This is a genomic window from Pseudomonas sp. Irchel s3h9 (assembly GCF_900187475.1).
Taxonomy (GTDB): domain Bacteria; phylum Pseudomonadota; class Gammaproteobacteria; order Pseudomonadales; family Pseudomonadaceae; genus Aquipseudomonas; species Aquipseudomonas neuropathica.
This window is the reverse complement of the sequence record NZ_FYDH01000026.1, coordinates 1-41,493: the sequence shown is the minus strand read 5'-3', so window position 1 is coordinate 41,493 and position 41,493 is coordinate 1. Positions and strand designations below refer to the sequence as shown.

General features: G+C 60.2%; 39 protein-coding genes and 1 pseudogene. 18 read left to right on the top strand and 22 right to left on the bottom strand.

What is annotated here, in order from left to right; translation table 11 throughout:
- Positions 1–97 (top strand): annotated as a pseudogene (locus CKW26_RS28815) (IS110 family transposase); the annotation flags it as partial.
- 159 nt (positions 98–256) lie between these two features.
- On the top strand, positions 257–1,120 hold the full coding sequence (gene xopAW / locus CKW26_RS28810; RefSeq protein ID WP_095051073.1) for a XopAW family type III secretion system calcium-binding effector: 864 nt from the start codon (positions 257–259) through the stop codon (positions 1,118–1,120).
- Positions 1,121–1,690: 570 nt separating this feature from the next.
- Here xopAW and CKW26_RS28805 read toward each other — a convergent pair.
- The 9 genes from CKW26_RS28805 to CKW26_RS28765 form a co-directional block, all read right to left on the bottom strand.
- On the bottom strand, positions 1,691–2,743 hold the full coding sequence (locus CKW26_RS28805) for an AI-2E family transporter (protein ID WP_093442276.1): 1,053 nt from the start codon (positions 2,741–2,743) through the stop codon (positions 1,691–1,693).
- A gap of 69 nt (positions 2,744–2,812) precedes the next feature.
- Positions 2,813–3,619 (bottom strand): DUF4892 domain-containing protein, encoded by an 807-nt coding sequence (locus CKW26_RS28800; protein ID WP_093442271.1) that lies wholly within the window; start codon positions 3,617–3,619, stop codon positions 2,813–2,815.
- A gap of 115 nt (positions 3,620–3,734) precedes the next feature.
- Positions 3,735–4,589, bottom strand: coding sequence for an alpha/beta hydrolase (locus CKW26_RS28795; RefSeq protein WP_095051072.1), 855 nt, complete (start codon positions 4,587–4,589; stop codon positions 3,735–3,737).
- On the bottom strand, positions 4,586–5,392 hold the full coding sequence (locus CKW26_RS28790; protein ID WP_095051071.1) for an alpha/beta fold hydrolase: 807 nt from the start codon (positions 5,390–5,392) through the stop codon (positions 4,586–4,588). The genes CKW26_RS28795 and CKW26_RS28790 overlap by 4 nt, the downstream gene beginning before the upstream one ends.
- A 290-nt stretch (positions 5,393–5,682) precedes the next feature.
- Entirely contained in the window at positions 5,683–6,126 is a 444-nt protein-coding gene (locus CKW26_RS28785) for a hotdog fold thioesterase (RefSeq protein WP_095051070.1), read from the bottom strand.
- A gap of 31 nt (positions 6,127–6,157) precedes the next feature.
- Entirely contained in the window at positions 6,158–7,813 is a 1,656-nt protein-coding gene (locus CKW26_RS28780) for an AMP-binding protein (protein ID WP_095051069.1), read from the bottom strand.
- Between the two features lie 209 nt (positions 7,814–8,022).
- The gene (gene sixA, locus CKW26_RS28775) at positions 8,023–8,475 is read right to left on the bottom strand and encodes a phosphohistidine phosphatase SixA (protein WP_095051068.1); all 453 of its coding nucleotides are present in this window, start codon (positions 8,473–8,475) and stop codon (positions 8,023–8,025) included.
- A complete protein-coding gene (locus CKW26_RS28770; RefSeq protein ID WP_008087808.1) occupies positions 8,472–8,819 on the bottom strand; it encodes a DUF4389 domain-containing protein in 348 nt (115 codons plus the stop codon). Before CKW26_RS28770 ends, sixA begins: the two co-directional genes overlap by 4 nt.
- A 21-nt stretch (positions 8,820–8,840) precedes the next feature.
- The gene (locus CKW26_RS28765) at positions 8,841–9,866 is read right to left on the bottom strand and encodes an NAD(P)H-dependent glycerol-3-phosphate dehydrogenase (protein ID WP_090285290.1); all 1,026 of its coding nucleotides are present in this window, start codon (positions 9,864–9,866) and stop codon (positions 8,841–8,843) included.
- A gap of 196 nt (positions 9,867–10,062) precedes the next feature.
- Between CKW26_RS28765 and CKW26_RS28760 the strand changes: the two genes are divergently transcribed.
- The 6 genes from CKW26_RS28760 (at position 10,063) to CKW26_RS28735 (ending at position 17,596) form a co-directional block, all read left to right on the top strand.
- Complete coding sequence (locus CKW26_RS28760; protein WP_095051067.1) at positions 10,063–12,186, top strand: TonB-dependent siderophore receptor; 2,124 nt, start codon at positions 10,063–10,065, stop codon at positions 12,184–12,186.
- A gap of 1 nt (position 12,187) precedes the next feature.
- Positions 12,188–13,120 carry an ABC transporter substrate-binding protein gene (locus CKW26_RS28755; RefSeq protein WP_095051066.1) on the top strand — a complete coding sequence of 311 codons (933 nt, stop codon included), beginning with the start codon at positions 12,188–12,190 and terminating at the stop codon, positions 13,118–13,120.
- Entirely contained in the window at positions 13,117–15,021 is a 1,905-nt protein-coding gene (locus CKW26_RS28750) for an ATP-binding protein (RefSeq protein ID WP_095051065.1), read from the top strand. The genes CKW26_RS28755 and CKW26_RS28750 overlap by 4 nt, the downstream gene beginning before the upstream one ends.
- Before the next feature lie 247 nt (positions 15,022–15,268).
- Positions 15,269–15,784: a 3-hydroxyacyl-[acyl-carrier-protein] dehydratase FabA gene (fabA, locus tag CKW26_RS28745; RefSeq protein ID WP_003227150.1), complete on the top strand. Its 516-nt coding sequence runs from the start codon at positions 15,269–15,271 to the stop codon at positions 15,782–15,784.
- Between the two features lie 11 nt (positions 15,785–15,795).
- Complete coding sequence (fabB, locus tag CKW26_RS28740; protein ID WP_007968959.1) at positions 15,796–17,016, top strand: beta-ketoacyl-ACP synthase I; 1,221 nt, start codon at positions 15,796–15,798, stop codon at positions 17,014–17,016.
- A gap of 391 nt (positions 17,017–17,407) precedes the next feature.
- On the top strand, positions 17,408–17,596 hold the full coding sequence (locus CKW26_RS28735; RefSeq protein ID WP_077574113.1) for a hypothetical protein: 189 nt from the start codon (positions 17,408–17,410) through the stop codon (positions 17,594–17,596).
- A gap of 70 nt (positions 17,597–17,666) precedes the next feature.
- Here the strand turns inward: CKW26_RS28735 and CKW26_RS28730 are convergent, their stop codons facing one another.
- From CKW26_RS28730 to CKW26_RS28700, 7 genes are all read right to left on the bottom strand, one after another.
- On the bottom strand, positions 17,667–18,209 hold the full coding sequence (locus CKW26_RS28730) for a DUF2058 domain-containing protein (protein WP_016987455.1): 543 nt from the start codon (positions 18,207–18,209) through the stop codon (positions 17,667–17,669).
- A gap of 25 nt (positions 18,210–18,234) precedes the next feature.
- A complete protein-coding gene (gene mazG / locus CKW26_RS28725) occupies positions 18,235–19,068 on the bottom strand; it encodes a nucleoside triphosphate pyrophosphohydrolase (protein ID WP_007917475.1) in 834 nt (277 codons plus the stop codon).
- 128 nt (positions 19,069–19,196) lie between these two features.
- Positions 19,197–21,440 carry a GTP diphosphokinase gene (relA, locus tag CKW26_RS28720; RefSeq protein WP_077574114.1) on the bottom strand — a complete coding sequence of 748 codons (2,244 nt, stop codon included), beginning with the start codon at positions 21,438–21,440 and terminating at the stop codon, positions 19,197–19,199.
- Between the two features lie 101 nt (positions 21,441–21,541).
- On the bottom strand, positions 21,542–22,918 hold the full coding sequence (gene rlmD / locus CKW26_RS28715; protein WP_095051064.1) for a 23S rRNA (uracil(1939)-C(5))-methyltransferase RlmD: 1,377 nt from the start codon (positions 22,916–22,918) through the stop codon (positions 21,542–21,544).
- Complete coding sequence (gene cysM / locus CKW26_RS28710; protein ID WP_026000780.1) at positions 22,918–23,820, bottom strand: cysteine synthase CysM; 903 nt, start codon at positions 23,818–23,820, stop codon at positions 22,918–22,920. The genes rlmD and cysM overlap by 1 nt, the downstream gene beginning before the upstream one ends.
- Before the next feature lie 236 nt (positions 23,821–24,056).
- Positions 24,057–25,481, bottom strand: coding sequence for a sensor histidine kinase (locus tag CKW26_RS28705; RefSeq protein ID WP_095051063.1), 1,425 nt, complete (start codon positions 25,479–25,481; stop codon positions 24,057–24,059).
- The gene (locus CKW26_RS28700; protein WP_095051062.1) at positions 25,468–26,190 is read right to left on the bottom strand and encodes a response regulator transcription factor; all 723 of its coding nucleotides are present in this window, start codon (positions 26,188–26,190) and stop codon (positions 25,468–25,470) included. The genes CKW26_RS28705 and CKW26_RS28700 overlap by 14 nt, the downstream gene beginning before the upstream one ends.
- A gap of 219 nt (positions 26,191–26,409) precedes the next feature.
- On the opposite strand from CKW26_RS28700, the gene CKW26_RS28695 reads away from it, so the two are divergent.
- Both CKW26_RS28695 and CKW26_RS28690 read left to right on the top strand, forming a co-directional pair.
- A complete protein-coding gene (locus CKW26_RS28695) occupies positions 26,410–29,163 on the top strand; it encodes a response regulator (protein ID WP_095051076.1) in 2,754 nt (917 codons plus the stop codon).
- Between the two features lie 81 nt (positions 29,164–29,244).
- Positions 29,245–30,234: a 2-hydroxyacid dehydrogenase gene (locus CKW26_RS28690; protein ID WP_095051075.1), complete on the top strand. Its 990-nt coding sequence runs from the start codon at positions 29,245–29,247 to the stop codon at positions 30,232–30,234.
- Positions 30,235–30,246: 12 nt separating this feature from the next.
- Here CKW26_RS28690 and CKW26_RS28685 read toward each other — a convergent pair whose 3' ends face one another.
- Positions 30,247–30,705 carry a hypothetical protein gene (locus CKW26_RS28685; RefSeq protein ID WP_095051074.1) on the bottom strand — a complete coding sequence of 153 codons (459 nt, stop codon included), beginning with the start codon at positions 30,703–30,705 and terminating at the stop codon, positions 30,247–30,249.
- Between the two features lie 133 nt (positions 30,706–30,838).
- Between CKW26_RS28685 and CKW26_RS28680 the strand changes: the two genes are divergently transcribed.
- Together CKW26_RS28680 and CKW26_RS28675 are read left to right on the top strand one after the other, a co-directional pair.
- A complete protein-coding gene (locus tag CKW26_RS28680) occupies positions 30,839–31,273 on the top strand; it encodes a hypothetical protein (protein ID WP_095051061.1) in 435 nt (144 codons plus the stop codon).
- Positions 31,273–31,677: an META domain-containing protein gene (locus CKW26_RS28675; RefSeq protein ID WP_093442194.1), complete on the top strand. Its 405-nt coding sequence runs from the start codon at positions 31,273–31,275 to the stop codon at positions 31,675–31,677. Before CKW26_RS28680 ends, CKW26_RS28675 begins: the two co-directional genes overlap by 1 nt.
- Before the next feature lie 288 nt (positions 31,678–31,965).
- Here CKW26_RS28675 and CKW26_RS28670 read toward each other — a convergent pair whose 3' ends face one another.
- Positions 31,966–32,433, bottom strand: coding sequence for a TlpA disulfide reductase family protein (locus CKW26_RS28670; protein WP_007917494.1), 468 nt, complete (start codon positions 32,431–32,433; stop codon positions 31,966–31,968).
- Positions 32,434–32,546: 113 nt separating this feature from the next.
- On the opposite strand from CKW26_RS28670, the gene arsC reads away from it, so the two are divergent.
- Genes arsC through CKW26_RS28655 form a run of 3 tightly spaced genes read left to right on the top strand, consistent with a single transcriptional unit; the run spans position 32,547 to position 33,920 of the window.
- Positions 32,547–32,900 carry an arsenate reductase (glutaredoxin) gene (gene arsC, locus CKW26_RS28665; RefSeq protein ID WP_093442189.1) on the top strand — a complete coding sequence of 118 codons (354 nt, stop codon included), beginning with the start codon at positions 32,547–32,549 and terminating at the stop codon, positions 32,898–32,900.
- On the top strand, positions 32,897–33,493 hold the full coding sequence (gene wrbA / locus CKW26_RS28660; RefSeq protein ID WP_095051060.1) for an NAD(P)H:quinone oxidoreductase: 597 nt from the start codon (positions 32,897–32,899) through the stop codon (positions 33,491–33,493). Before arsC ends, wrbA begins: the two co-directional genes overlap by 4 nt.
- Before the next feature lies 1 nt (position 33,494).
- On the top strand, positions 33,495–33,920 hold the full coding sequence (locus tag CKW26_RS28655) for a DUF2069 domain-containing protein (RefSeq protein ID WP_095051059.1): 426 nt from the start codon (positions 33,495–33,497) through the stop codon (positions 33,918–33,920).
- A gap of 114 nt (positions 33,921–34,034) precedes the next feature.
- Here the strand turns inward: CKW26_RS28655 and CKW26_RS28650 are convergent, their stop codons facing one another.
- On the bottom strand, positions 34,035–34,709 hold the full coding sequence (locus tag CKW26_RS28650; RefSeq protein ID WP_095051058.1) for a DNA-3-methyladenine glycosylase I: 675 nt from the start codon (positions 34,707–34,709) through the stop codon (positions 34,035–34,037).
- Positions 34,710–34,843: 134 nt separating this feature from the next.
- Positions 34,844–35,668: a tRNA 2-thiocytidine(32) synthetase TtcA gene (gene ttcA / locus CKW26_RS28645; protein ID WP_007917513.1), complete on the bottom strand. Its 825-nt coding sequence runs from the start codon at positions 35,666–35,668 to the stop codon at positions 34,844–34,846.
- Between the two features lie 288 nt (positions 35,669–35,956).
- Here ttcA and CKW26_RS28640 point away from each other — a divergent pair, with 288 nt between their 5' ends.
- Entirely contained in the window at positions 35,957–36,559 is a 603-nt protein-coding gene (locus CKW26_RS28640; protein ID WP_016773629.1) for a Yip1 family protein, read from the top strand.
- 127 nt (positions 36,560–36,686) lie between these two features.
- Entirely contained in the window at positions 36,687–37,181 is a 495-nt protein-coding gene (locus tag CKW26_RS28635) for a SprT family zinc-dependent metalloprotease (RefSeq protein ID WP_095051057.1), read from the top strand.
- 133 nt (positions 37,182–37,314) lie between these two features.
- Here the strand turns inward: CKW26_RS28635 and CKW26_RS28630 are convergent, their stop codons facing one another.
- Both CKW26_RS28630 and CKW26_RS28625 read right to left on the bottom strand, forming a co-directional pair.
- Positions 37,315–38,496 (bottom strand): CaiB/BaiF CoA-transferase family protein, encoded by a 1,182-nt coding sequence (locus CKW26_RS28630; protein WP_095051056.1) that lies wholly within the window; start codon positions 38,494–38,496, stop codon positions 37,315–37,317.
- Positions 38,497–38,641: 145 nt separating this feature from the next.
- Complete coding sequence (locus CKW26_RS28625; protein WP_007917521.1) at positions 38,642–39,976, bottom strand: dicarboxylate/amino acid:cation symporter; 1,335 nt, start codon at positions 39,974–39,976, stop codon at positions 38,642–38,644.
- A 351-nt stretch (positions 39,977–40,327) separates the two neighbouring features.
- Between CKW26_RS28625 and CKW26_RS28620 the strand changes: the two genes are divergently transcribed.
- Positions 40,328–41,326, top strand: a complete 999-nt coding sequence (locus CKW26_RS28620; RefSeq protein WP_095051055.1) for an AraC family transcriptional regulator — start codon at positions 40,328–40,330, stop codon at positions 41,324–41,326.
- Positions 41,327–41,493: the final 167 nt, after the last annotated feature.

The following is a 41,493-nucleotide window of genomic DNA, read 5'->3' as shown; positions in this document are numbered from 1 at the left end:
CACCACGCAGGCGTTGGTGATGCTGGCTCGCAAACTTGCTCGGGTGGTATTCGCCTTGCTGAAAGGGCAAAGCGAATACCAGACAAAAGTCAGTTGAGGGCTTCCCCTCAACCATAGAATCTCCCACAGGGTTCGGGGGTGTTCATTGCATCGTGTGTACTCACCGGTACAAACCCCACATACCCCCGACAACTTGCGCCCCGACGCTGCATAAGCCGGTACACCCACCGGTTTTCCATTCCAGGGAGTGAGTCCGATGATCGGTAGCGTCAGCAACTACACGAGCTATACCAGCACCAGCAGTACCTCCACGCAAAACGCCCGTAGCCAGCAACTGCAAAAAGAACTGTTCGCCAAACTCGACAGCAACGGCGACGGCGCGGTGGATCAGGACGAACTGAAAAGCGCCCTGTCGCAGAAGAACGACGACGGTCTGCTGGTCAACCTGAGTAAACAATTCGGTGATCTGGACAGCGACGCCAGCGGCAGCCTCAGCGCCGAAGAAATGACCGCCATGGCGCCCCCGCCACCGCCACACGATCAAGCACCGGACACCGACCTCGCCGACGCCCTGATCAGCGCCCTCGACAGCGACGGTGACGGCGCCATCAGCAGCGACGAACTGAGCAGCGGCCTGACCAGCGCCGGCAGCACTGCCGACAGCACTGCCGACAGCAACGAAATCTTCTCCGCCCTCGACAAGAACAAGGACGGCACCGTCAGCCAGGACGAACTCACCGCCAGCCTGCCCCCGCCACCTCCACCGCCGCCACACATCAACAGCGACGAACTGTTCAGCCAACTTGATGCGGATGGCGACGGTAGCGTGACGGCTAACGAATTAAGCAGCGCTCTGCAGACCAGCAACAGCACCTCATCGACCAGTACCGACACCAGCACCGCGCTGCTCAAGGTGCTCGATAGCGACAACAGTGGTGGCGTGAGCAGTGATGAGCTGAAAGCGGCTTTACAGGCAGGCCGTGAACGACCTGACGAAGAACAGACCGCTTCGACACAGAGCACCACCGAAGCCCTGAACCGCATGATTGCCAATCTGAGCAAACAGTACTCGCTGGAGAAAACGGCGTCGGTGGGCAAGTATTTGAATGTGGCGACGTGAGTCGACGACACTATTTGCCGCGGACAATCAAAAGCCCCTCACCCTAGCCCTCTCCCAGAGGGAGAGGGGACTGATCGAGGTGTTTGGGAGAGTTACGCCGACGTGAAAGTCCGAGTTGAACGCAAAATTTGAGAGGCCCACCATCGGCCCCCTCTCCCTCGGGAGAGGGCTGGGGTGAGGGGCAGCTACAACGCAAATCAAACGCCGAACACTCCACGCTCTTCACCACTCAACAGGATGAGCGTTAGCTCGGCTGCTGCTCTTGATCTTGATCCACCAGCGACGTCGGAAGGCTGAGTGGAGGGATTGATCCGGGCGTGGGAGCGCAGCGACCGTTTGGCGCAGCCAAACACAGCGAGAGGAGGTGCAGCGAAGCAAACCGTAGGCGCTGCGCCCGGATCGATCCCGCAGCGAAGGAACCCCGAGCCCCAGCGAGCGGGCCGCACGTAGGAGCAAGCCTTTTTGGTTACTTTTCGCTGGGCCGGCATTCCGGCGTCTGGAAAAAGTGACCCGCCGTAAGGGCGGAACCTTAATCAGCAACACCCGCAGCAACGGATATGCCCACAAAAATCAGCGCCGCTCCTCAACCCGCCCCTGACTCTTGCTCCAATCCGTCAACAAACTATAAGCCACCGCCAACAACGTAGGCCCGATAAACAACCCGATAAACCCAAACGCAATCAATCCGCCAAACACCCCAAGCAACACAATCACCAACGGCAAATTCCCCCCGCGGCTGATCAAATACGGCTTGAGCACGTTGTCCACGCCACTGATGATGAACGTCCCCCAGATCCCGAGAAACACCGCCATCCCGTACTCACCCTTCCACGCCAGCCAGGCCGTCGCCGGCACCCACACCAACGGCGGCCCCATCGGAATCAGACTCAACAGGAAGGTGACAATCCCGAGCACCAGCGCCCCCGGCACCCCGGCAATCAAAAACCCGATCAACGCCAGAACCGCCTGCGCCGCCGCCGTGCCGATCACCCCGTTGACCACCCGCTGCACCGTACCCGCCACCAACTCGATGTAATACCCGGCACGATCCCCGATCAAGCGCTCCAGCAGACTGTGCACAAACGCCGCCAGCCGAGGCCCGTCACGATAGAAAAAGAACACAAAGACAATGCTCAACGTCAGCTCGAGAATCCCGCCACCAATCTGCGCACTGCGCGCCAGCAACCAGTTACCGACCTGCCCCAGATAAGGTTTGATCGACACCATCAGCGCGGCGCCCTGCTGATCGATGCTGTTCCACAGCCCGACCAGGCGCTCGCCCACAAACGGCAAAGTCCCCAGCCACACCGGCGCTTCCGGCAGACCGTCGACCTGCACATCCTTGATGAACGCCGTGGCATCACGCACATGATCCCCCACGTTGAACCCCAGCCAGACCAGCGGCGCGGCCACCAGCAGCATCCAGCCCAGCGTCAGAATCCCCGCAGCCAGCGACTCACGGCCATTAAGCCAGCGGGTCAACAGACGCATCAGCGGCCAACTGGCGAATGCCAGCACCGCGCCCCAGAACAGGGCCGACCAGAACGGCGCCATCACCCAGAGGCTGGCACCAAACAACACCAGCAGCAGGATCTGCACCAGCAGGCGATCGTTATTGAGCATGTAAGGTCTCGAAAAAGTCAGTCAGGCAAAGAGTAGGCGAACACGCGGTTCGTGCTCGCCCGAAACAGCTTAACGCAACAGATCGATGCGCAGGCCAGAGCCTTCGACACTGCCGGTCTCCATGCGTGCCGCCCGCACGCCCTGATTGATCAGGGCCTGTCGCCAGGCCTCGGCTTTCGGCCCGGACACCGTCACGCGCAACGTCGTATCGAGATTAAGGCCACGGGAAATCAGGCGTAGCCATGTATCGTCCGGGTCATTCACGCGATCAGGAAAATCCAGCTCACCGGTGCTTTTCAACTGACGCAACAGGGTCGCCGAGGTCGGCAGCAGCTCACCCAACGGTGCAGCCGCCTCGAACTGTTCGACATGCAGATAGGCTTTGCGGTTGCCGCGCGTGATGCTGTAAAGCGCCACCAGCGTGTTGTCACGCGGTGCGGCCAGTCTCAACAACAGATACGCCTGTTGTTCGTCAGCACCGTACAACTTGGCGTTGCCGAACACCTCGTTGGCCCACAGGCTGCTTTCGCCGCAATCACGCGCCTGACACCAGAACAGCAATTCGGCGTCCTGCTTTTGCAGGGCTTCACGAGCGGCGGTAAAAGCTTCGGTGGCGGAGTGTTCGGGGGGCAACTCGTAGGTCACCGAAGTGGTCTGGCCACGGGCGGTGACCTGGCCGTCGAAACGCAACTGCCCGCTGATCTTGCGGATCGAACCCAGCGGATAGATCCGCTCAAGCTCCACAGGCGGGCGGTAGTCGACGATCTGTGCATCGGCCAGACGCGGCACGATCTGCAGATCCTGACTGCCCGGCACATCGGCGGCGAACGAAACGGTACTGAAACAGCACAGTGCCAACAGACTGAGTGACCGCATAGTCAGGCTCATCGGATCGGCATGACTGGGTAATTCGAGGTCGCAGCGGTATAGAAATCCATCGTAGTTGTCTCCCATTTCAACCCGCCCAGCCTCGACAGTTGCCCGCAGCAAGTCAAGGAATGGCGAAGAACCGATTGAAACAGTCTGCGACAAGGATCGCCCCGGCCTCATCGTTCAGGTGCAAATGGTGCCCGCCCGCCAACTGTTCCCGGCTAAAGGGTAGACGCTCCAGCAGCTCCGGATGTTTGGCCAGCATGCCGTCAGCCGCGACCACCAGCTGCGCCGGACAACTGACCCGCAGCGCGAAAGCCATTGCCTGTTCCTGGGTCAGACGCAGCGGCGATGGCAGGGTCAGGCGATTGTCGGTGCGCCAGGTGTAACCGCCGGGCACCGGCATCAAACCGCGCTGGGCCAACAATTCAGCCGCCTCACGGCTGACCGCCACCAGACCTTTCATGCGCGCTTCGATGGCACGGTCGAGGGTGCTGTAAACCGGTTTGCGCTTCTCGCGCAGATCCAGTTGCGCTTGCAGGGCCATGCCCATGCGCTCGGCGGCGTTTTCGCCTTTGTCTGTAGGAGGAATGACGCCGTCGATCAGCGCCAGATGGCTGATGCGTTCCGGCAGCGACCCCGCCAGCACCATGGAAACGATGGCACCCATCGAATGCCCAAGCAGGCCGAAACGCTTCCAGCCCAGTTGTTCGGCGACTTGCAGCACGTCATGGGCGTAATCCCACAGCGCATAGCCGGCGCCGTTCGGCCGATGCCCGGAATGACCGTGCCCGGCCATGTCCAACGCAATGATGCGCAAGCCTTTGAGTTTGGGCGCCAATCGGGCAAAGCTGTTGGCATTGTCGAGCCAGCCATGCAGTGCAATCACCGGCAGACCGTCCTCGGGGCCGAACAAATGCGCGGCCAGCTCGATATGCGGCAGGCTCAGGCGCACTTCTTCGAAGGTCGGGCTCATGCGCAATCCTTGTCCTGACGGTTTTCCCAGCGAGTAAACAGATTCTTCAATAGTCGTGCGGTGTCCTGTGGCCGCTCAAGCGGGAACATGTGGCCGCCAGGCATGCTCAGCGCCTCGCCCTGGGCCAGACGCGAAACGAAACGGGTGTGATGACGCATGACCACGCGACTCTTGTGCCCGCGCACCACCGCCAGCGGTACCTGTAATTGGCGGGTACGACCAGGGCTGGTATGCGGCACGCCACGATAGATGCTGATTTCGGTCGCCGGATCGAAGCGCAGGCGCAGCTTGTCGCCGACCTGGTGCAAACCATGTTGCAGGTAGGCATCGAAGCATTCCGGATCGAAACCACGGAACAGTGTCTTGCCAGCAAAATAGCTGCGCGCACTGTCGAGGTCGGCGAACTCTTCCCGCCGGCCCAGGGTGCGGCCGGCCGGGGTCAGTCTGTCGATGAAGCCAAAGCGCTTGGCCGCGCGAATCACCCATTGATCAGTGCGGGTCAGCACCGGCGAATCGAGCATCACCACGCCGCGATACAGCTCAGGGCAACGCAGCGCCGCGTGCAAATGCAGTACGCCGCCGAACGAATGGCCGACGCCCCACACCGGCTGATCCTGCTGCTGCAAATGGTGGATCAACTCGTCGACGAGGTTGTACCAATTGTCATCCGCCGGGAAACGCGGGTCATGGGCATGCTGCTCCAGATGCGCAACCCGGTACTCGGGCGCCAGCGCCGCGAACAATTTGCCATAGGTGCCCGAGGGAAACCCGTTGGCGTGGGCGAAAAAGATTGGTTGCGACATACGGGCAAATCCATGAGCGGGAAACGTGGCGTTGATTGTCCGTAAGACCGCGCCTTACAGCAATGACCGTAACTGCCAGGAATGATGACAGTCCGGTCAGCGTGATGGTGTGTCAGGGAGATCGCTTCCCCCTCACCCCAGCCCTCCCGAAACGTCGGACCGCCCCCAAGGGGGCGAGGGGAAAGGGAGCAGATTTGCATGAGTTTCAAAACCTGAGTTCGGCTCGATAACTCAGGTCGGCGCAACTCGAACATCCAGCCCGGTCAGTCCCCTCTCCCTCTGGGAGAGGGTTAGGGTGAGGGTGGCTGCTCACCCAGCGGTACCACCGCCATGGTCAACCGCGACACACAACTGGCCTTGCCTTCATCGCTGGTCAAACGGATATCCCACACATGAGTCGTGCGACCGATGTGAATCGGCTTAGCCACCGCCGTCACCCGCCCACTGCGCAAGCCGCGCAGATGGTTGGCGTTGATCTCAAGTCCCACGCAGTAAAACTTGCTGGCATCGATGCACAGATAGCTGGCCATCGAACCGACGGTTTCCGCCAGTACCACCGAGGCGCCGCCGTGCAACAAACCGTAGGGCTGATGGGTACGATGGTCGATGACCATGCTCGCGGTCAGCGATTCTTCGTCGAACGCTTCGAAGCGGATGTCCAGCACTTCGCCGATGGTGTTCTTCTGGATTGCGTTCAACTGCTCGATGTTCGGAGTGGTACGCCACAAGCTCATCGCAGACTTCCTTTATTGTTTTAGTGGTCGCTCAATCCTGCCACAGCACCGCCTCGCTGCGCTCGCTCCATTCTTCGAAACGCGCGCCATAGGTGTCTTCGATGACGTTGCGCTTGATCTTCAGGGTTGGCGTGAGGAAGCCGTTTTCCACCGCCCAACTGTCCTTGACCACCACCAACCGGCGCAGGCGTTCATGCTTGTCGAGTACGGCGTTGACCTCCTCCAAGAGTTTTTCCAGGCTCGAGTGCAGGCTCGCCCGGCCCTCTTCCTGATTGACCGTGGACAGCACACACAAACCCAGCGGCGCACTCAGGCCATCACCGACCACGCACACCTGTTCAATCCGCGAATGCACGGCCAAGCGATTTTCGATCGGTGCCGGGGCAACATATTTGCCCTTGCTGGTCTTGAAGATCTCCTTGAGTCGGCCAGTCAGTCGCAGGCGCCCTTCAGCATCCTGTTCGCCCTTGTCACCGGTGCGCAGAAAGCCGTCCTCGGTCAACGTTTCGGCGGTTTTCTGCGGTTCCTTGAAATAGCCGAGCATGTTCGCCTGACTGCGCACCTGCACCTCGCCCGACTCATCGATGCGTACTTCGACATCCGGACACGGCTTGCCGATCCAACCCTGCTTGTATTGCCCCGGCAGACAGATGTGCGAGTAGCCGCAACTCTCGGTCATACCGTAGACCTCCAGCACATCCAGGCCAAGTTTCTGATACCAGGCGAGCAAGGTCTGCGGCACCGGCGCGGCGCCGGATAACGCCACGCGCAAAGCATCCAGCCCCAGGCCTGCCAGTACCTTGTGACCAACGCGCTTGCCAATGAATGGCAGGCCGAGAAGAAAATCCAGACGTTTCGCCGGGATCTTGCTGTACACGCCCATCTGGAATTTGGTCCAGATGCGCGGCACACCGAACATCGCGGTCGGCCGTGCTCGCTGCAGGTCAGTGATGAAGGTCTCAAGGCTCTCGGCGAAGAAAACCGTCTGCCCGGTGTAGATCGACGCCAGTTCCACGAACATGCGCTCGGCGACGTGGCACAGCGGCAAGTACGAGAGCAATCGATCGTTCTCGTTAAGCCCGAACAGTTGCGTGCCGCGGGTGGTGGCGAAACCGAGATTGGCAAAACTGTGCATCACGCCTTTGGGCAGGCCGGTGGTGCCGGAGGTGTAAATGATCGTCGCCAATTGCTCGGCCGCCGGACGTGGATCGTCCTGAATTGGCGAGCTGCGCTGCAAGTCCGCCCAACTGAAATCGAAATCCCCGGGCGGGTGCAGTGGCAGACTAATGGTCGGCAGATCCGCCGGCACGCCTTTGCACATGCCCGGCCAGTCGTCGAGCTTGCCGATGAAGGCCAGCGCGCTTTCCGAATGATTGAGCACTTGCGCAACGGAGTCGGCAGTGAGGTTGGGATACAACGGAACCGAGACGTGCCCGGCCATCCAGATCGCCAGGTCGGCGATGATCCAGTGCGCGCAGTTTTTCGAGATCAGGGCGATATGGCTGCCCTGCGGCAACTCCCGCGCACGCAACCAATGTGCGGCGCAGCGGGCCTGATGGCCGACATCCGCCCAGCTCAGCGTCTCGACCTGGCCGCCGCCAATGGGCTGCACGAGGAAGCGCTGGCGCGGGTGCCGGGCTTCACGTTCGTAGAACACGTCCAGCGGCAAACGGAAGGCGGCAGACATGCGACTCGCTCCTGTTTTTTGGGTCTGGAGCAAGCGTAGTCAACCAAGCAAGTGCTTGGTTGGAAAATTCACACAAATAATTTCATGGTGTACGCAGTACCTGTAGGCCTTCGCCTGCTCGCGATAGCGGGTTGTCAGTCAACATAAATAGCGACTGATATACCGCTATCGCGAGCAGGCGAAGGCCTACAGGGTCGGTGTTGACAACTTCAGGGATGTTTGAGGCTGTTGAGGTTCATCGAGCCGATCAGCAGTTCAGGGCTTTCCAGCTCAGCCAACCCGGCAGTACTGACCTTCTCCGGCGGATACCCGGCGCCATGTTGCAGATAACTCAGCAGATTGCCCACCAGCGGGTTGTGACTGACCAGCAGGACGTTGCTCACCGACACCAGTTGATCGGTGACCTTATCCGGATCAACCTCCGGCGTCAGCCACTCGACCGTGCGAATCTCCGGCTCGAAACCCAGCGCCTCACGAACTATCTGCGCAGTCTGTTGCGCGCGCAGATAAGGGCTGGCGTAGATCGCCGTCAGCGGTTGGCCGATCAAATGGGCCGCGCTGTTCAAGACTTCTTTACGGCCGTGATCGGTCAGTTCCCGTTCGGAGTCGGGGCACGAGCCGTAAGGCACGGCTTCACCGTGACGTAATACCCAGAGTTTCATAGCTTGGGTTCCTCATCTCGAACCGGATGCGGTGCCGGTGCGACGGCGTGCGGCGCTTCACCTTCCGGAGTACGCGGGGTTGGCCAGTCGGCGAACGGCCACGGTTTCTGGTCGCTGTGGAAACTGCCGAAACGGCCGATCTGCGCCAGAAACTGGCTCAGGCTGTCGCCGAAATTCATCAGGCTGGCGCTCGGGGCGCCATAGATCAAACGATAGATCAGTTGCACCAGCACCACCGCGCCGAGGATGAACTGCGCCACTTGCCAGACCAGCACGTAGACGATCATCCACAACACGCGCAGAAGGATGGATTCGTACTTGGCTTCGGTTTTCGGATCGTTCATGGCTTGCTACTCCCGGCTCACTCAGTTGAAACCACTGGTGGAAATAAAGTCGACGTCGGTTTTCGGCTCGGCCCGCATCAGTAGACCGATCACCTGCTCCAGCGTGCGTCCTTCAAAGAGGATCGCATGCAGCCCGGCGACCAGTGGCATGTACACGCCGACTTCCTGAGACTTGGCCTTGAGCACCTTCAAGGTGTTGACCCCTTCAGCGACTTCACCGAGACGTGACACCGCTTCGTCGAGACTCAAGCCCTGACCCAGCGCAAAACCGACTTGATAGTTGCGACTCTTCGGCGACGAACAGGTCACGATCAGATCGCCGACACCGGCCAGACCGAGGAAGGTCATGGGGTTAGCGCCCTGATTCACGGCAAAACGGGTCATTTCCGCCAGTGCCCGGGTGATCAGCATGCTCTTGGTGTTCTCGCCCATCTCCAGCGCCACCGCCATGCCGGCGATGATCGCGTAAACGTTTTTCAATGCCCCGCCCAGTTCCACACCGAAACGGTCGGCGCTGGCATAAACGCGGAAGGTACGACCGTGCAGCGCGGCTTGCACGGCTTTACACAGTTCTTCGTCTTCGCTGGCGACCACGGTGGCGGTCAGTGCGTGTTCGGCAATCTCGCGCGCCAGGTTCGGCCCGGACAACACGCCGATGCGCGCCTGCGGGGCGATCTCTTCGAGAATCTGGCTCATCAGTTTGAAGGTCTGGGCTTCGATGCCCTTGGTCAGGCTGACCAGCATCTTGCCGCTCAACCGCTCGGCGTGGGCGGCAAGCACCGTGCGCAACGCGCTGGACGGCAGCGCGACAAAGCACAAATCGCAGGCGTCGAGGGTTTCCTGCAGGTCGGTGACGGCAGTCACCCCCGGCAGAATCTTGATGCCTTTGAGGTAACGCGGGTTTTCGCGATTGACCCGGATGGCCTCGGCCTGCTCGGGGTCACGCATCCACTGCCGGACTTGATGGCCGTTCTCGGCCAAAAGATTGGCCACGGCGGTACCAAAACTTCCGCCTCCCAGGACCGCAATCGGGCGCTGTTCAGTCATATGCAATCCGTTAATCCATACCAGTGGCGATGCCGGCATTATACGGGGCGGCCAACGCGCGGCCAGCCCCAGCAACAATTACCGACACTTGTAGGAAGAAGACCAATAAAACCTAGGAAAATGCCTGCAACGTGACTGGAAAAGTCACTGCCCTCGGTTAACATGCGCGCCAATTCTTCGCTATCAAGGTTGTGTCGTGTCTTTTGGCTCTGCGTCCCCGCGTTCGTCCGTCTTACTGGCGCTGCTGTTCAGCCCGCTAGTGCTGGCCGACGACCTGTTCATGGACAACGAAGCACTGCCACAGGTGCTGACTGCCACGCGCCTGAAACAAACCCCGGCGGAAGTGCCAGGGAGCATGACCGTAATTGACAACGAACTGATCCACGCCAGCGGCGCCCGCGATGTCAGCGAACTGCTGCGCCTGGTGCCGGGGATGATGGTCGGCAACATCAGCGGCAATCAGGCGGCGGTCAATTACCACGGCACCAACGCCAGCGAAGCACGGCGCATGCAAGTGCTGATCGACGGCCGCTCGGTGTACCGCGCCGGTTTGTCCACGGTGGACTGGAGCGATATTCCGGTGGCCATGGAAGACATCGAGCGCATCGAAGTTTTTCGCGGCCCCAACACTGTCAGCTATGGCGCCAACGCGCTGATGGCGGTGGTCAATATCATCACGCGAAACCCGGCGGACAGCCACGGTACACGGCTGAAGTACACCCGTGGTCAGCGCGGCATCAACGATTTCTACGCCAGCCAGGGCACCGGCTGGAATGGCGGCGATCTGCGCCTGTCGCTGTCCGGGCAAGAAGACGACGGCTTCGACAGCGATCGCAGCGGCGCCGATTATCGTGACAGTCGCCGCTTGAACCGTTTCAGTCTCGCGGTCAGCCACACCCTCAGCGATAACCAAAGCCTCGACTGGCAGGTCAATGCAAAGGACGGCAGCAACCAGCGGCCCTACACCTATCGTCCGGTGTTCTCAGGGATTACCGCCGCCGGGAACAATTCCGACGTAGTCGCCAAAGATTACGCCGGCTCGGTGCGCTGGAACCTCGATATCAACCCGGAGCACAGCCTTTATATACAAGGCTCGGCGCAACACTGGGATCGCCAGCAAACCTGGCGCGCCTGTGATGCCGAGGTGTCATTCAGCCCCGAGCTGACGCAACTGTGGCAGCTCAACCCGAATTACACCGAACGTCTGGCGCGCAACATCACCCGCTTCACCGGCCCCGGCGCGGCGCCCGGCACTCCGCAAGAAATGGCCCTGGCCAATCAGGTGCTCGAGCAATGGCGTAACGGCGCCAGCCGCACCCTGTGCGGCGACATCGACCAGAGCGCGCGGGAATCGCGTTACGACCTCGAATTGCAGGACACCCTCAGCCTGTCCGACAGCCTGCGTCTGGTCAGCGGTATGAACTATCGTTACGACCGCGCCGACTCCGAAACCTACTTCAACGGCACACTGGACGACACCACGTGGCGCGCGTTCGGCCAACTGGAATGGCGCGCCACGGAGCACTGGCTGTTGCAGGGCGGTGCGATGTTCGAAAACACGCAACTGATCGGCAGTTCGCTGACCCCGCGATTTGCCGTCAATTACCTGATCAACCCGCGCCACGGCCTGCGCGCGGTTTACTCGGAAGCGATCCGCTCGCCGGACATGTTCGAGAACAACGTCAACTGGAGCTATCAGGTCAGCAACCTGCGGCCTTCGGCTTACGGCCAGTCGTCGGCGCGTTACTTCGTCAAGACACGCGGCCCGGGCGATCTCGATCAGGAGCACATGCGCTCACGGGAGCTGGGCTACAACGGCTATTTCGCCGAGCTGGGTCTGGCCCTGGATGTGAAGCTGTTCTACGACGAGATCACCGGAATGATCAGTGAGCCGCTGCGTAACAACCAATACATCGCCAGCAACGCTAACAGCTCGCGGTTTCGTGGCACCGAAACCCAGCTCGACTGGCGCGTGAGCCTGGCCGACCGCTTGCGGTTCACCTACGCCTTCGTCGATGCCGAAGCGAGCAATCCGCTGGATCAACAATTCACCTCACGCAATAGCGGTTCGGCCGGTTGGCTGCGCGATTGGGGCCATGGCTGGAACAGCGCCCTCTTCTATTACGGCGACAACGCGCTCAATGGCTACCGTTTCGAGCGGGTCGACACACGCATCGCCAAACGCATCCCGCTGGGCAAAGCCCAGCTGCAACTGGCCGGCGTGCTGCAACAGCGCCTCGACCATGAGCCGACCACCTTCGTCGACAATAATTACGACGAGCGTCGGGTGATGTATTTCAGCGCTGAGCTGGAGTTCTAGGATGCGCTACGGGCCGTCACGGAAGCTGCCAACCCTTGGCCACTGGCTGGCCGGGTTTTGCCTGTTTCTGACCGCATGGCTGCATGGCATGGCGGTGCAAGCCGCCGATATTCTGTTGACCGGTGCCGAGGAAAGTCCTGGCGTGCAAGCATTCGTCCAGGCACTCAGCGAATTGCGTCCGACTGACAACGTGCGTTTCCAGCCGTTGGCCAGTCTGCCGGCACCGGGAAAACTGCCTGCCAGTCTGCGCCTGATTCTGCTCGACCTGCCGAGCCTCGACTGGCGCCTGCAAGACCCCCAAGGCCCGGCAACGCTGGTGCTGCGCATCAGTCGTCTGCAAGCGCGCCAGCGCCTCGGCAGCGCGCAACCGGCGCACCTGAGTTTGCTGTGGAGTGATCCACCGCTGAGCCGCCAGTTGCAGTTGATCCGACGCATTCTGCCCCAGGCCCAGCGGATCGGCGTGCTCTTCGATCAACACAGCGAATTCCTCCTCAAGGAACTCAATCTCGCCGCCGAACCACTGAACCTGCAAATCGTCAGCCAGCGCTGGGACAACATCCACGACAGCCGCCCGCTGCAAACCGTGCTGAAGAACAGCGATGTGTTACTCGGCCTCGACGACCCCGATCTGTACAACCCGAAAACCGCGAAAAACCTGCTGCTCAGCAGCTATTCACGGCAAGTCGCGCTGGTCGGTCCCAACGTGGCGTTCGTCCGCGCCGGCAGCCTGGCGAGTACCTACAGCGATCAGAACGACTGGCTGGCCGTGCTCGATCATTTGCTCGACCAATCGCCGGCCAGTTGGCCGCGAACGCTTTACCCCGCACGTTTTAAAGTCTCAAGTAATGCGCAGGTCGCTCGTTCCCTAGGGATCGAGCCGCTAAATGAAGCGTCTGTCGCCCAAGCGCTGGCTGAAGGAGAACGCCGCCCATGAGTTTTCGTCGCCGTTGGGACATCAACACCCGCACCCAGCTGATCAGTCTGGGCCCGGCGCTGTTGTTGACCCTGTTGTTGATCAGCTTCTTTACCTTTGTGCGCATTCAGGATTTGCGCCAGGAGCTGAACCACACCGGCCAACTGATCGCCAACCAACTGGCACCCGCCACTGAATACGGGGTGATTTCCGGCAATAACGAAGTGCTGGAAAGCCTGCTCAAAGCGACACTGACCACGCCCAACGTGCGCTTTCTCGAAATACAGGACAGCGCCAACCGGATTCTGGTGTACGTCGAACAGCCCGCCGCCGCGCACAGCCGCCCGCATCAGGTTGAAGTGTTTCAGGCACCGGTGCGCCTGCAACGCATCGCCCTGCACAATGATTTCTTTCAGGACGGCAAGGTCAGCAACGGCGGGGCCAGCGAGGACTATCTGGGCCGAGTGATCGTCGGCTTATCCAACGATGCCTTCAGCCAGCGCCAGCAGGAGATTCTGTTCAAGGCCGGGATTCTCGCGCTGTTCGCCCTGCTCTTCACTTTTGTATTGGCACGACGCCTGGCCGGCAGCCTGTCGCAGCCGATTCGCGACATCGGCGATGCGGTCAAGGCGATTCAGGACGGCGATTACAAAACGCCGCTACCGATTGTCGATGACACCGAACTGGGCGCGCTGTCGCAGCACATCAATAACCTCGCTCAAGCGCTGGAACAGGCCAGCCGTGAGCAGCATCAAGCCATGGCGCAACTGATTCAGACCCGCGAAGAGGCGGAAAAGGCCAACAACGCCAAGTCGGACTTCCTGGCGATGATGAGCCACGAACTGCGCACGCCCATGAACGGCGTGCTGGGTATGCTGCAACTGCTGGAAACCACCGAGATGACCGAGGAGCAGGTCGAATACGCCGCACTCGCCTCGGAGTCCACCGAACACCTGCTGAAAGTCATCAACGATATTCTCGACTTCTCGCGCATCGAACGCTCGGAGCTGGAACTGGAGCACATCCCCTTCAACCTCGCCGAACTGATCAGCGCCTGCGCGCAGTCGTTCCAGCACAGTGCGGTACAGCGAGGGCTGGCGCTGAATCTGCGGATCCCGGACGACATGCGCGGTTTGCAGGTGCAGGGCGATCCGACGCGGATCCGGCAGATTCTGGTCAACCTGGTTGGCAATGCGCTGAAATTCACCGAACAGGGCCGGGTCAGCATCGAGGCGCAGTGGCAATCGCTGGATCACGAATTGCTGTGGTTCACCTGTTCGGTGCGTGACAGCGGCATCGGTATTTCTTCTGAAAGTCTGGAGTTGATGTTCAATGCCTTCCAGCAGGCCGACAGTTCGATTTCACGGCGCTATGGCGGCACCGGTCTCGGTCTGCCGATCGCCCGCACGCTGGCCGAACGCATGGGCGGCACCTTGCGCGCGCAGAGCGAGGAAGGTCGCGGTTCGGTATTCACTCTGGAAATTCCGCTGGCACTCTATAAGCAGGCGCTGCCGCCCCTGGCTGCGCCGCGTGCACTGAACGGAAAAGAGCATGGTGAAGGACGCAATGTCTTGCTGGTCGAAGACAATCCAGTGAACCAGACAGTTATTGAAGCGATGCTGCGCAGTCTGGGCTTTACTGTCAGTGTTGCTACCGATGGCGCACAGGCCGTGCGCAGCGCCGAGGGCAGCGACTTTGAAGTGATTCTGATGGATTGCCGTTTGCCGATCATCGATGGCTACGAGGCTACCCGGCAGATCCGACTGCTACCCGGACGCAGCGAAGTGCCGATCATCGCGCTGACCGCCAACGCCTTGCAGGGCGACCGGGAAACCTGCCTGTCGGCGGGCATGAACGATTATCTGGCGAAGCCGTTCAAACGTAATGATCTGCAGCAGATTCTGCAGCGCTGGGTGTCGTAGTGTGGGCCTTTCGACCATCTGCGACTGGCGTGAAAAGCGAAAGTGCGGCAGTCTTAGGCACCCGAACGAGCCTCAAAAGGGGCTTGAATAAAAATTTCAGTGCACAAGTGTACATTCATGTCCTTGGTGCTGTGACTTTCACCACAACGCAATAGTCTATGAGTAGGCTGCCGGTTCGAGGCATGAACGCTTCGAACGGTCGGGAAGATTTGCCCCACCTGCCGCATGGGATTATTGAGGAGCTCGCATGACCAAACAAAACGCCTTTACTCGGGAAGATCTGCTGCGCTGCAGTCGCGGTGAGCTGTTCGGCCCAGGTAACGCGCAACTGCCCGCCCCGAACATGCTGATGGTCGATCGCATCACCCTGATCAGCGAAGAAGGCGGCAAGTACGGCAAAGGTGAATTGGTCGCCGAGCTGGATATCAACCCTGACCTGTGGTTCTTCGCGTGCCACTTCGAAGGCGATCCGGTGATGCCGGGCTGTCTGGGTCTGGATGCCATGTGGCAACTGGTCGGTTTCTTCCTGGGCTGGCAAGGCCTGCCGGGCCGTGGCCGTGCGCTGGGTTCAGGCGAAGTGAAGTTCTTCGGTCAGGTGCTGCCGACCGCCAAGAAAGTTACTTACAACATTCATATCAAACGCGTCCTCAAGGGCAAGCTGAACCTGGCCATTGCCGATGGTTCGGTGACTGTCGACGGTCGCGAAATCTACACCGCCGAAGGCCTTCGCGTCGGCGTGTTCACCTCCACTGACAACTTCTAAGGGTTATTCGCATGCGCCGCGTCGTTATCACTGGTCTGGGCATCGTTTCGTGCCTGGGCAATGACAAAGAGACCGTCTCCGCTAACCTGCGTGCAAGCCGCCCTGGCATCCGGTTCAACCCGGAATATGCTGAAATGGGTCTGCGTAGCCAGGTTTCCGGCTCCATCGACCTCAACCTTGAAGAACTGATCGATCGCAAGATCTATCGCTTCGTCGGCCACGCAGCCGCGTACGCCTACCTGGCCATGAAAGACGCCATCACTGACTCCGGCCTGACCGAAGAGCAAGTGTCCAACCCGCGTACCGGCCTGATCGCTGGTTCCGGTGGTGCTTCCACGCTGAACCAGATGGAAGCGCTGGACATCCTGCGCGAGAAAGGCGTCAAGCGCGTTGGCCCGTATCGTGTAACGCGGACCATGAGCAGCACCGTTTCCGCTTGCCTGGCCACGCCATTCAAGATCAAAGGCCTGAACTACTCCATCGCATCTGCCTGCGCCACCAGTGCTCACTGCATCGGTACTGCCATGGAACAGATCCAGATGGGCAAACAGGACATCGTTTTCGCCGGTGGCGGTGAAGAAGAGCACTGGAGCCAGTCGTTCCTGTTCGACGCAATGGGCGCTCTGTCCAGCAAGCGTAACGACACCCCAGAACAAGCTTCCCGTGCCTACGACGCCGACCGTGACGGTTTCGTCATCGCTGGCGGTGGCGGCATGGTCGTGGTTGAAGAGCTGGAACACGCTCTGGCCCGTGGCGCGAAAATCTACGCCGAAATCGTTGGCTACGGCGCAACGTCCGACGGCTACGACATGGTTGCCCCAAGTGGCGAAGGCGCGATCCGCTGCATGCAGATGGCGATGTCCACCGTTGATACGCCGATCGACTACCTGAACACCCACGGCACCTCGACTCCGGTCGGCGACGTCGCGGAAATGAAAGGTGTGCGTGAAGTGTTCGGCGACAAGGCACCGGCGATCAGCTCGACCAAGAGCCTGTCCGGTCACTCCCTGGGCGCCGCCGGCGTTCACGAAGCGATCTACTGCATGCTGATGATGGAAGGCAACTTCATTGCCGGCTCCGCCAACATCGACGAGCTGGACCCTGAAGTGGCCGACCTGCCGGTGCTGACCAAGACCCGCGAGAACGCCACCATCAACACTGTGATGAGCAACAGCTTCGGCTTCGGCGGCACCAACGCCACGCTGGTACTGAAGCGCTGGGAAGGCAAGTAATTCCCCCCGCTTGAGCCACACATGAAAACGCCCCGACTGGTTCGGGGCGTTTTTTTTCGTCTGTAGAAAATAGCCGGGACACCGCTGATCCCTGTGGGAGCTGGCTTGCCAGCGATAGCGGAGTGTCAGGCAACGAAGATGCTTGCTGTGCCGACGTCATCGCTGGCAAGCCAGCTCCCACAGGGATCCAGAGCGTTCTGGAGATGAAACTTCTGTCATGAAACTTACCGCCCTGCGACCGAATGTCGCGGATTGCGCGGGCTGCAGCACTGTTGCAAAAAACGCAATAACACCTTGCGCAAATCAAGCGTTTACTTAGCAAGCTAACAAATCATATAAAAGAGTCCTGCACACGCCTTGGTGCAGATAACTTGAGATTTGGAGCTAGCAGATGACTGTAAAAGTAACTGAACGCGACGATTCACACATGTCCCACGAAGGCGTAGCCGCCGGTATCCGCATCTGGGACGTGCATCAACAAGACTTGCTGGTCGGCATGTTCCACAACGAGATCGATGCCCACAACTACAAGGCCGAACTCGAAGTGCAAGAGCAACAACGCGAAACCCGTTCCTCCTGATTCAACCACAGCATTGAAAACGACAAACCCCGCCATGAGCGGGGTTTGTCGTTATTACAGCTTTATCGATTTACCACATCAGATCATCAGGGATCTGATACGCCGCGTACGGATCGTCCTCGGTGCTGACCTCTTCGGTCTGCACGTTGAGCTGGACGATGCGCTGTGGATCGCGCTCCTGGATCTTCAGGGCCGCTTCACGCGGGATCACTTCGTAGCCGCCGGCATGGTGCACGATCGCCAGCGAACCGCTGCTGAGCTTGTTGCGCATCAGCGTGTTGACCGAGATGCGCTTGACCTTCTTGTCGTCGACGAAGTTGTAGTAGTCCTCGGTGGTCAGCTTCGGCAGACGCGAGACTTCGATCAGTTGCTTGACCTGTGCTGCACGCGCCTTGGCTTCGGCTTTCTCTTTCTGCTGGCGGTTCAGCTCCTGGTCACGCTTGACCTTCTCAGCCATGGCTTCCTGGGCGGCACGCTGCTGCGAGTCATCCAGTTCGATCTGACCTTTGTGCGCCAGACGTTGCTGCTTCTGCTTGTCCTTGCTGACCTGCTTGGCCTGCTTTTGGTTGACCAGGCCTGCTTTGAGCAACTGGTCGCGAAGGGAAATACTCATGGTGCTTACTCACTTGGGCAGTGGCTCAGCCGCAGCCGGGCAAATTCTTTTCCTGACGTTTGGCTTCACCCCACAGGGCGTCCAACTCTTCGAGGGTGCAATCTTCTATGGGACGGTGGGTGTCGCGCAATGCCTGTTCGATAAATCGGAAACGTCTTTCGAACTTGCCGTTGGCGCCACGCAGCGCAGTTTCCGGGTCGACCTTCAGATGCCGGGCCAGGTTGACCACGGAAAACAGCAGATCGCCGATCTCGTCAGCCACGGCGACGGGATCGTTTTCGGACATGGCTTCGAGGACTTCATCGAGTTCTTCACGCACCTTGTCGAGCACCGGCAAGGCGTCTGGCCAGTCGAAACCGACCTGGCCTGCGCGCTTCTGCAACTTGGCCGAACGCGACAATGCCGGCAACGTCGCCGGCACGTCATCGAGCAGTGACAGTTGCTCGGGCGCGGCAGATTTCTCGGCGCGCTCTTCAGCCTTGATCTCTTCCCAGCGCTGCTTGACCTGTTCTTCACTCAAGCGCGGCACATCCAGCGGTGCGTAGAGATCACCGGTGGGGAACACGTGGGGATGACGACGGATCAGTTTGCGGGTGATGCTGTCGATCACCCCGGCAAATTCGAAGCGCCCTTCTTCCTTGGCCAACTGGCTGTAATACACCACCTGGAACAGCAGATCGCCCAACTCGCCCTGCAAATGATCGAAGTCGCCACGTTCGATGGCATCGGCCACTTCGTAGGCTTCTTCGAGGGTGTGCGGGACGATGGTCGCGTAGGTTTGCTTGATGTCCCACGGGCAACCGTACTGTGGATCGCGCAGACGGTTCATGAGGTGGAGCAGGTCTTCAAGGCTGTACATCATTTATCTCTCACCACAAAACCCTGTGGGAGCTGGCTTGCCAGCGATTGCATCACCTCGATGTTCCTGAAAGACCGAGTTGTCTGCATCGCTGGCAAGCCAGCTCCCACATTGGATCAATGCCATCTTCACGGAGTACGGTTACGCCGCGTTTCGATGATGTTCGGCAACTGCGAAATCCGCCCGAGCAACCGCCCCAGTGCATCCAGTCCCGGGATCTCAATGGTCAGGGACATCAGCGCGGTGTTGTCTTCCTTGTTCGAGCGGGTGTTGACCGCCAGCACGTTGATGCGCTCGTTGAGCAATACCTGCGAGACGTCACGCAGCAGACCGGAACGGTCGTAGGCGCGGATGACAATGTCCACCGGGTAGGTGAGCACCGGCACCGGGCCCCAGCTGACCTGGATGATCCGCTCCGGCTCGCGTCCGCCCAGTTGCAGCACCGAGGCGCAGTCCTGACGGTGAATGCTCACGCCACGACCCTGAGTGATGTAACCAACGATCGCATCGCCCGGCAGCGGCTGGCAGCAGCCGGCCATCTGCGTCATCAGGTTGCCGACGCCCTGAATCTGAATATCGCCACGCTTGCCCGGTTTGTAGCCGGTGGCCTTGCGCGGAATCAGTTCTAGCTGCTCGTTGCCGCGTTCCGGTTCGACCAGTTGCTGCGCGAGGTTGACCAGTTGCGCCAGACGCAGGTCGCCGGCACCGAGGGCGGCGAACATGTCTTCGGCGGTTTTCATGTTGGCCTTGTCGGCCAGCTTGTCGAAGTCCACCGCTGGCAGGCCGAGGCGCGTCAGTTCGCGCTCGATCAGGGTTTTACCGGCGGCAACGTTCTGATCGCGCGCCTGCAATTTGAACCAGTGAACGATCTTCGCCCGCGCCCGCGAGGTAGTGACGTAACCGAGATTCGAGTTCAGCCAGTCGCGGCTCGGCGTACCGTGCTTGCTGGTGATGATCTCGACCTGCTCACCGGTCTGCAGGCTGTAGTTGAGCGGCACGATGCGCCCGTTGATCTTCGCGCCACGGCAGTTGTGGCCGATCTCGGTGTGCACGCGATAAGCGAAGTCCAGCGGTGTCGCGCCCTTCGGCAAGTCGATGGCGTGGCCATCGGGGGTGAAGATGTAGACCCGATCCGGCTCGATATCGACGCGCAGTTGTTCGGCCAGACCACCGATATCGCCCAGCTCTTCGTGCCACTCGAGGACCTGTCGCAGCCAGGAGATTTTCTCTTCGTAGTGGTTCGAGCCGGATTTGACGTCGGTGCCCTTGTAGCGCCAGTGCGCGCAGACGCCGAGCTCGGCTTCTTCGTGCATCGAGTGCGTACGGATCTGCACCTCGAGCACTTTACCCTCAGGGCCGATCACCGCCGTGTGCAGCGAGCGGTAGCCGTTCTCTTTCGGGTTGGCGATATAGTCGTCGAATTCTTTCGGGATGTGCCGCCACAAGGTGTGGACGATACCCAGCGCGGTGTAGCAGTCGCGCATTTCCGGGACCAGCACGCGCACCGCACGCACGTCGTAGATCTGGCTGAATTCCAGACCCTTGCGTTGCATTTTGCGCCAGATGGAATAGATGTGTTTGGCCCGGCCGCTGATGTCGGCATCGACGCCGGTGGCTTGCAATTCATCCTTGAGCTGGGTCATCACATCGGCGATGAAACGCTCACGGTCCAGCCGTCGCTCGTGGAGCAACTTGGCAATCTGCTTGTATTGATCCGGCTCGAGATAACGGAAGGACAAGTCCTCCAGTTCCCATTTGATATGACCGATGCCGAGGCGGTGCGCGAGCGGCGCATAAATGTCGAAGACTTCGCGGGCGACGCGGTTACGCTTTTCGTCGTCGGCGGTTTTCACCGCACGAATGGCGCAGGTGCGTTCGGCGAGTTTGATCAGGGCAACGCGAACGTCATCGACCATCGCCACCAGCATCTTGCGCAGGTTTTCCACCTGCCCTTGCGTGCCCATAACCATCGACTGACGCGGGCTGAGGCTGGCACTGATGGCGGCCATGCGCTGCACGCCGTCGATCAGTTTGGCCACCACCGGGCCGAAGCGCTGGCCGACGGCCGCGAGTTCGATCTGGCCTTCACGCACGCCGCGATACAGGACCGCTGCGACCAGCGAATCCTGATCGAGCTTGAGGTCGGCGAGAATCTCGGCGATTTCCAGGCCAGTACTGAAGCTGCCGGAGCCTTCGGCCCACAGATTCTTCCTGGCATTGGATTGTTGTTCGGCCTCGCGAGCGAACTCGCAGGCTTCTTTCAAGGCTTCGCGATCCAGTGCCAGATCGACACTGACCGCGTGATCGAGCCAAGCCTCGAGATTGATACTGCCGTCAGTGTTGATCGGCTGGTGTGCTCTCACCTGTACCATCTTGCTTTACCTTCCCTACGACGCAGATTCAATGCGTCAAATCGCTGATCCTTGTTGCCCGTTTGCGCTCGCGGGGCTAAAGCGAGCGCTGCGCGGACAGATCAGGCGGATTCAGACGAGCCATCCTGGCTCGCTTCAAATAACGCCATGGCCTCGACATGTGCCGTCTGAGGAAACATATCGAGAATCCCGGCACGTTTTAACCGGTAGCCCTGCTTGATCAATTCGACCGTATCGCGCGCCAGAGTTGCAGGGTTGCACGACACATACACCAACCGTTTGGCACCCAGGGTCGCCAGCTTGCGAACTACCTCGAAAGCACCGTCACGCGGTGGGTCCAAGAGTACCGCAGAAAAGCCGTTTCCGATCCACTGGGCATCGGTCAAAGGCTGGGATAAATCGGCTTGAAAAAACTTTGTGTTATGCAAATTGTTACTAGCGGCGTTGGCTTCAGCGCGATCAACCATGGTCTGCACGCCTTCGACCGCCACCACTTCCCGAACGGTTTTGGCCAGCGGCAAGGCAAAGTTGCCCAGGCCGCAGAACAGATCCAGCACGCGCTCGTCGCTACCGGGTTTCAGCCAGTCCAGCGCTTGCGCAACCATGGCTTCGTTGACGCCGGCGTTGACCTGGATGAAGTCACCCGGGCGGTACGCCAGATCCAGATCCCACTGTTCCAGGCGATAGCCCAGCGCCTGGGTCGCATCGACCGGTTGCGGCTCGCCTTCGCCATGCAGCCATAATTGCGCTTCATGGAACTGGCAGAATTCCTTGAGAATGGTCAGATCCGCTTCCGACAACGGCGCCATGTGCCGCAGCAGCACCGCCAGTGACGAGCCACTGAACAACTCGACATGGCCCAATGCTTGCGGTTTGCTCAAACGACGGAGCATCTCCGGCAAACGGGTCATGATCGGTTGCAAGGGCTGTACCAGCACCGGGCATTCGTTGATCGCGACGATGTCCTGGCTGCCGGCGGCACGGAAACCGACTTCGAGTTTCTTCGCCTTCATGTCCCAGCGCACGGCGATGCGGGCGCGACGGCGATAGCCGAATTCGGGACCGGTCAGCGGCGCTGCCCACGCTTCAGGTTCGACACCGGCGACACGCGACAATTGCTCGGCGAGCATGCGCTGTTTCAGGGCAAGCTGTTCGCTGTGGGGCAAATGCTGGACGCTGCAACCGCCACAACGACCGGCGTGCTGACACGGTGCCGGGCGACGCAGTTCGCTGGCCTTGAACACCCGCTCGGTGCGCGCCTCGACCACTTTGCCGTGGGCGCCGAGCACCCGCGCTTCGACCTCTTCGCCGGCGAGGGCGCCGAGGACGAACCAGGTTTTGCCTTCGAAAAACGCGATACCGCGACCGTCATTGGCCAGGCGCTCAATGCTCAAGCGCTGTTTTTTGCCGGTCGGAATTTGCGCGGCCTTGCTCCCACCCGTGGGCTGGAAGCGCAGGCCTCTCTCGTGCTTGGCCATCAGTTGGGCGCGTCGAAAATGCCGGTCGACAGGTAACGGTCGCCACGGTCGCAGATGATCGCGACGATCACCGCGTTTTCAACTTCTTTGGACAGGCGCAACATCGCTGCCACCGCACCGCCCGAGGACACACCGCAGAAGATACCTTCTTCGCGGGCCAGACGACGGGTCACGTCCTCGGCCTCGCTTTGCGCCATGTCGACGATACGGTCGACGCGGTCGGCCTGATAAATTTTCGGCAGGTATTCCTGCGGCCAGCGGCGGATGCCGGGAATGGCCGAGCCTTCCATCGGTTGCAGACCGACGATCTGCACGCTGTCGCTCTGCTCTTTCAAGTAGCGCGACACGCCCATGATGGTGCCGGTGGTGCCCATCGAACTGACGAAATGGGTAATGGTGCCCTGGGTCTGACGCCAGATTTCCGGACCTGTGGTGGTGTAGTGCGCCTCAGGATTGTCGCCATTGGCGAACTGATCGAGCACCTTGCCACGGCCTTCGGCTTCCATCCGCTGCGCAAGGTCGCGGGCGCCTTCCATGCCTTCTTCCTGGCTGACCAGAATCAGCTCGGCACCGTACGCGGTCATCGCCGCTTTACGCTCGGCGCTGGAGTTGTCCGGCATGATCAGGATCATCTTGTAACCCTTGATCGCAGCGGCCATGGCCAGCGCGATCCCGGTGTTACCCGAGGTCGCTTCGATCAGCGTATCGCCGGCGTGGATCTGCCCGCGCAACTCGGCGCGGGTGATCATCGACAACGCCGGACGGTCCTTGACCGAACCCGCCGGGTTATTCCCTTCGAGCTTGAGCAATAGGGTGTTGCTGGTAGCACCGGGCAGGCGCTGCAAACGCACCAGCGGCGTGTTGCCGACGCAATCGGCGATGGTTGGGTACTGCAAGGTCATGGCGTATTCGCAATCCAGACGTGCGGGGGCGCCTATCATACCGGCAAACCCGCGCAGGCCATATCACGCAAAGTGCGGTGCTTATGGTTTATGGGAATAAGGGATTGAAAGTCGCACCAGTGGTGCGACTTTTGCGGTGGGTCATCTTAATTGGCGGTGATGCGTATGGCCTCTTCGCGAGCAGGATCGCTCCCACAGGGAGTAGTGTCAGCAGTGATGACACTATTAACTGTTGATCACACAATCTGCGGCGAACCGAGTTCCAATGTGGGAGCGAGCCTGCTCGCGAAGGCGTCAGTCGGCGCAACACCGTCATCCGCCAGCAACCGCAAATTCAACCGCAACCCTGCCCCGCTATTTTCCGCCCAAATACTCCCGCCCTGACGCTGCACGGCATTGCGCGCGATGCTCAGCCCCAAGCCAAATCCACCGTCGCCGGGCCGCGAGCCGTCAAGGCGGGTGAAAGGCGAGAAGATCCGTTCCAGATCCCCTTCCGCTACGCCGCCGCCCTGATCTTCCAGCCACAGGTGCCAGTAATCGCCATCGCGCCGTCCATCGAGCCGCACAATCCCGCCCGCAGGCGAATGCCGAATCGCGTTGCGCAAAATGTTCTCCAGCGCCTGCGCCAGGGTATTCAAGTTGCCGCGCACCCAGCACGACGCCTCGACCGAACACTGCAATTGCAGACTCGGCCAGCCGCTTTCATAACAGGCATTGTCGGTGAGCATTTCCCACAGGGCCTGAATCTGGATCGCCTCGTCGGGCAATGGCGAGCGCTCGGTATCGAGCCAGGCCAGTTGCAGGGTGTCTTCGACCAAGCGTTGCATACCGTCGACTTCGCGACCGATACGTTCGCGTAGCTGCACTAAATCTTGCTCGCTTTCGCTGGCGACGCGCAGGCGGCTCAGCGGTGTGCGCAATTCATGGGACAGATCGCGGAGCAATTGCTGTTGCAGGGCGACGGTGGATTGCAGACGCTCGGACATGGAGTCGAACGCCCGCGCCAGCTCGCCGAGTTCATCCGGGCGCTGGGTGATACCGCTCGACAGGCGCACATTCAATTGATCGGCACGCCAGGCGTTAGCCTGTTCGCGCAGGTTGTTCAGGGGCACGACCAGCAAGCGGTACAGACCGACACACAGCAATAACGTGAACAGACCTGGAATCACGCCGTTGGTGATGACGCGCCAGAACACCCGGTACTTACCCGGAACAAATCGTTCGGGCAATTCGATCACCAGGCTGCCGGCAGACGGCTCTTTGGGGAAAGGAATACGCAACCACGGGCGGCCTTTCTTGTGGATCGGCCAGTCGAGCCCACGCAAGAAGGTCAGGTGCTGAATTTCCTGATCATTCAGCGGATCATTGCTCAGCGACTGTAAGTTGCCACCGATCACACCGACCCAACTGGCTTCACGCAACTCCATGCTCTGCAACCAGTCATCGACCCCGCTGCGGCCGCCGTGCTGCCAGGCCTGTTCCGCTTGCGCGGCGTAACGCGTCAGGGTGCCGCGCGCTTCGTCGGAGAGGAACTGGTTGCGCTCCTCCATATAACGGCCCCACGACCAGCTCAGCCAGATCATCAGCAGACAAAATGCGACCAGCAGAAACGCCAGTTTCCAGAACAGTGAATGCCGCCCCGGCAGTTCAGAGCGTTTCATCAGCGGCGCTCAACACGTAACCCTTGCCCCAGACGGTGCGCACTTCACGCTCGGTGTAACCGATGGCTTTCAGTTTGCGGCGGATCTGGCTGATATGCATGTCGAGGCTGCGATCGTGGGCCGCGTAGCCGCGCTGCAAAACGTGCTGATAAAGGAAGGCTTTGCTCAGCACTTCCTCGTCATTGCGATTGAGGGTTTCGAGCAAACGGAATTCGCTGCGGGTCAGCCCGGCGGGTTGTTCGCGGAAAAACACATCGCACTGTTCGTCATCGAATCGCAGCGTACCGACCGCCACTGGCGCCGCCAGCGCTGCCGGGCGCCGATCCAGCGCAACCCGGCGCAGGATCGCTTCGATGCGCACATGCAACTCGGCCATGCTGAACGGCTTGGGTAAATAATCGTCAGCACCGAGACGGAAACCGCTGATGCGATCCGCCTCGGCGCCGAGGGCCGACATCAGCAGTACCGGTGTCGAATGGCTCTGGCGCAATTGCGTCAACACCTGCAAACCGTCCAGGCCCGGCAAGAGAATATCCATCAGCACCACGTCGAACGGCTGGCGCGTGGCGATGTTCAGGCCTTCCTGACCGTTCTGGCACCAGGTCACCTGAAAGCCGCTGCGGCCCAGATGTTCGTGAACATAGGCGCCGAGTACCGGATCGTCTTCGATGGAGAGAATGCGTGGCTGGCCAGCGGAAACAGGAGTCATGAGTATCTGCAAGTAATTCTCAGTTGAGACTGATTATTCAAGATTGCCGGGCATCGGGCAACTCAAGGTTGACCGAGCTGACCAACGAGCAGCGACGCCCTGCCCCGACGCGAGCGCATTTTTCCGGAGATTGCCCGCGAGCAAATCGCTACACTGCGCCAATGTCGCGTGCCGGATGCACGCATGAGTCAACAGATCAGCGGGATGCAGGAGATAGGCGTGCTCAAGAAACTGGGAATCAAAGGTCGCGTGTTATTGCTGACCTTGTTGCCGACCAGCCTGATGGCGCTGGTGCTGGGTGGTTATTTCACCTGGACGCAGCAGGCCGACTTGCAGACCCAATTGATGCAGCGCGGCGAAATGATTGCCGAGCAACTGGCGCCGCTGGTGGCACCCGCCATGGGCCATGGCAACAGCGAATTGCTGGAGCGCATCGCCACGCAATCCCTTGAACAGCCGGACGTGCGCGCGGTGACCTTCCTCGCCCCGGACCGCTCGCCGCTGGCGCATGCCGGCCCGACCATGCTCAATCAGGCACCGAGCGGCGACAGCGCGCATTTGCAACGGCGCAGCGGCAATGACGCGACGCGTTACCTGATGCCGGTGTTCGGCAAACATCGCAACCTCGCCGGCGAACTGATCCCGGAAGAATCCGAGCGACTGCTTGGCTGGGTCGAATTGGAGCTGTCGCATAACGGCATGTTGCTGCGCGGTTATCGCAGCCTGTTTGCCAGCCTGCTGCTGATTGCCGCCGGTCTGGCGGGCGCCGCCCTGCTGGCGTTGCGCATGGGCCGCACCATCAACCGGCCGCTGAGCCAGATCAAGCAAGCCGTCGCGCAACTCAAGGACGGCCATCTGGAAACGCGTTTGCCGCCACTTGGCAGCCAAGAGCTGGATGAGCTGGCCTCCGGGATCAATCGCATGGCCGGCACCTTGCAGAACGCCCGCGAAGAACTGCAACACAGTGTCGATCAGGCCACCGAAGACGTGCGCCAGAACCTGGAAACCATCGAGATCCAGAACATCGAACTGGACCTGGCGCGCAAAGAAGCGCTGGAGGCGAGCCGGATCAAATCCGAATTCCTCGCCAACATGAGCCACGAGATCCGCACGCCGCTCAACGGTATTCTCGGCTTCACGCACCTGTTGCAGAAAAGCGAACTGACCCCGCGCCAGCTCGATTATCTGGGCACCATCGAAAAGTCTGCCGACAGCCTGCTGGGGATCATCAACGAGATCCTCGACTTCTCGAAAATCGAGGCGGGCAAACTGGTGCTCGACCATATTCCGTTCAACCTGCGCGACCTGTTGCAGGACACCCTGACCATCCTCGCCCCCGCCGCACACGCCAAGCAATTGGAGCTGGTCAGTCTGGTCTACCGCGACACGCCGCTGTCGCTGGTCGGTGACCCCTTACGCCTGAAGCAGATCCTCACCAACCTGGTCAGCAACGCAATCAAGTTCACCCGCGAAGGCACCATCGTTGCCCGCGCGATGCTTGAAGATGAACACGAAGACAGCGTGCAGTTGCGCATCAGCATTCAGGACACCGGCATCGGCCTGTCGAATCAGGACGTGCGCGCGTTGTTCCAGGCCTTCAGTCAGGCCGACAACTCGCTGTCGCGGCAACCGGGCGGCACCGGCCTGGGGCTGGTGATTTCCAAGCGTCTGATTGAGCAGATGGGTGGTGAAATCGGCGTCGACAGCACACCCGGCGAAGGCTCGGAATTCTGGATCAGCCTGAGCCTGCCGAAAACCCGTGACGACGCCGAAGACTTGCCGGCCCCGCCGCTACTCGGGCGCCGCGTGGCAGTACTGGAAAGTCATGAACTGGCGCGTCAGGCCTTGCAACATCAACTGGAAGATTGCGGCCTCGATGTCACGCCGTTCAATACGCTGGAAACCTTGACCAATGGCGTCACCGGCGCGCACCAGACCGATCAGGCGATTGATCTGGCGGTCATCGGCATCACCAGCAACGACATGCTGCCCGAGCGTTTGAATCAGCACATCTGGGACCTCGAACACCTCGGCTGCAAAGTGCTGGTGCTGTGCCCGACCACCGAACAGACGCTGTTCCATCTGTCGGTGCCGAACCCGCACAGTCAGTTGCAAGCCAAGCCGGCCTGCACACGCAAACTGCGTCGTGCGCTGGCCGATCTGGTCAACCCGCGCCAGCCGCGCAATGAGCCAGGGGAACCGCTGTCGAGCCGCGCGCCGAAAGTGCTCTGTGTCGACGACAACCCGGCCAACCTGCTGCTGGTGCAAACCCTGCTCGAAGACATGGGCGCCAAGGTACTTGCGGTGGAAAGTGGCTACGCGGCGGTCAAAGCCGTACAAAGCGAGTCCTTCGATCTGGTGTTGATGGACGTGCAGATGCCGGGCATGGACGGCCGCCAGAGCACCGAAACCATTCGCCAGTGGGAAAGCGAGCGGCACTGCACGCCGCTGCCGATCGTCGCCCTCACCGCCCACGCCATGGCCAACGAAAAACGCGCGTTGCTGCAAAGCGGCATGGACGATTACCTGACCAAACCGATCAGCGAACGGCAACTGGCGCAGGTGGTGCTGAAATGGACCGGCCTGGCCTTGCGCAATCAAGGGCCGGAGCGGATCAGCGACAGCGCGGCGGGCAATAATGAACTGCCGGTGCTCGATCACGAGGAAGGTTTGCGCCTGGCCGCCGGCAAGGCTGATCTGGCGGCAGACATGCTGGCCATGTTGCTCGCCTCACTGGAAGCCGACCGCGAGGCCATCCGCGCGGCGTGCGAAAACCGCGACCAGAATGCATTGATCGAACGCGTCCATCGCCTGCACGGTGCCACCCGTTATTGCGGCGTACCGCAATTGCGCGCGGCCTGCCAGCGCAGCGAAACCCTGCTCAAGCAGGACGACCCCAAGGCCGTGGCAGCGCTGGAAGAACTGGAGCGCGCGATCAACCGGCTCGCGGCACAAGCGAAGATCAGCGCCTGATCCACGGCAATGCCGGCCAGCGCCGGCAGCGCTAAAGTAGGTTCGGTGATTCAATCCGTGTCGATGTTCCAGGAGGATTTCATGCGCACGCTCGTTTTCAGCAGCCAGACCTATGACCGCGACAGCTTTCTCGCCGCCGCTTGCCCGGCAGGTATCGAGTTGCACTTTCAAGCGGCCCGGCTCAGCCTCGATACAGCAGCGCTGGCCGATAAACATGAAGTGGTCTGTGCGTTCATCAATGATGACCTCGGCGCTGCGGTGCTGGAGCGCCTGGCTGCGGGCGGCACGCGTCTGATTGCCCTGCGCTCGGCGGGCTACAACCATGTCGATCTGGCCGCAGCGAAACGTCTCGGACTGGCCGTGGTGCGCGTTCCGGCCTACTCGCCGCATGCGGTGGCCGAACACGCCGTGGCGCTGATCCTGGCCCTCAACCGTCGCCTGCACCGTGCCTATAACCGCACCCGTGAAGGCGATTTCAGCCTCCATGGCCTGACCGGTTTCGACCTGGTCGGCAAAACCGTGGGGATTGTCGGCACCGGACAGATCGGCGCCACGTTCGCGAAAATCATGCACGGTTTCGGTTGTGAGCTACTGGCTTACGATCCCTTCCCCAACCCCGATGTTCTGGCGTTGGGTGCGCGTTACCTGAGCTTGCCGGAACTACTCGCGCAGTCGCGGATCATCAGCCTGCACTGTCCGCTCAACGAGCAAAGCAAACACCTGATCAACCGCGATTCACTGGCGCACATGCAGGCGGGCGCCATGCTTATCAATACCGGCCGTGGTGGGCTGGTCGACACACCGGCACTGATCGATGCATTGAAGGACGGCCAACTCGGCTATCTGGGACTGGATGTCTATGAGGAAGAGGCACAACTGTTTTTCGAGGATCGCTCCGACCTGCCTTTGCAGGACGATGTGCTGGCGCGATTGCTGACCTTTCCCAACGTGATCATCACCGCGCATCAGGCCTTTCTGACCCGCGAAGCGCTGGGTGCAATTGCCGCAACCACCCTGCACAACATCGCGACCTGGGCGGCGGGAACGCCACAGAACCAGGTCGAGGGCTGAGGTTTTTTGCGCTTATTTCGGTGAAAGCGAAGACGCCAGAATCAGCATCGCCAGCCAGCCGAAACCAAAAAAGCGCTGTTTCATCGAGTGGCCGTAGCGCAGCAGGAACCAGACGAAAAACATCGGCAGCAGGAAGATCATGATCTTCAGCCAGCCTTCCACCGGACGACTGCCGTCGGCATTGGCCTGCTCTGTGGCCGGTTGCTCGGTTGGCTGCTGGCGCCGACGCCGTGCGGCGGCCGGCATGACTTTCGGTAAAGGTTGCGGTTCAGGCGCTGGAGCAGTGACTTCGGGCACAGCCTTGTTACGCGGCAGACTGCCAAAAGAAATCGTCGAAGGCTGAGCCGGGGCCGCAGTTGCCTGCGCCTGGGCGTGAGCGGTTTGCTCCGCCATCGGAGCTCCACAATGAATGCAGGCCGAGGCTTCGGAGCTGATGCTCTTTTTGCATTCATAACATTCGATCAGCGCCATGTTCCGTTCCTTCAGATTCGAGGCCGGCAGTTTGCCATGAGTGTCGCGGTATTTGAACCGGATCGAAGGTCGCACGCGCGCATCATTCTGCAATCAACCCCGTGCTAGCATGTCGCGCATATTTGGAGGACCCATGGTCGAACACGATTTCCGCTATACCCTGATGAACCCGCAACACACCCTCACCGAATGCCGCGCCCTCGTTCCGGGCCGCTATCAGGTCACCGGCAATGGTGGCTCGATTCGCATCGGTGACGCGCTGTTGGTCACCCTCAAAGGCAGCAAGGACTTGTCCATGCGCCTGACCGTTGAAACCGTCCGCCACCTGATCAACCCGCCGGGCCAATGGACCGCGATGACCACTGGCCCGGTGTTCGGCGAACTGGCGATCCACACCTGGCAGGTCAATTGCGACAGCTGCGCCAAAGAGCTGAGCTTCGAATTTGCCGTGGACGCCAAACTCGGCAAGGCCGCAGAGAAACCGGCGGCCACCGCGCGCATCGCCGAGCTGGGCTGGAAAGCCGTGGGCGAAAAGCACCTGTGCCCGAAATGCCAGGAGCCTGCGTGATGAAACGGCTTGCCCTGACCGCTATGGTCGGTGTGGGTCTGGTGGGTTGCGCGGCAGAGCCTGTGCAACTGCAACAGAACCGCAGCTACATTCTGGAGTGGATCGGCGAGCGCCCGCTGATGGATTACAGCCATCTGACCGTGACCCTGGGCGATGATGGCCGCGCCTACGGCAACGGCGGCTGCAACCATTGGTTTGCGCCGTATACGCTGGACGGCGACAAGCTGACCTTCGGCAAGATCGGCAAGACCCGCAAACTCTGTGCACCAGCGTTGATGGAGCAGGAACAACGCTTCCTGCAGGCGCTGGAACACGTCGAGCGCTGGGATATCTCGCCGATCGAGCAGATGCGCTTCTGGCCGGCTGAAGGCAAGCCGCTGCGCTGGTGGCTGGAAGAGGGTTGATTGGCTAGTCCGCCGATGCCCTCATCGGAACGCCGCCCGCCTAGCCCTCTCCCAGGGGGAGAGGGGACTGATTGGGGGATATTGGGGAGCTACGCCGACCTGAAGGGTCTTCATCGAATCCATAATCGATCGAATCCCGCTCTTGCGACTGCCTAATCGAGCGGATCTGGTTTTGACGAATTCACAATCGACTCGATCTCTCAGGTCGATGTACCTCGCCAGACACCTCGGTCGGCTCCCTCTCCCTCTGGGAGAGGGCTGGGGTGAGGGTTGCTCTTTAGCGGCAACTCACTTGGTCGCTTGTAACGCCTCCAGCTTCGCCATCACCCCCGCCGCCGTCTGCTCCCCCATCAACTGCTCACGCACCTTGCCTTTGTTGTCGATGATGTACGTCACCGGCAGCGCCTCACTGCGCGGTAACTCAAACAACTCCGCCGGATCCTGCGCCAGCACGGTGAACTTGATGCCCAGTTTTTCACTGGCGTCTTTCAGCTCCACACCTTGCACATTGTCAAAGTTGACCCCGAACACGCCGACGTTCTTGCTCTTCAGCTCGTCAGCCAGATGGTTGAGCTCCGGGATCTCGGTGCGGCACGGGCCGCACCATTCGGCCCAGTAGTTGAGCACCACCCATTGTTTGTCGAGACGTTCGGACGCGACCTTCTGACCGTTCTGGTCGATCCCGTAATCATTGCCGCAGCCCCCCAGCATCAACGCCCCGATTATCGTCAATGCCGCTGCCAATCGCCGTGTCATGTCGTGTTCCTTGAGAAAATTTGAAGGCGCCTGCGACCCATTGCCTCCGAAGGTTCTGGATTGCGCGCTGCACAGTTAGAATAGCCGCCACTTTACGCCAGAAGCGACCCGCCATGACCGATCTGACGCTTTATCACAATCCGCGCTGCTCGAAATCCCGCGGCGCGCTGGAGCTTCTTGAAGCCCGCGGCCTGACCCCGAACGTCGTGCGGTACCTCGAGACCCCGCTGAATGCAGCGCAAATCAAGGCCCTGCTCGGCAAGCTCGGGATCAGCGCACGTCAGTTGCTGCGCACCGGGGAAGATGAATACAAAATGCTTCAACTGGCTGACGAAAGCCTCAGCGAAGCGCAATTGATCGACGCTATTGCCCAGCATCCAAAACTGATGGAGCGACCGATTCTCGAGGTCGGCGACAAAGCGGTGATCGGTCGTCCACCCGAAAATATCCTGGAGTTGTTGCCGTGAGCGCGCCGTACATTCTGGTGCTGTATTACAGCCGCAACGGCTCGACCAACGAGATGGCCCGGCAGATTGCCCGCGGTGTCGAACAGGCTGGCCTCGAAGCGCGCCTGCGCACCGTGCCGGCGATCTCCACCGAGTGCGAAGCCGTGGCCCCGGCCATCCCGGAGGACGGCGCGCTGTACGCAACGCTGGATGATTTGAAGAACTGCGCTGGCCTCGCCCTCGGTAGCCCGACGCGTTTCGGCAACATGGCCGCGCCACTGAAGTACTTCCTCGACGGCACCAGCAACCTGTGGCTGACCGGCGCCCTCGTCGGCAAACCGGCTGGCGTGTTCACCTCCACCGCCAGCCTGCACGGCGGTCAGGAAACCACCCTGCTGTCGATGATGTTGCCGCTGCTGCACCACGGCATGCTCATCACCGGCCTGCCGTACAGCGAGTCGGCGCTGCTGGAAACCCAGAGTGGCGGCACGCCTTACGGTGCCAGTCATCACGCCGGAGCGGACGGCAAAAAAGGCCTCGATCAGCACGAAGTGGCGCTGTGCCGTGCGTTGGGTCTGCGGCTGGCCAAAACCGCTCAGAAACTGGTGGGCTGAGATGGCGAAGAAGCCGAAGATTCTGCCGAGTGTCGAGTGGCTTGAGCCACGGGTGAAGGCGATGCGGGTGCTCAGCCTGCTGAGTTTTTTTGCCCTAGCCGGTCTGCTCGCGGCCTACTATCTGCTGTTCGCCGACCTGCACGGCGCGCGGCCATGGGTGATTCTGCTGGTCGAGCTGATCCCGTGGATCATCCTCGCCCCGGCGATGATCATGGGCAGTGCCCGTGGGCATTCGTGGATGTGCTTTGTGGTGAATCTGTATTTCATCAAAGGCGCACTGGCGGCGTATGACCCGAGTCGACAGTGGTTTGGGGTGCTGGAGATGATCGCGAGCCTGGCGGTGTTCTGCTCGGCGCTGTTGTATGTGCGGTGGCGGTATCAGTTGAATCGCAAGTTGGCGGGCGAAGGCGAGATCTCCGTCGCCTGACAGATCGACATCGCTGGCAAGCCAGCTCCCACAGGGTCAGTGTTGAAACACAATATTGTGATCAATAAAAAAAACTGTGGGAGCTGGCTTGCCAGCGATTGGGGCAACTCGGTATCAATGATTCACTGTGTACGCGAGCATCATCGAAATCTGGCTCATCGCCCGCCCGCCGCTCTGTTCATGCCACTGGTTGAACGTGTCCTGGACAATCGCCAGGTCACGCAAACTGGTCGGCACCTTGTCGACGATCTTCTGCGCATTCAGCGCCGCGACCACGTCGTAGCTCGGCACAAACGTGTCCTTGCCAACCATGCGCAAAAACCGTGGCGCCGACAGCCCGCCCAGTTGATGGCCGTGCTTTTTCAGGTACGTCCATAAACCGACGATATCGGTCACCGGCCAGTCGGCAATCAGCGCACCGAAACTGCCCTTCTCCTTCTCCACATCGAGAATGAACTGCGCATTGCGCGGCACGCTCTTGAGCTTGCCGAGGTGACGGATGATTCGCGCATCCTGCATCAGGCGCTCAAGGTGTTCGGCGCTCATCAGCACGACTTTTTCCGGGTCGAACTTGAAGAACACCTCTTCGAAGGCCGGCCACTTGGCGTCGACCAGACTGTGTTTGAGGCCGGCGCGAAATACGCGCAGGGCCATGGTCGAGAGGTAACGGTCGTCGCTGATCTTGCGCAGTTGTGCCGGGGTCTTGGGAACGGGCAGATGGGCTTCCAGTTCAGCCGCCGAACCGAAGCGGTTCAGACAGTATTCGTGCAGCCACTTGTAATCGCGCATGCCCTCTCCTATTGAATGAAGCAAGAAACCAATGTGGGAGCGAGCCTGCTCGCGAAGTGGGAGTATCAGTCAACAAATCAGTTGAATGACGCACCGCTTTCGCGAGCAGGCTCGCTCCCACATTTGAAATGGGTTTACAGATTGACGACGTTGACGAAGCGCGAAGCAGCGGTCTCGTCGATCTTCAGGCTGGTGAAGTCGAACAGGTTGCGGTCGGCCAGTTGCGATGGAATCACGTTCTGCAGGCTGCGGAAGATGCTTTCGGTACGGCCCGGGGTCTTGCGCTCCCAGTCCTGAAGCATCTCCTTGACTACCTGACGCTGCAGGTTTTCCTGCGAACCGCAGAGGTTGCACGGGATGATCGGGAATTCTTTCAAATCCGAGTAAGCCTGAATGTCTTTCTCGTTGCAGTACGCCAGCGGACGGATTACCACGTTGCGACCATCGTCGGCGCGCAGCTTCGGCGGCATGGCTTTAAGCGAACCGTTGAAGAACATGTTGAGGAAGAACGTCTCGACGATGTCGTCGCGGTGATGACCGAGGGCCATTTTCGTCGCACCGATTTCATCGGCAAAGGTGTACAGCGTGCCGCGACGCAGGCGCGAGCACAGCGAGCAGGTGGTCTTGCCTTCCGGGATCAGTTCCTTGACTACCGAGTAGGTGTCTTTCTCGACGATGTGGTACTCGACGCCCAGCTCTTTCAGATAGGCCGGCAGCACATGCTCGGGGAATCCCGGCTGCTTCTGGTCCATGTTCACCGCGACGATCTCGAACTTGATCGGTGCAACCTTCTGCAGGTGCAGGAGCACGTCGAGCATGGTGTAGCTGTCCTTGCCGCCGGACAGGCAGACCATCACCTTGTCGCCGTCTTCAATCATGTTGAAATCGGCGACCGCTTCGCCGGCCAGGCGGCGCAGGCGCTTTTGCAGTTTGTTCTGGTTGACCGTAAGAGTGCCCATGACGCGAAATCCGTGAGGTGTGACGAAAGGCCGGCATTTTACGCAAAAACCCCGGGGTTGTGGGCACAGGTTGTCGCGGCCAGCCGACGACTCGTTAACAGACCCCGAGGCGATTACCCGCCCTGTTTACAGCGCGATTTGCTCTAAGCCCCTAATACCTGTGCGGGTAAGACCTTTCTATACTGCGACATAAGGTCGCACACATCTGAAGACCTGTATTTGCTCGGCCACCTTGGCCCGTAGGCGCTCCGCTGGGGGGCGATGGCAATAACAAGAGGAGTGACTGGCATGATCCATCACGTAGTGGGACTTTTTACCCACCCCGATCAGGAATGGAAGGAAATCCGTGGCGACCAAGAGGAAAGCATCAGCCACATGTACCTCACCCACACGCTGATTCTGGCGGCGATCCCCGCTGTCTCGGCGTTTATCGGCACTACTCAGGTTGGCTGGGTGATCGGCAACCGCGCACCGGTGATGCTTACCTTTGAAAGCGCACTGTGGATGACGATCATGTCGTACCTGGCCATGCTCGGCGGGGTCGCGGTCATGGGCGCTTTCGTGCACTGGATGGCGCGTACCTATGACGCCAACCCGAGTCTGGCCCGTTGTGTCGCATTTGCCACTTATACCGCGACACCGTTGTTCGTCGGCGGTCTGGCGGCGCTGTATCCGCATATGTGGCTGGGGATGATCGTCGGTACGGCGGCCATCTGCTACACGGTTTATCTGTTGTATGTGGGGCTGCCGACGTTCATGAATATTCCGTCGGACGAGGGCTTCCTGTTTTCCAGCTCGGTGCTGGCGGTGGGTCTGGTGGTGCTGGTCGCCATCATGGCATTCACCGTGATTGTCTGGGGGCTGGGCGTCGGGCCTGTGTATACGAACTGACTCGACAGGCTGATCACAGGCCGCCGCAAGGCGGCCTTGTCGTTTCAAGGATGACCATTCGGCAGCTCGGCGATTCGCAAGTCCACAGGGTTGCGGCATACTCGACGCCTCTGGAGATCCATCAAGCATGCCCGAGCAACTCAATACCCGCGTCGAAGACTGTTACCAACTCGCTGAAGCCTTTTTCAAACGTTCTTTCCCACGCCCTGTCGTCAGTCTCAAGCTGCGCGGGCAAAAAGCCGGTGTCGCGCATCTGCACGAGAATCTGCTGCGCTTCAATCCGCAGCTGTACCGGGAAAACACCGAACACTTCCTCAAGCAGACCGTGGCCCACGAAGTCGCGCACCTGATCGCCCATCAGTTGTTTGGCGAGCGCATTCAGCCCCACGGCGAGGAATGGCAACTGATCATGCGCGGGGTTTACGAACTGCCGCCGGATCGCTGCCACACCTATGCAATCAAGCGCCGCAGCGTGACCCGCTATATCTACAAATGCCCATGCGCTGACAGCGATTTTCCGTTTTCGGCGCAGCGCCATAGTCTGGTACGGCAGGGACGGCGTTACCTGTGTCGCCGCTGCCGGAACACGTTGGTGTTCAGTGGCGAGATGCGGGTGGAATAGTCAGTTTGTTTCGCCCTGACTGGCCCCATCGCTGGCAAGCCAGCTCCCACAGGTTTAGGTGTCTTACACAGAATCTGTGGACACCTCGAAAACTGTGGGAGCTGGCTTGCCAGCGATGAGGCCAGAACAGGCACTAAAGAATGACTTTGGCCCGGCGCAGCTCTTCAATTTTCGAAGGACTCAACCCCAACTCCCCCAACACCTGATCCGTATGCTGCCCCAACACCGCGCCAACATGCCGCGGCGCCGGCAACGCTTCGGAAAACTTCAACGGACAGGCCATCTGCGCCTGCGTCGTACCATCCTCACGCGGCACCTGCGTCACCAATTCCCGTGCCCGCAACTGCGGATGGCTTACCGCCTCCCCCAGACTCAATACCGGCTCGACACACGCATCAATCCCGGCAAACAACTCGCACAATTCAGCAAAGTCATGTTTTTCAAACTCGACCGTCAGCGCGTATTTCAACGCCCGCTGCTGTTCAGGCTTGGGCGACAGGCCCTGTGCGGCCAACTCCGGCCGCCCCAGCGCCGCACACAATTGCTGCATGAACCCCGGCTCCAGACTGCCCACCGACATCCAGCGTCCATCGCGAGAACGGTAATAATCGTAGAAGCTGCCGCCGTTGAGCATCTGCTCTTCCCACTCTGGCTCTTCGCCGCAAGCCAGATAGCCGGCACCGGCCATTGCATTCAGGCTGAACGCGCAGTCGGTCATGCTTACATCCAGGTGCGTGCCCTGCCCGGTTTGCTGCCGCGCAATCACCGCCGCCAACAAGCCGATCACCCCGTGCAACGAACCACCGGCGACATCCGCCACTTGCATACCCAATGGCAACGGACCGCTATCGGCGCGGCCGGTGTAACTGGCCAGCCCCGCCAGCGCCAAATAGTTGATGTCATGCCCGGCGCGATCCTTGTACGGCCCGGTCTGGCCGTAACCGGTGATCGACACGTAGATCAGCTTCGGGTTGATCGCCTTCAGCGCTTCATAGCCCAGGCCCAAACGCTCCATGACACCGGGGCGAAACTGCTCGAGGACGATGTCGTAATCGGTCAGCAATTGCTTGACCACGTCCAGCGCCTCGGGCTGTTTGAGGTCCAGGGCCAGGCTGCGCTTGTTGCGATTGAGGTAGGCATGACTGGCCGAAACTCCGCCATCATGCGGCGGCAATACCCGCAGCAGGTCCATGCGCGTTGGTGATTCGATGCGCAGCACTTCAGCGCCCATATCCGCCAGCAACAGCGAGGCGAACGGCCCCGGCAGCAATGTAGAGAAATCGAGGATCTTCAGTGAGGCCAGCGGTGCGGACATGGGCGAACTCCTTGGGCGATGCACTCAGCCTAGGCAGCGATACCGCGTACGGCAATCACCGGAAATGTCAGCGGGTGTGACCGTTACGCTCAAATCGCAGGCAAGAAAAAACCCGCCGAAGCGGGTTTTTCCAGGCAAGCAGTACTTACTTCACATTGCTTGGGGTTGGGCCTTCAGCCACACCCAGATCATCTTCTTCACGCTCATCAGAGATACCGCGACCGCCCGAGGCCAGCTCGGTTTGCAGCTGATCGGTATCCAGCTCCTTGACCCACTTGGCAACCACGATGGTCGCTACTGCGTTACCGACCAGGTTGGTCAGTGCGCGGGCTTCGGACATGAAGCGGTCGATACCGAGGATCAGCGCCAGACCGGCCACCGGCAGGTGACCTACCGCCGACAGAGTGGCAGCCAGCACGATGAAGCCCGAACCGGTCACGCCCGCCGCACCTTTGGAGGACAGCAGCAATACCAGCAGCAGGGTGATCTGGTGAGTGATGTCCATGTGAGTGTCGGTCGCCTGAGCGATGAACACGGCCGCCATGGTCAGGTAGATCGAAGTACCGTCGAGGTTGAACGAGTAACCGGTCGGGATCACCAGACCTACTACGGATTTCTTCGCGCCCAGACGCTCCATCTTGATCAGCATGCGTGGCAATGCCGATTCCGACGAGGACGTGCCCAGTACGATCAACAGTTCTTCACGGATGTAACGCACCAGCTTGAACACGCTGAAACCGTGAGCACGGCAGATCGCACCCAGCACCACCACCACGAACAGGATGCAGGTGATGTAGAAGCAAATCATCAACTGGCCCAGTTGCACCAGCGAGCCGACGCCGTAGGCACCGATGGTGAAGGCCATCGCGCCGAAAGCACCCAGCGGCGCCAGTTTCATGATCATGTTGATGATGTTGAACATCACGTGGGCGAAGCGATCGATCATGTCCAGCAGCGGACGACCGTACGAACCCAGGCGATGCAGGGCGTAGCCGAAGATCACCGAGAACATCAGCACTTGCAGGATGTCACCGGTGGCGAACGCGCCGACGATGGTGTTCGGGATTACATTGAGGAGGAAACCGACAATGCTCTGGTCTTTACTGGCCGTCACATAAGTGGCGATTTTCGAGGCGTCCAGGGTGGTGACGTCGATGTGCATGCCGGCGCCCGGTTGCACTACGTTGACCACGATCAGACCGATCAGCAGGGCAATGGTGGAAACGATTTCGAAGTACAGCAGCGCGTAGCCGCCAGTCTTGCCCACGGATTTCATGTTCTGCATGCCGGCGATGCCGCTGACAACGGTGCAGAAGATGATCGGGGCGATGACCATTTTGATCAGTTTGATGAACCCATCACCCAGCGGCTTGAGGGCCACACCGGTCTGAGGGTAGAAGTGACCAAGCAGGATGCCGATGGCGATGGCAACGATCACCTGGAAATACAGGGATTTGTACAGTGGCTGACGAGTCGTCATTGCAGGTTTCCTCAAGCGTCCCGCGTAGCAACATCCATCTGTTGGCCGCGAAACCTTAATTGCGAACCCTCCTGCACTGGAGGGATTTGTTGTTGGAGCAGCGTTTTCCATCAGGGCCAAACGCACGCTTCTGTGGCTTGTATCGCAAACGTCGTGCCACTTTGGTGCGATTGCCTGCAAGCCTTTTGATATCAGGGATTACACCGTCATGGATGTCACCACTCGGTGACTCAAGTGTGGCGGATTTCCGCCAACTCGCCGCTTCTCGTCCTACAATTTGGCGGAAATCCGCCTTGTAGGCGTGTCCAGCCGCCGGCTACCATCCGGCGCCTGAGGAAGGATCTGCCGCTTATGCGCGAACGCACCATCGCCAGTCATTTCGCCCGTGCCGCCCTCGGTGGCGCGCGCCGCCAAGGGTTCGATTACTCGGGCCTGCTGCTGCAACTGGGCATCAGCCCGGAACTGCTCGACGAGCCGCGCGCACGCATCGCTCCGGAACAATTCACCCGGTTGATTCAGGGCCTGTGGCTGGCGCTGGATGACGAATACCTGGGTTTCGGCAACGCCCCGAGCAAGCCCGGCAGTTTCGCCATGATGTGCCACGCCTCGATTCACTGCCGCAATCTGGAGAAAGCCCTGCAACGGGGTTTATTGTTTTATAGCCTATTCCCCGAAGCCCCGCGCCTGAGCCTGACGCGCGAAGACGAATGGGTGCGCCTGAGCCTCGACGATTCGCAGATGTGCGACCCGGATCACTTTCTCACCGAGAGTTTGCTGGTGATCTGGCATCGCCTCGGCAGTTGGCTGATTGGCCAGCGAATTCGCCTCGAGCAGGCAACTTTCAGCTATCCCCGCCCCGATCACGGCGCTGAATATGACCTGTTGTTCCCCTGCCCGCTGACTTTCGGTACCGAGCAAAGCAGCCTTTTATTCCACAGCCGATATCTGTCTATGCCGCTGTTGCAGGATGAACGCACCCTCAAACACTTCCTCGAACGCTCCCCCGCCGACCTGCTCTCACGCCCGGACGACGGCGACAGCCTGAGCAGCCGCCTGCGCCGTTTGCTCAGTCGCGACACGGCACACTGGCCGGATCTGGAAGCGGTGGCGGCGCACTTGCACATCAGCCCGCAAACGCTGCGCCGGCATTTGCGTGAGGAAGGCAGCAGTTTTCAGGAGTTGAAGGATCAGTTGCGGCGAGATATCGCCATTTATCATTTGGGCCGTGCGGATCTGTCGTTGCAGCAGATTGCCGAGCAGCTCGGATTTTCCGAGCCGTCGGCGTTTCATCGGGCGTTCAAGAAGTGGACCGGGCTGACGCCGGGAGCTTATCGGGCGCAGGAGCAGTGAGGCGCTAAATCAAAAGCCCCTCACCCTAACCCTCTCCCGGTGTATGTACCGGAGACATGGTGGACAGGTGTTCGGAGACATGGTGGACACTTTTTAATAGACACATTGTTCATCGCGAAGGAGATGGCCTGTGTCTTGGGAAGAGGTGTCCACCGTGCAGCTTCGTA

What these genes read in the sequence shown, in the direction of transcription:
- CKW26_RS28765 (WP_090285290.1), bottom strand. Translation starts at nt 9,866, where the DNA reads ATGACTGAACAGCGCCCGATTGCGGTCCTGGGAGGCGGAAGTTTTGGT.
- CKW26_RS28650 (WP_095051058.1), bottom strand. Translation starts at nt 34,709, where the DNA reads ATGCGCGATTACAAGTGGCTGCACGAATACTGTCTGAACCGCTTCGGT.
- CKW26_RS28755 (WP_095051066.1), top strand. Translation starts at nt 12,188, where the DNA reads ATGCGCTACGGGCCGTCACGGAAGCTGCCAACCCTTGGCCACTGGCTG.
- CKW26_RS28795 (WP_095051072.1), bottom strand. Translation starts at nt 4,589, where the DNA reads ATGAGCCCGACCTTCGAAGAAGTGCGCCTGAGCCTGCCGCATATCGAG.
- CKW26_RS28635 (WP_095051057.1), top strand. Translation starts at nt 36,687, where the DNA reads ATGCCCGAGCAACTCAATACCCGCGTCGAAGACTGTTACCAACTCGCT.
- CKW26_RS28685 (WP_095051074.1), bottom strand. Translation starts at nt 30,705, where the DNA reads ATGGCGCTGATCGAATGTTATGAATGCAAAAAGAGCATCAGCTCCGAA.
- CKW26_RS28770 (WP_008087808.1), bottom strand. Translation starts at nt 8,819, where the DNA reads ATGAACGATCCGAAAACCGAAGCCAAGTACGAATCCATCCTTCTGCGC.
- CKW26_RS28805 (WP_093442276.1), bottom strand. Translation starts at nt 2,743, where the DNA reads ATGCTCAATAACGATCGCCTGCTGGTGCAGATCCTGCTGCTGGTGTTG.
- CKW26_RS28700 (WP_095051062.1), bottom strand. Translation starts at nt 26,190, where the DNA reads ATGACTCCTGTTTCCGCTGGCCAGCCACGCATTCTCTCCATCGAAGAC.
- CKW26_RS28630 (WP_095051056.1), bottom strand. Translation starts at nt 38,496, where the DNA reads ATGTCCGCACCGCTGGCCTCACTGAAGATCCTCGATTTCTCTACATTG.
- CKW26_RS28680 (WP_095051061.1), top strand. Translation starts at nt 30,839, where the DNA reads ATGGTCGAACACGATTTCCGCTATACCCTGATGAACCCGCAACACACC.
- xopAW (WP_095051073.1), top strand. Translation starts at nt 257, where the DNA reads ATGATCGGTAGCGTCAGCAACTACACGAGCTATACCAGCACCAGCAGT.
- CKW26_RS28640 (WP_016773629.1), top strand. Translation starts at nt 35,957, where the DNA reads ATGATCCATCACGTAGTGGGACTTTTTACCCACCCCGATCAGGAATGG.
- mazG (WP_007917475.1), bottom strand. Translation starts at nt 19,068, where the DNA reads ATGTACAGCCTTGAAGACCTGCTCCACCTCATGAACCGTCTGCGCGAT.
- CKW26_RS28620 (WP_095051055.1), top strand. Translation starts at nt 40,328, where the DNA reads ATGCGCGAACGCACCATCGCCAGTCATTTCGCCCGTGCCGCCCTCGGT.
- CKW26_RS28670 (WP_007917494.1), bottom strand. Translation starts at nt 32,433, where the DNA reads ATGACACGGCGATTGGCAGCGGCATTGACGATAATCGGGGCGTTGATG.
- CKW26_RS28690 (WP_095051075.1), top strand. Translation starts at nt 29,245, where the DNA reads ATGCGCACGCTCGTTTTCAGCAGCCAGACCTATGACCGCGACAGCTTT.
- CKW26_RS28705 (WP_095051063.1), bottom strand. Translation starts at nt 25,481, where the DNA reads ATGAAACGCTCTGAACTGCCGGGGCGGCATTCACTGTTCTGGAAACTG.
- CKW26_RS28730 (WP_016987455.1), bottom strand. Translation starts at nt 18,209, where the DNA reads ATGAGTATTTCCCTTCGCGACCAGTTGCTCAAAGCAGGCCTGGTCAAC.
- CKW26_RS28790 (WP_095051071.1), bottom strand. Translation starts at nt 5,392, where the DNA reads ATGTCGCAACCAATCTTTTTCGCCCACGCCAACGGGTTTCCCTCGGGC.
- relA (WP_077574114.1), bottom strand. Translation starts at nt 21,440, where the DNA reads ATGGTACAGGTGAGAGCACACCAGCCGATCAACACTGACGGCAGTATC.
- CKW26_RS28675 (WP_093442194.1), top strand. Translation starts at nt 31,273, where the DNA reads ATGAAACGGCTTGCCCTGACCGCTATGGTCGGTGTGGGTCTGGTGGGT.
- CKW26_RS28750 (WP_095051065.1), top strand. Translation starts at nt 13,117, where the DNA reads ATGAGTTTTCGTCGCCGTTGGGACATCAACACCCGCACCCAGCTGATC.
- fabB (WP_007968959.1), top strand. Translation starts at nt 15,796, where the DNA reads ATGCGCCGCGTCGTTATCACTGGTCTGGGCATCGTTTCGTGCCTGGGC.
- CKW26_RS28785 (WP_095051070.1), bottom strand. Translation starts at nt 6,126, where the DNA reads ATGAGCTTGTGGCGTACCACTCCGAACATCGAGCAGTTGAACGCAATC.
- ttcA (WP_007917513.1), bottom strand. Translation starts at nt 35,668, where the DNA reads ATGGGCACTCTTACGGTCAACCAGAACAAACTGCAAAAGCGCCTGCGC.
- CKW26_RS28780 (WP_095051069.1), bottom strand. Translation starts at nt 7,813, where the DNA reads ATGTCTGCCGCCTTCCGTTTGCCGCTGGACGTGTTCTACGAACGTGAA.
- arsC (WP_093442189.1), top strand. Translation starts at nt 32,547, where the DNA reads ATGACCGATCTGACGCTTTATCACAATCCGCGCTGCTCGAAATCCCGC.
- fabA (WP_003227150.1), top strand. Translation starts at nt 15,269, where the DNA reads ATGACCAAACAAAACGCCTTTACTCGGGAAGATCTGCTGCGCTGCAGT.
- CKW26_RS28625 (WP_007917521.1), bottom strand. Translation starts at nt 39,976, where the DNA reads ATGACGACTCGTCAGCCACTGTACAAATCCCTGTATTTCCAGGTGATC.
- CKW26_RS28800 (WP_093442271.1), bottom strand. Translation starts at nt 3,619, where the DNA reads ATGCGGTCACTCAGTCTGTTGGCACTGTGCTGTTTCAGTACCGTTTCG.
- CKW26_RS28655 (WP_095051059.1), top strand. Translation starts at nt 33,495, where the DNA reads ATGGCGAAGAAGCCGAAGATTCTGCCGAGTGTCGAGTGGCTTGAGCCA.
- cysM (WP_026000780.1), bottom strand. Translation starts at nt 23,820, where the DNA reads ATGACCTTGCAGTACCCAACCATCGCCGATTGCGTCGGCAACACGCCG.
- rlmD (WP_095051064.1), bottom strand. Translation starts at nt 22,918, where the DNA reads ATGGCCAAGCACGAGAGAGGCCTGCGCTTCCAGCCCACGGGTGGGAGC.
- CKW26_RS28735 (WP_077574113.1), top strand. Translation starts at nt 17,408, where the DNA reads ATGACTGTAAAAGTAACTGAACGCGACGATTCACACATGTCCCACGAA.
- sixA (WP_095051068.1), bottom strand. Translation starts at nt 8,475, where the DNA reads ATGAAACTCTGGGTATTACGTCACGGTGAAGCCGTGCCTTACGGCTCG.